A 54,457-nucleotide genomic window follows, 5' to 3' on the forward strand; every position below is an offset into this window, starting at 1 on the left:
TCTCGCCGGCGCCCGTCTCGACGACCTCAAGCTCAAGCACTACAGGCTGACGGTCGACAAGAACTCGCCCGAGATCGAACTGCTCAACCCGGCGGCGCTGCCTACGGGCTACTATGCCGAGATCGGCTTTATCGGCAGCGACAAGACCGGCACGGTGCCGGGCCCGGAAACCGTGTGGACCGTCGACGGCAATGCGACGCTGACCCCGGCGACCCCGGTCACGCTGACTTTCACCAACGACAAGGGCCTGACCTTCAAGCGCACCTTCTCCGTCGACGGCGACTACATGTTCACCGTGTCGGACACGGTGCAGAATTCGGGGTCGGCCGCCGTTACCCTGTCGAATTACGGCCGTGTCACCCGCTTCGACAAGCCTGCCGTTGCCAGCATCTATGTGCTGCATGAGGGGCTGATCGGCGTCACCGGCACGGAAGGCCTGCAGGAACACACATATTCGTCGATCGAGGAGGACAAGCAGTTCACGCCGAGCAAGTCGACCGATGGCTGGCTGGGCATAACCGACAAATACTGGGCGGTGACGCTGGTGCCGACCGAGAAGCAGCAGTTCCAGCCGCGTTACGCCTATTTCGAGGACGGCCGACCGCGCTACCAGGCCGACTTCCTGACCGACCCGATCACCGTCGATGCCGGCCAGTCGGCGACGGTCGAGAGCGAAATCTTCGCCGGCGCCAAGGAAGTGGCCAAGGTCAACGCCTATGCCGAAGACCGCAACATCAGGCTGTTCGACCGCTTGATCGACTGGGGATGGTTCATCTGGATCACCAAGCCGATGTTCTATCTGATCGACACGATGTACAAATTCTTCGGCAATTTCGGCCTGGCCATCCTGGCCACCACCGTCGTCGTCAAAGCCGCCTTCTATCCGCTCGCCAACAAGTCCTACGCGTCGATGGCGAACATGAAGAAGGTGCAGCCCAAGATGCTCGAGATCCGCGAGAAATACGCGGACGACAAGATGAAGCAGCAACAGGCGATGATGGAGCTTTACAAGACCGAGAAGATCAATCCGCTCGCCGGCTGCTGGCCGGTGGCGCTGCAGATCCCGGTCTTCTTTGCGCTCTACAAGGTGCTCTACATCACCATCGAGATGCGGCACGCACCGTTCTTCGGCTGGATTCAGGATCTGGCGGCGCCCGATCCGACCTCGATCTTCAACCTGTTCGGCCTCATCCCGATCGCGCTGCCGGATATGTTGATGATCGGCGTCTGGCCACTGATCATGGGCCTGACCATGTTCCTGCAGATGCGCATGAACCCGACGCCGCCGGACCCGACGCAGGCCATGATCTTCACCTGGATGCCGGTGGTCTTCACGTTCATGATGGCGGGTTTTCCGGCCGGCCTCGTCATCTACTGGGCCTGGAACAATCTGCTTTCGATCATCCAGCAAGGCGTGATCATGAAGCGGCAGGGCGCCAAGATCGAATTGTGGGACAATCTGGTCGCACTGTTCCGGAAGAAACCGTCGCCGGCGGAATAGACGGCGCTGCCTGCCGAATCCAGGAAAGCCCGGCGCGGCGGTAGACGCCGCCGCGCCCTATAAGCTCCGCTGTCGTTTCAGGAGCGCGTTCCCGTCGATGAACAGGTAAGGATGATCCGCTGCGCACGCGGTCGGTGCTGCCGGGCGGATCGCGCTATTTGACCTGCTGTTTCGTCGATGGAGCCAGACCATGATCGGACCCAACCCCAACATCAAGCACCCGATCCCGATGCATAGCCGCGTCGGCTTCCTGAAGGGGCTGGTCACGGCGCCGAACATCGAGATCGGCGACTTCACCTATTATGACGATCCGGACGGGCCGGACAAATTCGCCGAGCGATGCGTGCTTCATCACTATCCATTCATCGGCGACCGGCTGATCATCGGCAAGTTCTGCGCCATCGCCGAGGGCGCGCGCTTCATCATGAACGGCGCCAATCATGCCATGTCCGGCTTTTCGACCTATCCGTTCAACATCTTCGGTCATGGCTGGGAAGAGGGTTTCGATCCGGCGACCTGGTCGAAGGAATTGCGCGGCGACACAGTGATCGGCAATGATGTATGGATCGGCATGGAAGCGGCGATCCTGCCCGGCGTGGCGATCGGCCATGGCGCCATCGTTGCGGCAAAGTCGGTGGTGACGCATGACGTGGCGCCCTATGCGATCGTCGCCGGCAATGCGGCCAAGGTGGTTAAGATGCGTTTCGACGACAGGACCATCCGGCGGCTTTTGGCGGCGGCGTGGTGGGATTGGCCGGTGGAAAAGATCAGCCGCAACCTCAATGCCATTCGTGGCGCCGATATTTCTGTTCTGGAGGCAGCGGTTTGAACGCGTTGAACAAGTCCGTGATCGGCATCGAGCTGTTCACGCGGCCGTGGATATTCATCCGCGGCGTGCCGGCGATGAAGTTCCTGCCGCCGGAAGGACCGCCGGAGATCGCCTTTGCCGGCCGCTCGAATGTCGGCAAATCGTCGCTGATCAACGCGCTGGTCAATCAGAAGGGACTGGCGCGCACGTCCAATACGCCAGGGCGGACGCAGGAACTCAACTATTTCGTTCCGGGCGGGTTTTCCGGCGAAGGCGCCGACCTGCCGCCGATGGCGCTGGTCGACATGCCGGGCTACGGCTACGCCACTGCGCCCAAGGAAAAGGTCGACGACTGGACGAAACTCGTCTTCGACTATCTCAAGGGCCGCGTCACCCTGAAGCGCGTCTACGTGCTGATCGACGCCCGCCACGGCATCAAGGCCAAGGACGACGAAGTGCTGTCGCTGCTCGACAAGGCGGCGGTGTCCTATCAGATCGTGCTGACCAAGACCGACAAGATCAAGGCGGCCGGCGTGCCGCGATTGATCGAAGAGACACTGCAGAAGGTCAAGAAGCGGCCGGCGGCGTTTCCGTTCGTCCTCGCCACGTCGTCGGAAAAAAACGAGGGCCTCGAGGAATTGCGCGCGGCGATCGTGCTGGCGGCCAATGGCGGCTAGAGCGGGATGCGTTCAAATTGAACTGGCATCCCGCTCTATCTATTTGTTTTTAGCCGCATTTCTGCGACGCCAGGTGATTCCACTTGGCTGCAAAATGCTCTAGGACTTTGCCTCCAGGGCGATCGTCTGGGTGCTTTCTTCCGTGGCAAGCCTTTCGGTGCCGTAAGCCTTCAGGAACATGCCGACGCCCGACCTGACGATGTGGTCGATTTCATCCTGGCTCGGGGCTTTGGTGCGGTAGGCGAATATGCACTGACGGAAAAGACCCGCCAGGCACAGTTCGGTGAACTGATAGGCGGCAAGATCGACATCGTCGATCTCGAGCAGGCCGCGCTCGATGGCGGCATTGAGAAAAGCAACGACCTTGTCGTGGCCGCGTTTCGGGCCGCGTTCGTAAAAACGCGCACCAAGTTCGGGCATCCTGTCGGACGCGCCGATCACGGTGCGCTGCGCCTGGACGACCTTGGCCGAGGTGATCTTAAGGGACAGCACCTTGCCGAACTTCACCAGCGTCTCGCGAAGGTCGTCGGCGCGGTCGAGCAGATCGTACATGTTCTTGAAGATCGTGCCGCGCTCTTCCTCGATCAGCGCCTCGAACAGCTCTTCCTTGTTGGCGAAGTAGACATAGATCGTGCCCTTGGAAACGCCGGCCTCGCGGGTGATGTCGTTCATCGACGCCGCTTCGAAGCCCTTGTCGATGAAGACACGACGCGCGCCCTCGATGATCTGGCTGCGCTTGACCGGGTCCTGTCCCGCCGCCGGGCGGCCGCGACGCAGGCCATCCAGCAGATCGCACTGGTCCTTGTCGGGCTCGGTCATAACGTCACACCTCGAAAAAATTCGAACCGATCGGTTCGATCATCCTTGATATGGGCCTCTCACCGCGCTAAGTCAACGTCAACATCGAACCGAACGGTTCAGTCTGATGCCCGGTTTCTAGCGATGCCAAGAGAGATGCCATGTCCTCGAACGCGACCCCAACCGCCGAAGTCCGTCCCTTCCCCAACGCCAAGGTTGCGCCGGCAATCGAAGCGCCGAACCCACCGACTGAACCCGCAACAAGCCCTCCGGCCGAGGCGCCGGCCAAAAAGAAACGCTCGGCACGCTCCTTTCTGTTGCCGATCCTTGCGCTTGGCTTGCTGGGCGCAGGCGCCTGGTATGGCTATGATTACTGGACCGACGGGCGTTTCATGATCTCCACCGACGACGCCTATGTCCAGGCCGACATGGCGTTCATTTCGCCGAAAATTTCCGGCTATGTCGATCAGGTCAAGGTGACCGAGAACCAGCAGGTCAAGGCCGGCGACCCGCTGCTGGTCGTCGACAATGGCGACTACAAAATAGCGGTCGCCCAGGCCGAGGCGCAGATCGCCACCTTGAGCAAGACGCTCGATCGTATCGACGCCCAGACCGAGGCGGCGCGCGCCTCGCTCGAGCAGGCGCAGGCGCAGAAGACCGCCGACCAGGCCGCCGCCGCCAATGCGGCGCGTGTCCAAGCGCGCGCCGCCCAATTGCTCAAGACACATGTCGGCACCCAGGCCCAACTGGACGATGCCCAGACCGCGGTCGAGCAGGCCAATGCCGCCCTTGTCGGTGCCGACGCCCAGATCGCGGCGGCTGAGGCCAATATCGGTGTGCTCCAAGCGCAGCGCGCGGAGACGGCAAGCACGCTGGCGTCGCTGCAGCTTGCCAGGGACAAGGCCGCACGCGACCTGTCCTTCACCGTGCTGCGCGCGCCCTATGACGGTGTCGTCGGCAACCGCTCGGTCGAGCAGGGCGACCTGATCAGCCCCGGACAGAAGCTCGCCGTTATCGTGCCGATGGACAAGCTCTATATCGTCGCCAATTTCAAGGAGACCCAGCTTGCCCGGCTGGTGCCTGGTGAAAAGGTCAGGATTTCGGTCGACGCGATCGACGGCCAGGATTTCGAAGGCACCGTCTCGTCGCTGGCGCCGGCATCCGGCGCGGTGTTCTCGCTGCTGCCGCCGGAAAACGCCACCGGCAACTTCACCAAGGTCGTGCAGCGCGTCCCGGTTCGCATCGACGTGCCGGCGGATGTGCTGAAGACAGGCAAGCTGCGCGCCGGCCTCAGCGTCGTCGTCGCCGTCGACAGCCGCACCGCACCTTCGGCGTCGAACTGAGCGGCCGCTTGGGAGCAATGCCGTGGCAACCGCAACCTCGACAGCAGGACCGCCGCCGGCGAGGCCGGCTGCGCCTGATACCATTCCCACACGCCGCATCATCGCCTTCCTGGCGATGGTGTTCGGCATGTTCATGGCGATCCTCGACATCCAGATCGTTTCGGCCTCGCTGGCCGAGATTCAGGCCGGCTTGAGCGCCAGCTCCGACGAAATTCCGTGGGTGCAGACCGCCTATCTCATCGCCGAAGTCATCATGATCCCGCTGTCCGGTTTTCTCAGCCGGATGCTGTCGACGCGTGTGCTGTTCACCGTCTCCGCGGCCGGCTTCACCGCCGCGAGCGCGCTGGCGGCGACCGCCACCAACATCGACCAGATGATCGTCTACCGCGCCGTCCAGGGTTTTATCGGCGGCGGCATGATCCCAAGCGTGTTCGCTGCCGCCTTCACCATCTTCCCGCCGTCGCGCCGTGCCATGGTGTCGCCGATGATCGGCCTGGTGGCGACGCTGGCGCCGACCATCGGCCCGACTGTCGGCGGCTATATCAGCCATGCCATGTCCTGGCACTGGCTGTTCCTGATCAATGTGGTGCCCGGCATCATAGTGACCGCAGCCGCATGGTCGCTGATCGACTTCGACAAGCCCAATCTCAGCCTGTTCCGCAAGTTCGACTGGTGGGGCCTCGCCGGCATGGCGGCTTTCCTCGGCTCGCTGGAATTTGTGCTCGAGGAAGGTCCCAACAACGACTGGCTTCAGGACCAAGCCGTGTTCATCTGCGCCATCCTGATGACGGCCGGCGCGGTGCTGTTCTTCTGGCGCGCCTTCACTGCCGAGGAGCCGATCGTCGACCTGAAGGCCTTCGCCAACGTCAACTTCGCTTTCGGCTCGCTGTTCTCCTTCGTCATCGGCATCGGCCTCTACGGCCTGACCTATCTCTATCCGGTGTATCTGGGGCGCATCCGCGGCTACGACTCCCTGATGATCGGCGAGGCGCTGTTCGTCAGCGGCCTGGCGATGTTCGTCACCGCGCCGATTTCCGGCATCCTGTCGCGCAAGATGGATCCGCGGCTGATGATGATGATCGGCTTCTTCGGCTTCGCTGCCGGCACTTGGCGGATGACCTATCTGACCGCAGACTGGGATTTCTGGGAGCTTTTGCTGCCGCAGATCCTGCGCGGCGCCTCGATGATGCTGTGTATGGTGCCGATCAACAACATCGCGCTTGGAACGCTGCCGCCTGACCGGCTTAAGAATGCATCCGGTCTGTTCAACCTCACCCGCAATCTCGGTGGTGCCGTAGGCCTTGCCGTCATCAACACCGTGCTGATCGATCGCAGCGCCTTCCACTACGCAAGGCTGGCCGAGCATGTGCAATGGGGCAGCGCCGAGGCGCAGACCAGGCTGCAGAACATGACGCTCGACTTCCAGCAGAATGCCGGCCTCGACGCCTCCAAGGCGGCGATCTCCAAACTGTCCGGCATGGTCCAGCAGCAGGCTTCGCTGCTGTCCTTCATGGACGTGTTCTATTTGTTGACGGCGCTATTCGCGACGCTGGCGATCTTCACTATGGTCATCCGCAAGCCGGCCGAGCCGGCGGGCGGAGGCAGCGGACACTGACCGCGCAACTTTGCGCGCCCAAAGGACGCGGCGCTGTGGGTCAGGCCGTGGCCGGCTTGAAGGTCAAGGCGACACCGTTGATGCAATGACGCAGGCCGGTCGGCGGCGGGCCGTCGTCGAAGACATGGCCGAGATGACCGCCGCAACGGCGGCAGTGGACCTCGGTCCGGGTCATGCCCAGCGACCTGTCCACGGTCATGCCGACGGCGTTGGGAATCTCCTGCCAGAAGCTCGGCCAGCCGGTGCCGGAATCGAACTTGGTTTCGGAGGAATAGAGCGGCAGGTCGCAGCCGGCGCAGGCGAAGATGCCCTTGCGATGTTCGTTGAGCAGCGGGCTGGTGCCGGGATATTCGGTGCCTTCCTTGCGCAGCACATTGAAAGCCGCATCGGACAGGATGGCGCGCCACTCGGCCTCGGTCTTGGTGACCTCGAAGGTTTCGACCGCGTGTGCATCCTGCGGCCGGCCGATGCGCAGCGCTGCCGCCGTGCCTGCCAGCAATGCCACAGCGGCACCGCTCCAAAGAAAGTCGCGCCGGATCATCACCATTCCTCCTTCTGTCCGTTTGCCAAATTCGACCGTCACATGGAAATCAAAAGCCGGTGACGGCCAGCTCTCGACAACGGGCACTCCGCACCTGCCCCACGCTTACAGCGGACGGTGCGGAGTGTACGCTTGTCGATTGCGCGGGTCACGCAAGCGGAAACCCGCGCACTCGGCATGGAGCCTCAGCCATATGTTCGCTGGCGACGCCCGCTTCGTTACATCTTCGGCAGGAGAACCTTGTCGATGACGTGGATGACGCCGTTCGACTGCTCGACATCGGCGACGGTCACATTGGCGACATTGCCGTTCTCGTCGGTCGCGGTGACCTTGCCGTTTTCGGCCTTGAGCGTCACCTCGCAGCCGCCAACCGTCTTGACCTTGTGCGCGCCACCATCGTCCATGGCCATCTTGGCAACGTCGGCGGCCATCGCCTTGGCACCGATGACGTGGCAGGTCAGGATCTTGACCAGCTTGTCCTTGTTTTCGGGCTTGAGCAATGTATCGACGGTGCCGGCCGGAAGGGCGGCAAAGGCCTCGTTGGTCGGCGCGAACACGGTGAAGGGACCGGCACTCTGCAGCGTGTCGACGAGACCGCCGGCCTTGACGGCCGCGACCAGCGTCGTGTGATCCTTCGAATTGACGGCGTTCTCGACGATGTTCCGGGTGGCATACATGGCGGCGCCGCCGACCATCGGATTTTCGGCATAGGCGGCGGTGGCGAGCGCGGAGACGGCGACCGTTCCGGCAAGCAAAAGGGTGGCGAACTTACGCATTATTTCTATCTCCTCAGTTTATTTCTTCCCCTCTTTGGGGCGCAAGGAGATACGGGGGATAAATGCCCGAGTTTCGCCCGCTCAGGAGAAAATTTTATTTTTTATAACGGCGAGCATGATTTTCAGGGCAGGACTCTTACAGCCTGCATGCTTTCCCGCTAAAGTCACCACAGGCGATAGATTTAAAATCTTCTCGAAAAATCGACAGATAGGGGATTAGCAGACAGGGGCGATCAGATGCTCTTCAGTTCGCCCGCAGCGACCACAGGGCCGGTCGGCTGGCCGGTCGGCGAACCGCCGGTCGGTTCAAGGCTGACCGCAAGCACGGCGCCTTGCGCAAGTTTTTCCTGCACGGCCGGGGAGATGGTCATACGCGCGGTCTGGCCGGCCGGGATGACGCCCATAGAGACCGGCGCATTCTTGCCCTCGATCATCCAAAGCTCGAAATCCTTGCCGGCGGCGCGCTCGCCGGAGACATGCGACAGGCCGACCTCGCGACGGGCGGCATCATAGACGGCGAGGTATCTGACGTCGCTGCCATCGGCAGCCAGCGAGGCGATGAGCCGCGGCGGCTCGGCCGGCGGGTTGAGGTAAGGCTCGGCGATATAGATCGCCAACGCGGCGACGGAAGCGGCTGCAAGACCGCGCCAGAAGACAAGGCTTGACCAGAGGCCGGCGCGAGGCTCTGCGACGAACAGCCGGCGATCCAATGCCTCCTTGACCCTGATCGGCGGCTCTGTCTCCGGATAGGCGTCGGCCATCGGCGAAAGACGCGCCTCCCAGGCATCGACAAGGTGCGCGAAAGCGGCGTCCGCGTCGATGCGGCGTGACGCAATCTCGCGTTCGTCCGCGGCCAGGACGCCAAGAACGTATTCGGCGGCAAACAGGTCGTCGCCCCCAGATTCCGGTCCGTCATCCTCTGCCAGCGTCATCTTTCAAGACACTCTCTGAGCTTCAACAGGCTGCGCCGCAGCCAGGTTCGCATCGTGTTCAGCGGCACGTCATGGCGCGCCGCCAGTTCGGCATAGCTTTCGCCGTCCAGATAAGCGCCCCGGACGGCCGCCGCCCGGTCCTTTTCCAATTCGTCGAGACAGCGATAGATGCGCCCGGATTCACCGCCCGCAACAGCCGCAGCTTCCGGTCCCGGCGCCGGATCGGCAACGTCGAGCGCAGCGTCGATATAGGCAGCAGGCTCTCGCCGCGCCCTTATCCGATCGATCGCGTGATTGCGCGCAATGGCCACCAGCCAGGAAATCGGGCTTAGCTCCGAGACGGCGAAACGGTCGGCCTTCGTCCATATCTTGACGAAGACCTCCTGCAGCGCCTCTTCTGCCTCTCCCCGGTCCTTCAATACACGAAGGCAGACGCCGAAAAGTTTCGCGCTGGTCTGCCGGTAGAGCAGATCGAACGCAGCCCGGTCCTTCATCGAAGTCCGGACGATCAGGTCGCTGATGTCCTGCGGCGTCATCGGCTGCCAAATTAAGCAATTGCCCAAATTAGGCAATTGCCCCAGATCATTCCACTGCAATGTATTGCAACGGCGGAAGCGTTCCTGTGCACCGGGAGCGCCGTCGGCTTCCATTGACGAGAAAGAGCCGACCTTTTTGAGCATCGGATTTTCCCAAAACCGGGTTTCCACTTTTGCATCCGATGCTCTAGCTTGCCGATAGTTGGGGGAGCAAGAATGTCGGTCGAACGGGCCCTGTGGGAACATGACGCTACCGGCCTGGCCGGCTTGGTGCGCAAAGGAGAAATCTCGCCGCAGGAGCTCGTCGACGCGGCGATTGCGCGGGCCGAGGCCACTCGCCCGGATATCAATGCCATCGCCGAGCCGCTTTACGAGGCGGCGCGGACGCGCGCGAAAACCATCGACCGCAAGCTGCCGCTGGCCGGTGTGCCCTTCGCGCTGAAGGATCTCGGCATCGCCATGAAAGGCGTGCCGACGCACGGCGGCAGCCGCATTCCGGCTTTCGTTGCCGATTTCGACTCGGTGATGACCGAACGCCATCTGGCCGCCGGCCTCGTCCCGATCGCCACCAGCACCTCGCCCGAACATGGGTTGAGGCTGATGACCGAATCCGCCGCTTTCGGCATCACCCGCAATCCGTGGAATACAGCCCATACCAGCGGCGGTTCGTCTGGAGGTGCGGCGGCGCTGGTCGCGGCCGGCGTCGTGCCGGTGGCACATGCTTCGGACGGCGGCGGCTCGATTCGCGTTCCCGCCGCCTGCACCGGGCTGGTCGGGCTGAAAACCTCGCGCGGCCGTGTGCCGCTGACGCCGCTGGTCAGCGAAAGCTGGTACGGCCTGGTCATCGACCACGCCGTTTCCCGCTCGGTCCGTGATTCGGCCCTGCTGCTCGACCTGACGCATGGGCCCGATCCGCTGTCGCCGTATGCGGCGCCGACGCCGAAAGGAACTTTCGCCGCCGCAGCAGTGCGTGACCCCGGCAAGCTGAAACTGGCGGTCTACCGAAAATCGCCGCTCGGCCTGCCGATATCGACCGAGACGCTGGCGGCGCTGGACACTGCGATAGCTTTGGCGCGCGAAGGCGGCCATACGATAGAGGAGATCGACCTGCCCTATATCGATCGCGATTTCATCGCTGATTTCGCCAGAACCGTCGCCGCGGCGGTGGCCGGCACGATGCGCGGCGAGGTCTTGCGCGTCGGCCGCTCCATTTCGGGTGATATCGAACGCACCACGCGGGTGATGAGCGCCTTCGGCGAAGTTCTTTCGGCCGGCGAGATCTATGCCTGCCTGCAGCGGCTGCATGCCACGTCGCGCCGGCTGATCATCGAGACCGCGCGGTACGATGCCGTGCTGATGCCTGTCATCGCGCATCCGCCGCTCGCCTGCGGCGCGATGGATCCAAAAGGCGCAGATGCGTTCCTGGAAGAAATGCTCGACAGGCTGCGGCTTGCCCGCCTGCTGAAATTCAAGCCGCTGTTCGGCCAGTTGATGGACAAGAGCCTGTGGTTCACCCACTGGCCGGCAATCCAGAACGTCAGCGGCCAGCCGTCGATCGCGCTGCCTGTTCATGTCACCGATGCCGGCCTGCCGCTCGGCATCCAGGCCGCCGGCCGCCCCGGCGACGAGGAGACCTTGTTGTCCCTCGCCGCGCAAATGGAAAAGATTTCGGGATGGCTGACGCGGCGGGCGCCACTGCAGGTGCCCGGTATGAAAGCAGGCCGATTTCACCTGACGTGACAGCAAAGCCGTTTGCCCCCTGCTCCAATTCCCGCTAAGACGCCGCCGTTCATGCCAAGCTGGGAACCAAGCCGAATGACGGACCTCGCCGCCACCGCCGAAATGCAGGCCGCGCTGCTTTCGAGGGCGCTGCCCTATATGCAGCGCTACGAGAACAAGACGGTCGTGGTGAAGTATGGCGGCCACGCCATGGGCGACATCGCGCTCGGCAAGGCCTTTGCCCGCGACATCGCGCTGCTCAAACAATCCGGCGTCAACCCGATCGTCGTGCATGGCGGCGGGCCGCAGATCGGCGCCATGCTGAGCAAGATGGGCATCGAATCGAAGTTCGAGGGCGGATTGCGCGTCACCGACCAGAAGACGGTCGAGATCGTCGAGATGGTGCTGGCCGGCTCGATCAACAAGGAGATCGTCGCGCTGATCAATGCCGAGGGCGAATGGGCCATCGGCCTGTGCGGCAAGGACGGCAACATGGTTTTCGCCGAAAAGGCGCGCAAGACCATGATCGACCCGGACTCCAACATCGAGCGTGTGCTCGATCTCGGCTTCGTCGGTGAGCCGGTCGAGGTCGACCGCACCCTGCTCGACCTTCTGGCGCGGTCCGAAATGATCCCGGTGCTGGCGCCGGTGGCGCCGGGCCGTGACGGCCACACCTACAACATCAATGCCGACACCTTCGCCGGCGCCATCGCCGGCGCCTGCCAGGCGACACGCCTTCTGTTCCTCACCGACGTGCCCGGCGTGCTCGACAGGAACAAGAAGCTCATCGACGAACTGACCGTCGCCGAGGCCAAGGCCTTGATCAAGGACGGCACGGTGTCGGGCGGCATGATCCCCAAGGTCGAGACCTGCATCGAGGCGATCGAGCGCGGCGTCGAAGGCGTCGTCATCCTCAATGGCAAGACGCCGCATTCGGTGCTGCTCGAACTGTTTACCGAACACGGCGCCGGCACACTGATCGTGCGGTAAGCGCAGGCTGCAACTTTTTGGAGCATCAACCTAAGGTTGAGCAACAGGCGCCAGGGCGAACTTATCGCCTGAGGTGCCCAAGCGGCACGTGGCCCGGCCCCTTGATGTTCTGCAGCACGAGCTGCGTGTGGACGTCGCGCACGCCGTCGAGCCGCATCAGCCGGTGCATGACAAAGGCGTTGAGCTCGTCGACCGACGGCACCATCACATGCAGCAGGAAATCGTAGTCGCCGGTCATCGTCCAGCACGACGACACCTCGTCCATGCGCTGCACGGCGGCGATGAAGGTTTCGGGCGACCCGTCGCTGTGGGTCACCAGGCGCACCTGAATGAACACTTCGACCATCAGGCCGATGGCGCGGCGGCTGAGCACAGCGGCAAAGCGCTTGATGATGCCGGCGCTCTGAAGAGCCTCGAAGCGGCGCGCGCATGGCGTCGTCGAAAGCCCGATCTCCTGGGCCAGTTCGGACACAGGCTTGCGCCCATCGCGCTGCAAGATATCGAGCATCTTGATCTCAAAATCGTCAAACTGAGGCACTTTCACTCTCCTGCAGCTCTGCTGTGGTGGCTTTTACCTCAAATCGCCTGTTCGAGCCATCATCAAAGCGGATTTGCCTCACCGGATCCGGCTAAACTTTCAAGATGTTAGTCGTGATTCCTAGGGAGAACAGCCATGACTATGAACGTTGCCGATTACGCCCGCGAATGCGCGGCGCAAGGCCTTCGCGGCGACTATTCGGTCTGCCGTGCCGATTTCACCGTTGAGCAGAGCTACAACTACACAGCTGATGAGCAGGCAGTGTGGCGTACTTTGTGCGACCGCCAGACGAAGCTGACCAAAAAGCTGGCACACCGGTCCTATCTCGACGGCGTCGCCACGCTGGGCCTGCTCGACAGGATTCCGGATTTCGGTGTGGTCAGCGAGAAGCTGCGCAAGCTTACCGGTTGGGAAATCGTCGCCGTGCCGGGCCTCATTCCCGCACCGGCCTTCTTCGTCCACCTGGCTGCCCGGCGCTTCCCGGTGACCAACTGGCTGCGGACGAAACAAGAGCTCGACTACATCGTCGAGCCGGATATGTTCCACGACTTCTTCGGCCATGTGCCGGTGCTGACCCAGCCGGTCTTTGCCGATTTCATGCAGATGTATGGCGAGAAGGCCGAGCATCTGATCGCGCTCGGCGGCGACGAGATGATCAGCCGCCTCTACTGGTACACCGTCGAGTACGGGCTGATCCAGGAGGCCGGCCAACCGTTGAAGGCTTTCGGCGCCGGGCTGATGTCGTCCTTTGCCGAACTTCAATTCGCGGTTGAAAGCAAGGACGCGCATCATGTTCCCTTCGATCTGGAAACGGTAATGCGCACCAGCTATGAGATCGACAAGTTCCAGCGCGCCTATTTCGTGCTGCCGTCCTTCGACGTTTTGCGCGATGCCTTCCACAACGTCGCCGACATGGCAGCGATCATCGGACGCCACAAGGGCAAGCCGGCGCTCGACCCGGCTAAACTTTAGACGCTGGCCCGGCTCGGACGCTCGCAGCCGATCGGCGCGGGCGTTATTGGTGGCGCGCTGTGATGGCAATCCATCGGCAGGCCGGGTGAGCCGGGCTTCTAGACGCCTGATGGCGTGCTCAGGCCGCTTCGGAAACGTCCCTGTCCAGGATGGTCAGGTTGCGGCCGCGATCCTTGGCCTGGTAAAGGCGGCGGTCGGCGACACGCATCAGATCCGATACGCCGGCATCCTCGCCGCAGGTGACACCGCCGATGCTGACGGTGAGGGGTATGACCCGCTCATCGACGGGACGGAAGCGGATCAGCTCGACTTCACGGCGAATGCGTTCAGCGACGCGTTTGGCTTCCTGTTCGGTGGCGCCGACCAGAAACGCACCGAATTCCTCGCCGCCGATGCGGCCGATCACGTCGCCGCTGCGCACGCCGCGCTCGATCGCGCTTGCAATCAGGAGCAGCGCATCGTCGCCGGTCAGATGGCCGTAGCTGTCGTTGATGAGCTTGAAGTGATCGGCGTCGATGATCAGCAACGCACCGCGATCGGATTTACGCCGGGTGGCCTCGAGGGCGGCGAAGAAGCTCTCGCGGTTGAGCATGCCGGTCATGTCGTCGCGGCTTGCCTTCTCCGACAGGCGCCGATGCGCAGCGGCGAGCTGGGCATGAGCGCGGGCGAGGTCGCGATGAGCGCCTTTCAACCTCTCGCCCTGCCAGAACGTGTAGGCGCTGGCGATCCAGGCGAGCACCAGCGGGCAGACCGTGGACGTCAGCCAGATCGTGCGGTTGATCGGAAAGCCCATTGCCGGAACGACGATCAGCGTCAACAACAGCGAGACTGCGAGGGAGGCGAAAGCGACGGCGGCAGACTTCAGAAATATGCGGCTCATCGCTGGTTCCCCCTGGACCGTCTGTGTGCCAGCAAGCCCTGAATGGCACCTTTCGGCGATGCCTAAAATTTGAACCATCGCGCGATTTTCGCCACCCGTGACGCGCATAAGTTGTGGATAAAGCCTCTGCCAAAGGCATTGTTTCGTGCCATAAGGGGTTGCATGACCACGCTCCCGGATCCCGCCCGCTTTGCCCACGTCACCGACTGGGTGTTCGACCTCGACAACACCCTCTATCCGCACCATTCGAACCTGTTCTCGCAGATCGACGTAAAGATGACCGCCTATGTCGGAGAACTGCTGACGCTGCCACGCGACGATGCCCGCAAGCTGCAGAAGGAACTCTACCGGGAATATGGCACGACGCTGAACGGTCTGATGGCGCGCCACGGCATCGATCCCGACGACTTTCTCGAGAAGGTCCATGACATCGACTATTCCTGGCTGGTTCCCGATCCCGTTCTCGGCACCGCCATCCGCCAGCTTCCCGGCCGCAAGTTCATCTTCACCAATGGCGACCGCAGGCATGCCGAACGCACCGCGCGCCAACTCGGCATCCTCGATCATTTCGACGACATCTTCGATATCGTCGCTGCCGGGCTGAACCCCAAGCCGGCCCGCCAGACCTACGAGAAGTTCGCGGAACTCCACGCGGTCACCGGCCACAATGCGGTGATGTTCGAGGATCTGGCCCGCAACCTGTCCGTGCCGAAATCGCTGGGCATGACCACGGTGCTGGTTGTGCCGCGCAACTTCGAGCCGACCTTCTCGGAAATCTGGGAACGTGACCCGGGCCACGAGGACGATGTGGATTTCGTCACCGACGATCTTGCCGAATTCCTCACCGCGATCGTCGACATCACCGCTTGAGCCATTGCTTCGTAAAGCCGGATCGAGCCCGCGGCCTAAAGCTGATAGAAGCGGCTGATGATCTCCCAGGCTTCGTCGGCGGTGTCGACGAAATCGATGATGTCCTGGTCGCCAGGGGTGATCGTGCCTTGCTCGGCGAGGAAATCGAGATCGATCGCCCGTTTCCAGAAAGCCTTGCCGAACAGGATCACCGGCACGCGCTCCATGCGGCCGGTCTGGATCAGGGTCAGCGTTTCGAAGAATTCGTCCATCGTGCCGAAGCCGCCGGGAAACACCGCGACAGCCTTGGCGCGCATGACGAAATGCATCTTGCGGACCGCGAAATAGTGGAAGTTGAAACAGAGCTCCGGCGTCACATAGGCATTCGGCGCCTGCTCGTGCGGCAACACGATGTTGAGGCCGATCGACGGGGCGCCGACATCGTCGGCGCCGCGGTTGCCGGCTTCCATCACGCCGGGTCCGCCGCCTGTCACCACGACGAATTCGCGATAATAGGAGGTGGCCGACTGCTGCGAGCAGAGCCGGGCGAATTTTCGCGCTTCCTCGTAATATTTGCTGTTTTTCTCGAGGTTTTCCTTCTGCGTCTCGTTCTTGGCCGCCCAGGCTTCACCGCCCGGCTCGGGTATGCGCGCCCCGCCGAACAGGATGACGGTCGAGCCGATGCCGCGCTCGGCCAGGATCATCTCCGGCTTCAACAGTTCGAGCTGCAGCCTGACCGCGCGCAATTCGCGCCGTGTCATGAAGTCGGGATCGTTCCATGCCAACCGGTAGGTCTCGGCACGCGTCTGCGGCGTGTCCGGCACGCTTTTCGACCGCTCCAGATCCTCGTCCGAATGCGGCAGCGGCGTCCACCCCGCCTTTTCCATAGGAGTCATATTACCTACCCGTCCAATTATTCAGTTGCGCCGTCCCGCGACGCAGCCGCGATTGACCCTCACCAAGCCTTCACATAGGGTCCGGCGACTTTCAAAACAGGTTAAGGTGCGGCCCCTTAACAGCTTGGTAATGGAGCGAATTCATGTCAAAGCCCGATCTGGCGAGCCTCGAAAAGACCATCGAAACCGCCTTCGAGGAACGCGAGACGATTTCGACGGCAACCCGCGGCGCAGCGCGCGACGCCATCCAGGCGGCGCTCGACCTGCTCGACCGGGGTGTTGTCCGCGTTGCCGAGCGCCAGGCCGACGGCACATGGCATGTCAACCAGTGGCTGAAGAAAGCGGTGCTGCTGTCGTTCCGGCTCAACCCGATGGAGATCATCAAGGGTGGTCCGGGCCAGGCCGTGTGGTGGGACAAGGTGCCATCGAAATTCGACGGCTGGAGCGCCATCGATTTCGAGAAGGCAGGTTTCCGCGCCGTGCCGTCGTCGATCGTGCGGCGCTCCGCCTACGTCGCGCCAGGTGCCGTGCTGATGCCGTCCTTCGTCAATGTCGGCGCCTATGTCGACAGCGGCACCATGGTCGACACATGGGCCTCGGTCGGCTCCTGTGCCCAGATCGGCAAGAATGTGCATCTGTCGGGCGGCGTCGGCATCGGCGGCGTGCTGGAGCCGATGCAGGCCGGCCCGACCATCATCGAGGACAATTGCTTCATCGGCGCACGCTCCGAAGTGGTCGAAGGCTGCATCGTGCGCGAGGGCTCGGTGCTCGGCATGGGCGTCTTCATCGGCCAGTCGACCAAGATCGTCGACCGTGCCACCGGCGAGGTTTTCTACGGCGAAGTGCCGGCCAATTCCGTCGTCGTCGCCGGCTCGATGCCCGGCAAGCCTTTGCCCAATGGCGAGGCCGGTCCCAGCCTCTACTGCGCCGTCATCGTCAAGCGGGTCGATGCCAGAACCCGTTCCAAAACTTCGATCAATGAACTGCTTCGCGATTGATCTTTTCAAAAAAACGGACCTACCCGCTTGCTCGACAGACCTCGATTTCTATGGCTTTTCTTCAGCCTTTCCGGGCGAGTGAACCCCAGCGCCTATGTTTTGGCGGGTCTTTTGCCGCTCCTCACTCAGCTTTTCCTGCTCTACCAGTTCTCGCGAACGCCGTTGGGCACTGCTGCAAGTCAGTATTGGGCGCTCGCCTGGTGGATCGCTGTGGTCGTCTCGACATGGTCAACGTTTGCGCTAACGGCGAAGCGGTTCCATGATTTCGGCAAGCCTACCTACTACGCATTGATCTCTCTCATCGTCGGCGCCATTCTCCTTGTCATTCTGGCCTTTTTCAAAAGTGATCCCGGACCCAACCGCTACGGCAAACGCACCAATGCGCCGGCCGAATCCTGAGCGCCGGGCGGGTCTCTAGCCATGCGCTACCGCACGCTTGATGCGAAACTGATCATCGAAACTGCCGAGCGACTGGAAAAACGCGTCGCCGAGCGGTTTCCCGATACCGGCTTGCGTGGCGTCGCCATCGAACTTGTGTCGCTGTCGCGTGATCTGGCCAAGGCGGCGAAGGCGCTGGAAGCGCCGATCTGGTGGCTGCGCGGCGTCGTCATCGTCACCATTGCCGCCGGCGCGGTGATGTTCCTGTTCGTCGGCACCATCCTGCCGCTCGGCCGCATCTCGGGAACCCACGACGCCATCCAGTCGGTGCAAGGCATCGAATCTTTGATCAACATGATCATCCTCGCGATGCTCGGCTTCCTGGCCTTGATCCGGACCGAGGAGCGCATCAAGCGCAAGCAGGTGTTTCGCAAGCTTCATGGCTTGCGATCGCTGATCCATGTCATCGACATGCATCAGCTGACCAAGGATCCGGCAGCGCTTTCAACCGATTTCAAGCCGACATCGCATTCACCGGCACGCATAACCGACCGTGCCGATCTCGCGCGCTACCTCGACTATTGCTCCGAAATGCTGTCGATCACCGGCAAGATCGCCGCGCTGTTCGCGCAATCGGTCAACGACGATGTGGTCGTCGATGGCGTCAACGACATCGAGTCCCTGGGCTCCAATCTGTCGCGAAAGATCTGGCAAAAGATCACGCTGATCGACGGTCCATTGCGGTCGGCTCGTCCAATTACCTAAGCTAATCTTAATCACCTTGGTCCAGCATGCCCTGTGAAGACTGTGTCGACCGGCACGGAGCACTCGACTGGCACACGACGAACCCCTGGCCAACCCGAAAACGCGCGGAAAGCGAAGCGCCGGCGCGCGGCTGTTCGCCTGGTTTTCTTCACCGATCAGAGCGGAACCGGAAGCTGTCCGCGCGCGGCTTCTCGACACCACTTTCGAGCGCAAATTCGCTGTCCTGTTCGGCACCATCAGTGTCCTGGTGCTGGCAGTCGGCGCCGCGGTCGTCACCGGCGACCGGTGGCCCTACGCCTGGATGGCGGCCGACCTCATTCTGTTTGCCGTCCGCTTCCTGCTGATGCGGGAATGTGAGCGGACCCGCAAGCGCGGGGGAACGGGGCCGCTGGCGGGCCTCATGGCCGCCGGTGGGTCATGGTCGTTGATTTTCGGCCTCGGCTGCTATGGCTGCGTCGTCAGCGGGGATATGGCGCTTGCCGTGCTGGCTGCCCTGAACGTCGCAGGCGTCGTCGGCGTGGTGTCATCGCGCAACGCAGCGACCCCGCGCTACGCCATATTCGTCATGCTGGCCGTAAGCCTGCCTTTCCTGGTTGGCGCGCTGTTATCTCCGGCGCCCGGAATGTCGATCGTCGGATTTCAAGTGCCTTTCTATGTGGCCGGCGTCATCATCGTGCTGCTTCAAAATCATGCGATCAACGCCCGCATGATCCGCGCCGAACTGGACAATCGCGATCTGGCGATCAAGGACGCGCTGACCGGCCTGCCAAACCGCATCTTCCTTCAGGAGAAACTGCGCGGCATGTGCAGCGAGCTTGCGACGCCGGCAGCAAACGGCGGCAGGCCGTTTGCCGTTCTCAGCATGGACCTCGACGGCTTCAAACACGTCAATGACCGCTTCGGCCACGCGGTCGGCGACATGCTGCTGCGCAAGGTAGCCGAACGATTGAAGCGCGCTTTCCGACCGGGGGATGTGGTCTTTCGCATCGGCGGTGACGAATTCGTGATCCTGCTGCCCGACACATCCGAGATCGAAGCCACCATGCTGGCAAAGCGGGCCATTGAGAAGATTTCGGTACCTTTCGACCTTGGCGTGGGCACCGCAATACGCATCGGGTTGAGCATTGGAAGTGCCTTCTCGCCTGCCGACGGCGGCGAGCCGGAACTTCTTCTCACCTGCTCCGATCACGCGCTATATGAAGCCAAACGCACCGGAAAGGGCCGTTACCGGGCGCACGTGCGGGCCGCGAACTGACCACAGCGATTATTGGGCCTTTGTCGCTCAGTCCATGCAATATCCCGTATCCCGCCTAAGTGCGTCGCGTCTGAAGCGACTCCTGCGACGCACTTTTAAGCCTTTGTTTGTTTTATGCGCATTTGCCCAAAACCGCTGCGCCCGCACGGGTCAAGCCCGAGGCCATGCCTTTTGGGCGACATGCATCAGGCCTGCGACAATACGCCATGAAAACCATAGTGTCGGCGGGATGGCTGGCCCTTATGTCTGGCCGTGACAGGCCTTGCGCTTTCGACTAACGCTTTTGCCCATGACGTTGCCGACCGATCCCGCTGGAAATCTCGCCGCCCTCATCTGCTGCCCCTCCGTGACACCCATCGAGGGCGGGGCACTGAGCACGCTGGAAACAATGCTGAAACCACTCGGCTTTTCCGTCGAGCGCCCGTTGTTCTCGGAGGACGGCACGCCCGATATCGAAAATCTCTATGCGCGGCGCTCCGGCAACGGTCCGCACCTGATGTTCGCCGGGCATACCGACGTGGTGCCGGTCGGCGACGAGACCTCATGGACGCATCCGCCTTTCGCTGCCGAGATCGCCAAGGGCGAGATGTTCGGTCGCGGTGCCGTCGACATGAAGGGGGGCATCGCCTGTTTCATCGCCGCCGTGGCGCGCCATCTCGAGTCGAAAGGCGGCCTGAAAGGCTCGGTCTCGCTGCTGATCACCGGCGACGAAGAAGGGCCGGCCATCAACGGCACGACAAAGCTGCTCGAATGGGCGGTCGCCAAGGGCGAAAAATGGGATGCGTCGATCGTCGGCGAGCCGACCAATCCCGATGCGCTGGGCGACATGATCAAGATCGGCCGGCGCGGCTCTTTGTCCGGCAGCATCATCGTCAACGGCCGCCAAGGCCACGCCGCCTACCCGCAGCTTGCCGACAATCCGGTGCGCGGCCTGATGACGCTGGTCGACGCCTTGCTGCAGCCAGTCTTCGACAAGGGCACCAAGGACTTCCAGCCGACCAATCTGGAGGTGACCTCGATCGACGTCGGCAATCCGGCCACCAATGTTATTCCGGCAAAGGCGACCGCCACCTTCAACATCCGCTTCAACGACACATGGACCGCCGAGACCATCCAGGCGGAAATCCACAACCGTCTCGACAAGGCGGCGAAGCGAAAGAAATACCGGGCCGGCAAGACGACGCCGGTCGATTACGAACTCGCCTGGCGCGACCGGCCGAGCCACGTCTTCCTCACCCGCGACGAGCGGCTGATCGAAGCACTGAGCGGTTCGGTCAAGGCGGTGATCGGCAGGAAGCCGGCGCTTTCCACCTCCGGCGGCACCTCCGACGCACGCTTCATCAAGGATTATTGTCCGGTGGTCGAGTTCGGGCTGGTCGGCAAGACCATGCACATGGTCGATGAACGCGTCGCACTTGCCGACCTCGAGACGCTGACGCAGATCTATCAGCGCTTCATCGAAGACTGGTTCGAGCAAGGCGCATCGTAATCATGCTTTCGTCGGATGAAACCTATGCTTCGCTCAACGGCGCCTGGCGACTGATGCTCGGCAAGGCCGATGGGCTGCGCCAGTTCGACCTTTCGGCCGACGGTTTCTGGAATTCCTTCTTCGCCATCGTCGTCGCGGCACCGGCGCTGATCGTCGGTTGGGTCGGCCTCGCCAACGAGATCGGCGATCCGAATGCATTCGCCGGACGCTTCAGCATGCTGATCCGTCTGGCGACAGTCGACATCGGCGTCTGGGTGTTGCCGCTTGTCGGCCTTGCCCTCGTCGCGCCGCGCGCCGGCATCGGCGGGCGCTTCGTCCACTATGTCGTCGCCAGCAACTGGGCGTCGGCGATCATCGCCTGGATGATGCTGCCAGCGGCGTTGATCAGGCTTTTCCTGCCGTCCACCAACGAGTTCGCCGTACTGGCGTCGCTGCTTTTGTTCGCGCTGTCGATGATCCTGACCTGGCGGATGACAAACGTCGCCATCGGCAGGGGCGCGGCTGTCGGCAGCGCTGTCTTCGCCGGAATGTTCGTGGCGTCGCTGGTCGTTCTGTTCGTGCTGCAGGCGCTGCTCGGCATCGTCGCGCCGAGCGGAACCGGCACTTGAAGCATCCAATTGAATTTGTCCGAATTCCCGGTGTGGTTTCGCTTGCTGACGTTGGCGCCGCCCCTCACCTGCCTGCCGGCTGCCCTCTCCCCGTATAGTGACGGGGAGAGGGCAGCTCTCATCAACGATTTTGCCAACCACAGACGTTGCAAGAAGGATGCTGCGGCTGCGGCAGCCTCTTCTCTCCGCACTATACGGGGAGAAGTGCCCAGCAGGGCGATGAGGGGCAGCGCCAACTCCCACAATTGGTTGAAGACGACGAGGACTGATTTTTACTCAGTCGTGAGCCGCCTGCGGGTAGTCCACACCGATAAGAAAAAGTCCGTCGGGCGGCGCCACCTGGCCACAGGCTGCACGGTCGCGCGCGTCGAGCGCCGCTTTCAGGTCGGCAATTGTCCAGCCGCCTTCGCCGACGCGCTTCAGCGAGCCGACCATCGAGCGCACCTGATTGTGCAGGAACGAGCGCGCCGAGGCTCGCACTTCGATCATGTCACCCAGCCGACTGACATCCAGCCGGTCGAGCGTCCGGACCGGGTTGTCGGCCTGGCACTGGGTCGATCGGAACGTGGTGAAATCATGCCGCCCCAGCAGCACCTTTGCCGCTTCGTGCATGGCCTCGGCGTCGAGCCGCTTCGGCACCCACCAGATCTTGCCCTTGTCGAGCGCCGCCGGCGCGCGCCGGTTGACGATGCGGTAGAGATAGTGGCGGCCGATCGCCGAGAAACGCGCATCGAAGCTAACCGGCACCACAGCCGCCTTGAGGATGGCGATGCGCGCCTTGGCCGTTTGCAGGTGGGCGTTGACGGCATCGCGCACCTTGTCATCAGGCCACGCCCTGACGAGATCGACATGCGCCACCTGACCGGTCGCATGGACGCCGGCATCGGTGCGGCCGGCGCCGCGCAGCGAGACCTGTTCGCCGCAGAATTTCTCGATCGCCTGTTCGATCGCCTGCTGCACCGAAGGCTGGTCTGCCTGGCGCTGCCAGCCGGCATAGAGGCTGCCGTCATATTCGATGTCGAGGCGAAAACGCGGCATTCCTAAGAAGGATGAGGTTAGGCGGCGAGCGCGGTGCCGAAAGCCGAAGCGTAGACCAGCTTGCCGGTCTCAGGCGCTTCGCCCCAGACCAGCGCCTGCAGCGCTTCGCCCTGGAACTCGCTTTCGAATTTTTCGGCGCGCGCGTGACTGTAGCCGAAGCGGCCATAATATGCGGGATCGCCAAGCACGACCGCCAGCACCTCGCCGGCATCCTTCAGGCGGATATGCGCCTCGCGGACCAGCGCACCGCCGATGCCGGTGCCATGGAATGACGGCTCGACCGCCAGAGGCGCCAGCGCCACCGCCGGAAAGCTCTTGCCGCCGTTCTGCACGTAAAGCCGCGAAAACAGAATATGGCCGACCACCTGTCCATCATCTTCCGCCACCAGTTCGACGACGGCATCGCCGCCGCTGACCAGCGCGTCGACCAGGCCGGCCTCCGCCTGCTGGCCGAATGCGTGTTCCTCGACCAGGCGGATCGCCTCGCGGTCCCGCGGCGTTGCCGCGCGTATCGACATCATGCTCATGAGAATTTCGTTCCTTTTTCGAGCTTGGCCCCGCGCAGAAACTCCTGCGCGGCAATGGGCCTTCCGCCCGCACGTTGAACTTCGACCAACCTGATCGCGCCTGACCCGCAGGCGACCGTCAGCCGGTCGTCGAGAATTCCTCCCGGCTCGCCGGCGCCTTGCGAAAGCGTCGAGCGAAGCAGTTTCAGCCGCTCCAGGCGGCCGGCAATTTCGATCTCGCACCATGCGCCGGGAAAGGGCGACAGGCCGCGAATATGATCGTGGACCTCGCCAGCAGGCCGCGTCCAGTCCACGCGCGTCTCCGCTTTATCGATCTTTTTGGCATAGGTCACCCCCTCCGTCGCTTGTGCGGTAAAAGTCAGGGCATCCCGTTCCAGACGAGCCAGCGCTTCCGCCATCAGCGCGGCGCCAATGTGCATCAGCCGATCATGCAGTTCGCCGGCCGTCATATTGGGGCCGATGGCGCATTTTTCGGCCATCGCCACCGGGCCGGTGTCCAGGCCCTCTTCCATCATCATCACCATCATGCCTGTCTCGGTATCGCCGGCCATGATGGCGCGCTGGATAGGGGCGGCGCCGCGCCAGCGTGGCAACAGCGACGCGTGACCATTGAGGCAGCCGAGCCGCGGCGCCTCGAGAATGGGTTTGGGCAACAGCAATCCATAGGCGACGACGACGGCGACATCGGCCCGCAAGGCGCGGAACGCCTGCTGCTCGGTCTCGTTCTTCAGCGACACCGGCGTCCGCACCTCGAGGCCCAGCCGCTCGGCCTCTCGCTGCACCGGCGACGGCGTCAGTTCCAGCCCGCGGCGACCGGCGGCGCGCGGCGGCTGAGTGTAGACGGCTCCAATCTCATGTCCGGCATCCGCGACCGCCCGCAGCGTCGGCACCGAGAATTCGGGCGTACCCATGAAGATGACGCGCAAGGGCATTTTGTTCCGGGTCCGGTCTTCGTCTGGCCGTTAAGTCGGCTCAGTCGAAGTCGCGAACTTTGCGGGTCGGCGACCGAAGTCGCGTTTCCTTTCTGCTTCGATTTCGTTCATGATCTTGGCGAATTCATCGCCAATTGCGTTTTCAGCAGCGAAAGTCGCGCGAATAGCGTCCCATGCCGAAAGACCCGGCTCCAGCCTGGCTTGCCTTTCGGCGACCATGCCTTCGCGCAGAAGAGCTATCGCCTTGCCCGACAGGCTCTGGCCGCTCTTACGCGCTGCCTGCTCGATTTCCCGCTTCAAGGGTTCGGGAATATTTCTGATCAGCATGTCGCTCATCGGCGTCTCCATTTCCTGATCTGGAACAGGGTAGAGGGGCGCTGTCCCGCCAACATCTTCGAAAGGTTCAGCATCAAACTGCGCGAGTATCGCCCTATCCCACTAACTTGCCCGGCGCCTTGCTGCCTGATGGTTTGTCCCTGGCGAGCTTCTTGAACTTCTTCACCACCATGTCGCGCTTCAGCTTCGAGATGTGGTCGATGAACAGAACGCCGTTGAGATGGTCGATTTCGTGCTGCAGGCAAGTCGCCATCAGCCCTTCGGCCTCGATCTCCTGCAGTTTGCCGTCGCGATCGAGATATTTCACCCGCACGGCGGCAGGGCGCTCGACCTCGGCATAGTAATCCGGGATCGACAGGCACCCCTCCTCGTAGACCGAGCGCTGATCGGCGCTCTCAAGAATCTCGGGATTGATGAAGACATGCGGCGCCGGCGGCTCGTCTTCCTTGGCGAGGTCGATCACCAGCATGCGCAGCGGTTCGCCGATCTGGATCGCCGCCAGACCAATGCCCGGCGCATCATACATCGTGTCCAGCATGTCATCGGCCAGTTTGCGCAAAGCGCCGTCGACGCGCTCGACCGGTTTCGAAACCTGGCGCAGGACGGGATCGGGAAGGATGATGAGCGGCTTGATCGACATGGCGTCTCACCTAAGACCTCGCACGAAAAGCGTCAACCGGGGCATTTGCAGCGGCGTTCACGTTTTGATCTGTGTCGTCAGGCCGAATCATCTATGCTGTCCGATATGAACGACCTGACCACCATCCTGTCCGAACCGATCGCCCGGCTCGGCGCCACCACGATCACGCTCGGCCACGCGCTGGCATTCGGCGCGGTCCTGTTCCTGGGCCTGTTCGTGGCGCTCGTCGTCGCGCTCTGGCGCTCGGCCAAGGCGCGTGCGGTGGCTGCCGCGGAAGCCGCCGACCACGCCCGCGACGCCGAGGCGCGGATGGCCGGCATCCTGGCAAGCCAGGCCGAGATGCAGGGCCGCATGGGCGCCATCGCCGAAGTGTTCGGGGCGCGGCAGGCCGAACTCACGCAGTCGATCGGCCAGCGTCTCGACGCGATGACCGGCCGTCTCGGCCAGACCATGACCGAGCAGACGAAATCGACGCATGAAAGCCTCGCCAAACTGCAGGAGCGGCTGGCGGTCATCGATACAGCGCAAGGCAACATCCAGTCGCTCGCTAGCCAGGTCGTGCAACTTCAGGCAATCCTCTCCAACAAACAGACGCGCGGCGCCTTCGGCCAGTCGCGCATGGAGGCGATTGTCGCCGACGGCCTGCCGCACGGCGCCTATGAATTCCAGGCGACCCTGTCGAACGGCAGCCGGCCCGACTGCCTGGTGAAGATGCCGAACGGCGCGCCCGCACTCGCCATCGACGCCAAGTTTCCGCTGGAAGCCTGGAATGCCATCCGTGCCGCCGAAGGCGTCGATTTGCAGAAGGTCGCCGCACAAGCGTTTCGGCGTGATATCGAGGTGCATGTCCGCGATATTTCCGACAAATACCTGATCCAAGGCGAGACGCAGGACACCGCCTTCATGTTCGTGCCGTCGGAATCGGTATTCGCCGAGATCCACGAGAATTTCGAGGGGATTGTCCACAAGGCGCACCGCGCCCGCATCGTCATCGTCTCGCCGTCGCTGCTGATGCTGTCGATTCAGGTCATCCAGGCGATTCTCAAGGACGCCCGCATGCGCGAGCAGGCGCATCTGATCCAGGGCGAAGTCATCCGGCTGATGGAGGATGTCTCGCGCCTCGACGAGCGGGTGCGCAAGCTGCAGAGCCATTTCGGCCAGTCGGCCAAGGATATCGACGATATTCTCGTCTCGACCTCGAAGGTGACCAAGCGCGGCCAGAAGATCGAGGCGCTGGAGTTCGGCGCGCAACCGGCGGAAGGCGACGTCGGATCGGCGGCCAACGCGAAGACCGAAGCGGGTGCGCGCGTCGCCGACTCCAAGACCGGCCAATTGAGGCTAAGGGTGGTCGAAGGAGACGACTGAGAGGCTACTGCTCCTCGACGATCATCGTGCCTTCGAACTCCGGCAGCCAAGGCAGCGCCGAGCGGTGCCAGATCTGTTTTCTCGGGATCAGTTGTTCGCGCTGCCGCGCCGTGCCGACCCTGATGCCATAGACTTTCGGCCCGTCGCCAACCGACGTGGCATAGAGGTGCGTACCGCACTCGCCGCAAAAGGCCTGGGCGCGCCTGGCGCCGCTCGCTGCGGTCTTGATGTAGATCTTCGGCGTGCCCTTGGTGATCCGGTAGCGCTCCTCCGGCGCCGGCACGGTCACCCGAAACGCTGTTCCGGTCAGCTGCTGGCAATCGATGCAGTGACAAATACTGGTCTTGTCCGGATCGACCTCCGCCTCGTAAGTGATGGCGCCGCAATGGCACCCGCCGTCGATTTTCATCTTCGCTCCTCCCTTCAGCGCGCCTCGACGCGTTGGAGCTTAACGGCGCACCGCGAAGCTCCACACAGGCATTCACAACGCGGCAAACCATCCGCTGGTTCAAGGCTGCTGCGCCGACGCCTCTTCGATGACTTCTTCCGTCCAGACCTTGAAACCGGCCAGCATACCCGGCCCGAAGATATGGGTCAGCGGCACATCGGCCGCGTCGCGGCCGGAGGCGATCAGGATGCGGCCGATGCGCGGCGCATTGTTGCGCGGATCGAAGGCATGCCAGCGACCGCCGAGGTAGACCTCCATCCAGGCGGCGAAGTCCATGTCCGACCAAGGTTTCGGCAGGCCGATGTCGCTGATGTAGCCGGTGCAATAGCGCGTCGGGATGTTCAAGGCGCGGCAGAAGGCGACGGCGAGATGGGCAAAGTCGCGGCAAACGCCGCTTTGCTCTCGATAGGCCTCTGCTGCCGTGCGCGTCGGCCGCGCGTTGCCGTAGTTGAAGATGATGTGGTTGTGGACGAAATCGCAGACCGCCTGCACGCGTGGAATACCGAGCGGTGAGTGGCCGAACAGCCGCCACGCCTCGTTCGCCAGCACGTCGCTCTCGCAGTAGCGGCTCGGCAGCAGGAACAGCAGCGTCTCCGACGGCAGGTCGCGCACCTCGTGCTGCCACGCCACCAGATCGCTCATCTCAAAACTTCCGGGATCGCGGATCACCGCGTCCGTGCCGAAGGTGAAGCGACCAGGCGGGGCGACAAGGCGGTTGCACCAATTGCCGAAACTGTCGCGGTAGCTCTCGATCGGCACCGGTGGGTTGGAAGTCAGGAAATCCGGCCGCTCGAGATCGGACGCGCGGGAATAGTGAACGTTGAGCATCGCGATCAGCGGCGTTTCCTGCGGAAAGTCGAAGCTCATCTCGCAGCCGATATGGATTCGCATTGTCGTCCTGACCGTCCTGCCGGATTACCACCCGGCGAAGGCACGGGCCGTTGCTGCAGTGCAAAAAAGATCATCGCACGGACCAGCGCGGTTTACGAGCGAATTAGAAACGGTTGACAGCCGACGGCTGGCGCCGGCGCCAGATTATGCCTCTTGCGGTCGGGCGTTTCTCTTGGGTCATTTCGCTTGCCACAATTGGAGGAAACGAATCATGGCTAAAGGTGCGATGAAGGCGGGCAAGGAAGCCCGCAAGCCGAAGAAGGACGCGAAGAAACCTGCCGCTGCCCCGACCCTGAAAGCGCCGCCCGTCAAGGCGACCAAACTCAAGGACAAGTAGGCCTCGGCGTTTCGGCGCAGTCATGACCGACGGCATTCCAGGACCATCGACATTCAGCGACTGGTCCTGAAATGCTGTCGGCGCTGCTGTTGATTGGGCATTTCTAAATCAATGCCGCGAAGACGACTTCGCGCTTTCCGAAAAGACCGGGACGACCCGCAGTCCAATGGAGCGTTCCGATGTCGTGGATTCTTCTCTTCTTCGCTGGCCTGTTCGAGATCGGCTGGGCGATCGGCCTCAAATACACTGACGGTTTTTCGAAGCCGCTTCCGACCGTCCTGACGGTTGCCTCGATGGTCGTCAGTCTCGCCTTGCTCGGACTGGCGCTGAAGACGCTGCCGGTCGGCACGGCTTACGCGGTGTGGACCGGCATCGGCACCGTCGGCACGGCGCTGCTTGGCATCTGGCTGCTCGGTGAGCCTGCGACCGCGATCAGGCTGGCCTGCATCGCACTCATCGTCTGCGGCATCATGGGATTGAAACTCGCGGCGTAAAGCGCGTGCGTCTGAAGGGACTCATGCGACGCGCTTTACGCTCTTTTTTTATGCATGTCGTCGTCCCAAAACCGCTGCGCACTTTTGGGCGACATGCATTAGTTCTTGCTGCAAGGCAGCAGCACAAACGCCTTCAGGGCCGCTGCAAGGCGGCCCTGAATTTGATTGGTGAATCGCGCTTGGAGCGCTAGCGAGCGGAAAAGCCCGGAGGCGTCCGGCCGGTGCGCTGCTTGCGCGCCGCATAGCGCGCGTCGCGCTTGGCTTTGCGCTCGGCCTCGTCGGCAAGCAAACGAGCGATGCGCTCGTTCTCTTCGGCTTCCCGGATCTTCGCTTCCGCCTGCGCCGCTTCTTCCGCAGCAATCCGCGCGGCTTCTGCAGCAGCTTCGCGCTCGGCCTTTTCGGCCGCTTCGCGCGCCAGCTTCTCCTGCTTCAGCCTGGCCTTTTCGGCCTCGCGTATCGCACGGGCTTCGAGGATCGCCTTGCGTTCGGCCTGTCGTGCCAGCACCGCTGGATCGTCCGCTGCCGGCTTTGCCTTGAAGCGCTCGAGAAGCGCCTTCTTTGCCTCGTTTGCGGCATTGCGCCGCTCGAAAACGTCTTTTTCCCTATAGATAGCCAAGTCCACTTCCCTGGAGTCAATTTGCGACGCTTACATACGCGTGAAAACCCAGAGTTCAAGCGCCAAAACGGTATGCCAGCCATGAAATTCTGAGCTGTTGCAGTCGGGAGACGCCTTTTCGGCTGAAACGGACATGCACTGTTCACCATCCGACCCTCTGGCGACGCGGCGGGCTGGTCGCTACCTGTAGCGCGAAAAACAAAACACCAGAACAAAACACCAGGATGACAGATGATGGAACTCGGTCTCTACACCTTCGCCGACGTCAGCCCAGAATCAGGCCCAGGCGCCATCGGTGCGCATGAGCGGCTGCGCAACCTGATCGAGGAGATCGAGCTGGCCGACCAGGTCGGCCTCGACGTGTTTGGGTTGGGCGAGCATCACCGTCCCGATTATGCGGCTTCAGCGCCGATCGTAGCCCTGGCCGCAGCCGCCGAACGCACCCGGCGCATAAAGCTGACCAGCGCGGTCACTGTGCTATCCTCCGACGACCCGGTCCGTGTCTTCCAGCAGTTTGCAACGCTCGACCTTCTATCCAGCGGCCGGGCCGAGATCATGGCTGGGCGCGGCTCGTTCATCGAATCCTTTCCGCTGTTCGGCTACAATCTTGAGGACTATGACGAGCTCTTTGCCGAAAAGCTCGATCTGCTGCTTGCCGTCCGCGATCATGTCAAGGTGAGCTGGTCGGGCAGGCTGCGCGCTCCGATCAACGATCGCGGCGTCTACCCCCGCCCGTTCCAGGACAGATTGCCGATCTGGATCGCGATCGGCGGCACGCCGCAATCCGCCGCGCGGGCCGGTGCGCTCGGCCTGCCGCTGGCGCTGGCCATCATCGGCGGCGAGCCGGCGCGGTTCGCGCCGCTGTTCGATATTTACAGGGAAGCGGCCAAACGGGCTGGCAACGATCCGGCTGGTCTGGCCACCAGCCTCAACGTGCCGCCAAGATCATGAAGGCGATCGAACTCTACGGCACCAAGGTGGCACCGATCGTGCGCAAGGAAACGGCGAAGGCGATCCCCGCCGTTGCCGCGCCGGCCGCCTGACTCGCCGGCCAGGTAGGGCCTAAGGTCATCGTCAGCACCGGCTAACGCATCGGCCGAAAATCGGAATCGATTTTCGGGCCGATGGTAAATTCAAAGCGTTAGAGCGTACTTTGAGCGTCCGAGTGGACGCACGTCGCTCCAACGGAACCTTGAAGCCGCAAAGGCGTTTCCGCCAACAGCGTACACCAATCGCAGTGTGCCGCCGAGGGCCAGAATGAAAGCCGAACCCGCCGCTTCGGGCGCTGCCGAGAGCCCCGATCCGCGCGTCGAGGCGCGTGCGGACATGCACCTGATACGTTCGCTGCTAGTCGGCATCTTCATCCTTATGGCGATCTACGCGCTCTCCTTCGCCCGTGCCTTCTTCATGCCGGTCATCCTGGCTTTCCTGCTGGCGCTGACGCTGACGCCGATCGTCCGCTTCCTGCGCAAACACGGCATGCCCGATGTGATAGCGGCGACACTGCTGGTGGTGCTGTCGGTCAGCATCCTTGCCGTGGCCGGCTATCTGCTCAGCGGCCCGGTCATCGACCTCATCAACAACACCTCGGTGATTGGCCAGCAGCTGACCGAACGTCTCGCGCAACTGCGGCGTCCTTTCGAAAGGATCATGGAGATTTCGCGGCAGATAGAGGGACTGACGCAGACCTCCCAAGGGCCGGGCGTCCAGAGGGTAGCCATGGCGCAATCGGGCATCCTCTCGCAAGCCGCCGGCAATTTGCTGTCGGCGGGCACCAGCCTCATCATCGTCTTCGTCCTGTCGCTGTTCCTGCTCGCCTCCGGCACGATGTTTTATGAGAAGATCGTCGAATCCTTCCCCAGTCTCAGCGAAAAGAAGCGGGCACTGCGCGTCGTCTATGACGTCGAGCGTGAAATCTCGCACTATCTGCTTACCGTCGCCGTCATCAATACATGCCTGGGCGTGATCATCGGACTCGGCCTCTGGGCACTCGGCATGCCCAACCCGCAAGTCTGGGGCGCAGCAGCGGCTCTGCTCAATTTCCTGCCCTATATCGGGGCGCTGATTACCATCACGCTGGTCACGATCATCGCGCTGATCAGCTTCGACAGCATCTCCTACGCGCTGCTGGCGCCTGCCTTCGTGCTGTTGTGCGATACCGTCGAAGGCCAATTCGTGACGCCGACGGTGGTCGGCCGCCGCCTAGAGATCAATGCCGTGGCGATCCTCATCGCCATTGCTTTCTGGTCCTGGCTGTGGGGTCTCGTCGGCGCGCTGATGGCGGTGCCGCTGCTGGTCGTCATCAAGGTGTTCTGCGACCATTTCGACGGCCTCAGCCATGTCGGCAATTTCCTGGCGGCGCAACATACGGCGGTTGAGGACGAAGAGATTTCAGAAACCGACACGGCTGCGGGCGTATGATCCGAGAAGCGGGATAAGCTGCGGCAGGGAACCGTGGATTGTAAAATCCAGAGCGCCCCTTTTTGCTTGGGTGGACTCATGGGCGTCAGTTCAATTTTTTGAATTTGCGGCCATCGCGGTCGGTTCCTACATCCCTCCCGTCCACAGGATCCTCGCCGCCCATGACCGCTCTTTCCGTTCTCGACCTGTCGCCGATCGTCGAAGGCAGCAACGCTTCGCAATCGCTCGCCAATTCGCTCGATCTCGCCCGCCATGCCGAGCGGCTGGGATACAGGCGCTATTGGCTGGCCGAGCATCACAATATGCCGGGCATCGCCAGCGCCGCCACCTCCGTCGTCATTGCCCATGTCGCCGGCGGCACCACAACGATACGCGTCGGCGCCGGCGGCATCATGCTGCCGAACCATTCGCCGCTGGTCATCGCCGAGCAGTTCGGCACGCTTAACGCGTTGCACCCGGGCCGCATCGATCTCGGCCTCGGCCGAGCGCCGGGCACCGACATGGGCACGGCGCGTGCGCTGCGCCGCAACCTCGAGGCCGGCGCCGACAGTTTTCCGCAGGATGTCGTCGAACTGATGGGCTATTTCCAGCCGGTCGAAGACGGTCAGCGTATCCGCGCCGTGCCCGGCGAGGGCGAGCAGGTGCCGATCTGGATTTTGGGCTCGAGCCTCTATGGCGCGCAGCTCGCAGCCATGCTCGGCCTGCCCTACGCCTTCGCCTCGCATTTCGCGCCGGCCGAACTCGACCACGCGCTGGAGATCTATCGCTCGCGCTTCCAGCCGTCGAAACAGCTCGACAAGCCCTATGTCATGCTCGGCCTCAACGTGTTCGCTGCACCCTCCGACGCCCAGGCGCGGCTGTTGTTCACCTCGCTGCAGCAGGCCTTCGTCAATCTGCGCACAGGCCGGCCCGGCCGCTTGCCGCCGCCGGTCGACGGATATGAGCGCGACCTCGACCCGATGGCCAAAACCATGCTCGACCAGGCGCTGTCCTGCGCCGTCGTCGGCGCCCCGGAAACGGTCAGGCAAGGCATCGAAGCGTTCGTGCAGCGCACCGGCGCCGACGAGCTGATGGTTACCGCGCAGATTTTCGACCACGCAGCGCGGGTGCGATCCTTCGAGATCCTGGCCAACGTCCACAAATCGCTGTCGGAAGCGGCCTGACTTTTTTGCGACGCTGCGAAGGCGCGTTAGGCGCTGACGCTTTGTGCGATCGCCCCCAGCGGCGCGCCAAGGGGCCGGCATGAATTGCGGATCATCAGGCGTCCCTTGAGCGTCAGCTTGCGCGGCGGCGCGTCCCTGTTTCCGGCTAGGCGGTCGAGCAACAGATTGGCCGCCTGCTCGCCGATCGCCTTGACCGGTTGTGCGACCGTGGTCAGTTGCGGCTGGAACACGTCCGACCACGGAAAATCGTCGAAGCAGGCAACCGAAATGTCCTCGGGGCAAGACAGCCCGATATCGCGGATCGCTTTCATGGTGCCGATCACCATCGGGTTGTTGGCCGAGAAGATCGCGCTCGGGCGGTCGTGCAGCGAAAGCAGCTGCATCGTCGCGTTGTAGCCGTCGACTTCATGGAAATTGCCGAAGCGGACAAGCTCGCTCTCGACCGGCAGGCCGGCAGCCTGGAGCGCCTCGCGATATCCCGTCATGCGGTCATGCATGGGCGAGATGTCGAACGATCCGGAGATGTAGCCGATCCGCCGGTGGCCGAGATCGATCAGATGAGTGATGGCGTCGAACACCGCGCGCTGGTTGTCGAGAACGACGGTGTCGGTATCGACGCCTTCGCAAACGCGGTCGAGCAGCACCACCGGCACGTTGGCGTCGTCGACAATTCTCTTCAGGATCGCGCCGTCGCCGACGCGCGCAACGATCAGTCCGTCGACCATTCGGTCGAGCAGCAGCCTGATCTGGTCGTCCTGCGTGTTCAGGTCCTCGTCCGTGCAGCACAGCATGACCGCATAGCCGGCGCGGTCGAATGCCTGCTGGATGACCGAAACGACATCGGTGAAGAACGGATTGGTGATGTGGGGAACGGTAAGCCCGATGGTGCGGGTCGTGCCCATCTTCAGGCTGCGGGCGATCGCGTTGCGCTTGTAGCCGATGTCGCGGATCGCCTGTTCGATGCGCTGGCTGAGCTCGGGACTGACGGTCGCGGTACCGTTGATCAGCGCCGAGACGGTGGCAACCGAAACACGCGCCGCTTCAGCCACGTGCAGCATGGTCGGGGCCGTGGACTTTCGCTGCTTTTTTCGCCCTGACGCCATCATTTTCGAAACGTTTCATCGCCCTCTGGCTGCAATACCTACGGAATCCTGCGGATTTGTGCAAGAATTGAAATGGATCAATCCCGCCTCATCAGATAGCGACTTGACATGTTCGAAACGTTTAGATTAGCGTTTGAGATGTTCGACGACGACGGAAGGGAGGCCGTTCTTGTCATGGAGCATGGCAATTCCATCACGTCCGGAGATGATGCGGCCGCCGCCGGCGGCTCGGCGGTCGTTCTGAGCGCCGAGCACATCTCCAAGACCTTCGGTGGCATCGCCGCACTTGTCGATGTCGGCTTCGAGCTGCGGCGCGGCGAGATCCATGCGCTGATGGGGGAAAACGGCGCCGGCAAGTCGACGCTGATGAAAATCCTCTCCGGCATCTATACGGATTACGACGGAACGGTGAACGTCGATGCCCATCCGGTGCGTTTCGCCGGGGTCCGCGACGCCGAGCATGCCGGCATCGCCATCATCCACCAGGAGCTCAATCTCGTCCCCGAGCTCTGCGTTGCCGATAATATCTTCCTGGGGCGCGAGAAGCTGATCGCCGGACTTATCGTCGACCGCAAGGCAAGCAGCCATGCCGCCGGCGGCCTGCTGCAGAGGCTCGGCATCGAGCTCAACCCGGAAGCGCGGGTCGGCAGCCTGCGCGTCGGCGAGCAGCAGCTGGTCGAGATCGCCAAGGCACTGTCGATGTCGGCGCGCATCCTGATCATGGACGAGCCGACCTCCGCGCTTTCGCCGGCAGAATGCCAGAGGCTGTTCCGGATCATCCGCCAGCTCGCCGACAACGGCGTGGCGATCGTCTACATCTCGCACCGCATCGACGAGGTCATGCATCTGGCCAGCCGGGTCACCGTGTTTCGCGATGGACGCCGCGTGCTGACCGAGGCGATGGCAAAGCTCGACGAAGATACCATCATATCGGCGATGGTCGGGCGCAACCTGCTTGCCTCTTCCCAGGAAGAGCGTGGTCCCAGCGGCAAGGTCGTTCTCTCCGTAGGCGGCCTATCGCTGTCGAAACCAGACCGCCACGGCTGGCGCACCGCGCTCGACGGCGTCGCCTTCGATCTTGCCGAAGGCGAAATTCTGGGGATAGGCGGACTGCTCGGCTCGGGACGCACCGAAATCCTGGAGACCATCTTCGGCTCCAGCGGCGGCCGCGCCGGCGGCGAAATCCGGCTCGACGGCGAGCCGGTGGAAATCCGTTCGCCGCGCGACGCCCGCCGGCTCGGCATCGCCCTGGTGACGGAGGACCGCAAGACGCAGGGCCTGCATCTTCAGGCGTCGATCACCGACAATGTCGCGCTGCCGCTGGTCGGCACGCTGGCGCGGTTCGGGCTTCGCTCGCGGGCCGCCGAGCAAGGCCTGGCGCGGCAGGCGGTCAAGGCGCTCGGCATTCGCTGCGGGACCATCGAGCAGCCGGCCGGCACCCTGTCCGGCGGCAACCAGCAGAAGGTCGTCATCGGCAAGTGGCTGGCGACGCAGCCGCGGGTGCTGCTGCTGGACGAGCCGACACGCGGCATCGATGTCGGTGCCAAGCGGGAGATCTACGACCTCATCTTCAAGCTGGCGCGAGACGGGCTCGCCATCGCCGTCATCAGCTCGGAATTGCCGGAGCTGCTGCTTCTTTCCGATCGCATCCTGGTCATGGCCGATGGTCGCCAGACGGGGATCCTGTCGCGCGCGCAAGCCAGCGAGGAGGCCATCATGCGGCTCGCGGCGCCACGCCGGACCATGACGAGACCCGCAGCATGAGCATCTTGAACATCCTGTCGCGGACGAAGCTCTATTGGGGCCTGATCGCCATCTTCCTGATCGGCGTGCTGGGCTCGCCGATCAGCTCCAAGGGCAACAACATCTTCCTGTCCTACGGCAATCTGCTCGATGTGCTGCGCCAGGTGTCGACCACCGGCCTGATCGCCACCGGCATGACGGCGGTGATCATCACCGGCGGCATCGATCTTTCCGTCGGCTCGCTGATGGCGATCTGCACCGTGGTCTGCGCCATGCTGCTGACGGTTCCGGGCGTCACGCCGGCGGTGGTGCTGGGGGTGCCGACAGTTGCCGTAGTCGCCCTTTGCCTCGGCATCCTGGTCACCCGCTTCATCTTCCTGAACATCGAAAAATCGCGCGCCGGCCCGCAGGCCACCCACGCCATCAGGCTGGACAGCGTTCGTGGGCTGGTCACGCCCGGCATTGTCGGGGTGATCCTCTGCAGTCTCGTGCTGTGGTACCTGCTGCCGCAGGTCGGCTCGAAATTCGGCGTGCTCGGCGTGCTACTGGTGGCGCCTTGCGTCGGCCTGCTGTTTGGCGCGCTCAACGGCGTCATCATCGTTGCCGGGCGGCTGCAGCCTTTCATCGTCACGCTGGCGATGATGGTGACGGCGCTCGGCATCGCCCGGCTGACCGCCGGCCAGAACAATGCGGTGCTGCCGGTCTACACCGGGTCGAACGCCACCGCCGATTTCGAAATCCTGCGCTCGCTGGTGTTCGGCGTGATCCCGATGCCGGGCCTGTTCTTCCTCGGAGCGATCCTGATCTACGGCGCGGTGCTGCGCTTCACCCCGTTCGGCCGCTATGTCTACGCCATCGGCGGCAATGAAGAGGCGGCGCGGCTGTCCGGCATCGCCGCCGGCCGCGTCAAGATCGCCACCTACGCCGTGTCCGGGCTGCTGGCCGGCGTGGCGGCGGTGCTCTATGTCGCGCAATACAGGCAAGGCAAGCCGGATGCCGGCGCCGGGCTGGAGCTCGATGCCATCGCCGCCGTGGTCATCGGCGGCACCAGCCTGATGGGCGGTCGCGGCAGCCTTATCGGCACATTCTGCGGCGTGCTGATCTTCGGACTGCTCTCGAACATCCTGCAATTGCACAACATCAATTCGAACCTTCAGCTCGTGCTGAAGGGGATGATCATCATCGGCACCGTGCTCGTCCAGGAGCGCAATGCCGTTGATCTTCTCTTCTATCTGCGCCTGCCTGGTGGACGAACGGCGCACAAGGAAACGACCGCAGCAAAGCGGCCGTCAAAAGAGACCCCGTCTCTAAATCTTGGAGGAAACAAGAAATGAAACGACGTGAATTGCTGAAGCTTGCCGCTGTCACCGCGGCACTGCTGACCACGACCGCGCTTTTGGCCAGCGGCAACGCCTACGCGCAGGACAAGAAGTGGAAGATCGGCTTCTCGCAGGTGACGACCATCGAGCCCTGGCGCGCCCAGTTCAACAAGGACATCCTGGCTGAGGCCGCCAAGCATCCGGAAGTCGAGCTGATCGTCACCGACGGCGAGGACAAGACGGAAAAGCAGGTCGCCGATGTCGAAAACCTGATCCGCCAGGAAGTCGATGCGCTGCTGGTGTCGCCGAAGGAATCGGCGGGGTTGACCGGTGTCGTGCAGCAGGCGATCGACGCCAAGATCCCGGTCTTCGTGCTCGACCGCAACGTCGAGACCAAGGACTACACGCAGTTCGTCGGCGGCGACAACAAGCTGATCGGCCGGGCTGCCGGTGAATACGCCGTCGAATTGCTCGGCGGCAAGGGCAAGGCATCAGGCAATGTCGTCGAGATCTGGGGCGGCATGGGCACCCAGCCGGCACATGACCGCCATGACGGCTTCCATGAATTCACCGACAAGGAGCCGGGCATAAAATATTTGCTCGACCAACAGTCGGGCGACTGGAAGCAGGACCAGGCCTACAACATCATGGCCACGGCACTGCGCAACAACGAGAAGATCGACCTCGTCTATGGTCACAACGATCCGATGGCCTACGGCGCCTATCTTGCCGCCAAGGATGTCGGCCGCGAGAAGGACATCAAGTTCATCGGCATCGACGGCCTGCCTAATGAAGGCGTGCAGCTTGTTGCCAATGGCGAGCTGACGGCAACGTTCACCTATGTGACGCCGGGCGCCGAAGGGCTGCGGCAGGCGATCAAGTTCCTGAACGGCGAGAAGGTCGAAAAGACCATCACGCTGCCGACGCAGAAGATCACCAAGGAAAATGCCGCGGAGATTCTGAAGGAGCACGGGCTCTGAGGCGTGTCGCCGGTGAGGGCGCTTGAGGGACGCGGCATGGCGCTGCCCCTCATCCGCCTGCAGTCCCCTTCTCCCCGTATAGTGACGGGGAGAAGGGGACTGCCGCAGGGCCGGCACCCTTTTTGATCAAGGCCGCGCTCACGCCAGCTTGGCCAAAAGCCTCATGAAAATGGCGGCCTCCTTGGCCGAAAGCGGCGCCAGCGTTTCCTCGGTGATCTCGCGGGCGATCGGGATCAGCCGCTCGACGGCATTTCGGCCTTCAGCGGTCAGATTGACCAGCAGGCGCCTTTTGTCGACCTCATGCTTGGAAAGCTCGACCAGGCCGCGCGCCTTGAGCCGGTCGATGACACCTTTCACCGTCGCCGCGTCCATGGCGATCAGGCTGCCAAGCTGGTTCTGCGAGGTCTCGCCGACATCGTGCAACTTGGCCAGGGCGGCGAATTGCGGCGGCGTCAGGTCGGCGATGTGCGCGGCGAAGATCGAGACATGGCGCTGGTGCGCCTTCCGCAGGATGAAGCCGACCTGCTCCTGCAGGCGGTAATCGTTCTCGTCGGGCTCCTCGGCCCCGACCAGCTTGAGCTTGATGTCTTCGGCGCTCACCGCAGTCCGTCCCATGCCTTGATGTCCTTTGCCGCGAGACCGCCCATGCGGTCGTGCACGCGCGGGCCGCAGGTCATGGCGAGGCAGAACAGGATCTCGTCGGGACGAGGCCCGTCGCTGATGCCGACCTCCATGGCATCGAAATGACTGCGCACATAGGCGGCGTTGATATGGCCGAGCGGCACGTCGAGCCGCGCGCCGAAGGCGCCGACCTTCTTTGCCGACGGCACGATCGCCTTGGCGTCGCCGAGCCGCTCGCGCATGGCATAGCCGCCAGGCACATGCCACAGCGCGCCATGCTCCAGTTCGCCGGCGATACCGACGATGGCGCCCTTGCCGTAGCCGTCGATCTGTTTCACGTCGCCGCCCAATGCGGCGATCAGTTTGTCCGAGAGCAGCAGCCCGAGCGGCTTCAGATCGTCCATGGCGCTCTGCAGGTCTTCCACGTAGCGGCCGGCGAATGGGTTGTTCACCACCGCCATGGCGGCGGCGCGGCGGCGCGGCACCTTCGCCACCGGCCCGCCCTCATGAAATATCTCCTCGGTCAGCACCGCAATCTTGCGGATCGCAAACTCAGGCATGGGCAATTTCCTTCCTCGATTTCTCGTTGGGCGCAACGAGCGCCATGGGACCGGCGATCCGTGCCTGACCGGCAAGGAACAGCGCTGAAGCGGCAATCAGGCCATGTCGCCGAATATCTTCGGCGATAGCGAGCCCGCTATCCAGCGCCTTACCGATTTCGCTGGAGGAAAGCGCGCCGACGGCCTGGGTGACCAGGCGATCGCCAAGGTCGCTGTCGGGCGCCAGATCGCGCGCCGGCATGCGCTCGATGGCGCCATGACCGGGCAGGTCGACGGCGTTGGCGATCAGGGTCGCGGCGGCATCGGCTTCAGCACCGGTCCGCGCCAGTACGGTAACAGCGTCGGCGATGCCGAGCGAAAAGGAACGGCCGCGCCAGCCGCTGGTCGCGATGCCGCGGATCCCGTCTTCGGCAGGGATCGTGATACGGCCTGCCAGTTCATGACCTGTCCCGGCAATGGCAAGCGTCATGGACCGGCCATTGCCGAGATGGATCGCGCTGTCGCCGCCATTGTTGACATAGGCGCGATCGAGCCGGCGACCGGCCAGCAGCGCGCCAAGCATTTCGTCGGCTACCGAACCGGCGACCGCAGCCATCGGCGTGATGAATTGTTTCGCCAGCGGAACAACCGCCGCTTCCATGCGTCGCGCCGTCGGGCCAGCGAAAGCACGTGGTCGCGACGAGGCCGGGCGGCGCAGTTCCGGCAGTTCGTCGACGAGCTCCTGCAGGATTGTTTGAAACCGCGCCACCGCCTGGCCATAGGCGGCGCGGCGTTCGTCCGCATCGCCAAATGCCTCGACGATCAGGTCGATCGGGCCATGATTGAGATGCAGCCGCCTGCCGTCCTCAAGCCAATGCGCCTGCGGGCCGTTCATCACTACTTTGCCCCGTCTGCCGCTGCGCGCCGCAACTGCGCCAGCGGCGGCCATGGATTGCTGGCCGGCGCAGACGTGCCGCGGCGCGGGTTGAGATACTCGCCGCCTTTGGCGAGAATGTCGTCAACGCTGCGGATCTCGGCTTCGTAGCCGCCGAGCCTGATATAATCGTCGCGGCGCAGGGTGAACTCGATCGGCGCCACCAGCGCCGGCGTCGGCACATAGCCGAAGGCGCCTTCCGGCACGCGGGTGACGTCGACCATCAGCGTGATGCCGCCGCCCGGCCAGACATAGACCGGCGCGCCGCCGACCGTCACATACGTCGTCAGGCCCTGCACCGAGCGGGTCAGATTGACCGGGTTCTCGGTGACGCCGGCACGCAGCGAGCCGCCGGCGCCGCCGACGAACAGCACGGTGCACAGCGCCGGCTCGCAATTGTCCTCGATCAGGCCGACGGATTTCTGCAGCCGCTCGGGGAACGGTTTCTGCACCGGCTTCAAGGCGTCGTCGAGCTCGTAATAGGCGAACTGCTCGCCGGTGGTCGAGACCATCAGCAGCGACAGGCCGGGATGTGCGCCCTTCTTCGCGTTCCACTCACCAAGGATCGACAGCGGGTCGGAAATGCTGGTGCCGCCCCAGCCGAGGCCGGGCTCCGACACCTTGAAATAGCGGCCCGGCGTCGAACGGCGGCCGATGATTTTTATGCCGGTATCCTGCCAGCCGAGCACCTTGCCTGCCTGATGCTCGGAAACGACGCCGGTGATGTGGTCGTCGACCACCACCACCTCGTCGACCAGGCCGCGCCACTGGGTGGCGAACATGCCGATGGTGGCAGAGCCGCAGCCGACGCGCATCCGCTGCTCGAGCTTGCCGTCGATGACCGGCGGCTTGCCGGCTTCGACGATGACCACAGCGCCGCCGTCGATGGTGAGCTCGACCGGCTTGCGGTTGCATAGATGGAGCAGCGCATCGCAGGTGGCGCGACCTTCGGCCTTGGATCCGCCGGTCAGATGATGCACGCCGCCCAGCGACAGCATCTGCGAGCCATATTCGCCTGTCGTGACATGGCCGATCGCCTCGCCCGCCGCGCGGACCGTCGCCGTTTCGGGGCCGATATGCCGGTCGGTGTCGATCTTCACCTTGACGCCGCAGTAGGAGAAGATGCCCTCGGTGACGACGGTGACGAGATCGACGCCTTCGACCTCCTGGCTGACGATGAAAGGCGCCGGCTTGTAGTCGGGATAGGTGGTGCCGGCGCCGATCGCGGTGACGAAGCGGCGGCCGGTGTTGACCAGTTCGCCGTCCCATTCTTCGCCCTCGGCGACAAACGGCACGACAGCGCCGCCGGTCTCGGTCGCGTGGTCGAGGATGGTCAGCGGATCCATCCGCACGATCCTGCCGCCGACATTGCCGTAACGATCACAGGCGCCGGTGCGGCCATCTGCTATGTAGCACATGACCGGGCAGGCATCGCAGCGGATCTTTTCCGCCACCTGCTTCTCGCCGGGATCATGCGTCTCGAAGCGTTCGGCAAGCTCGCTCATCGGCGTGCCTCCTTGTCGCGTATCGCGGCGCGGATTCGGGTCGGCGTCGCCGGAATTTTGCTGACCAGGACACCGGTGGCATGACGGATGGCATTGAGGATCGCCGGAGCCGTCGGGATCAGCACATGCTCGCCCAGCCCCTTGGCGCCAAAGGGTCCTTCCGGATCCGGAACTTCGATCAGGATGGTCTCGATCGGCGGCACGTCGCCGATCGTCGGGATCAGGTAGTCGTGCAGATTCTCGGTGCGGCCGGGGATGTATTCCTCCATCAGCGCCATGCCGATGCCTTGCGCGATGCCGCCCTCGATCTGGCCTTCGGCGAGCAGCGGATTGATCGCCTTGCCGACATCATGCGCGGCGGTGATCTTGATCAGCTTGACCGTGCCGAGCTTGAGGTCGACCTCCAGTTCGGCGATCTGCGCGCCGTAGCCATAGACGGCGTAAGGCTTGCCCTGGCCCCTGGCGTCGAGCGGCAGGGTCGGCGGGTCATAGCTTTCCTCAGCGCGAAAGACCAAGCCGTCGGCATCGGCCTTCAGCGTGGACAAATCGATATGCCGTGTCGCTTCGCCCTCGCGGATGACCAGGCTTGCGCCATCGAGAGCGATCGCCGCTTTTTCCGACACATTGGCGAAGCGCAGCATCGTCTCGCGCAAGGCGCGACCGGCTTTTTCGGCGGCCTTGCCGGTCACGAAGGTCTGGCGCGAGGCCGACGTCTTGCCGGCGTCCGGCGTGATCGCCGTGTCGGCGCTTTTCAAGCGGAATTTTTCGAGCGGCAGGCCGACCGCGTCGGCGCAGATCTGGGCAATGACCGTGTTCGAACCTTGCCCGATATCGACCGCGCCCTGATGCAGGACGACATCGCCTTCAGCCGAGATGCCGACCCTGATGGTCGACGGATTGGGCAGGGAGGTGTTGCCGCAGCCGTACCAGCAGGAGGCGACACCGACGCCGCGTTTCCTGCTGTCATTGGCACTGTTGAACCCATCGGCATCGACAAGCGCACGCATCCAATGCGGGCGCAGCGCTTCGAGGCAGTCGGCGATGCCGACGCCCGATTCCAGCCTCTGGCCGGTGACCGTTTCGGATCCGTTACGAAGGCAGTTTTTCACACGAAAATCGAGCCGATCCAGCCCAAGCTTTGCGGCAAGTTCGTCATAGAGCGTCTCCTGCATGATCGTCGCCTGCGGCACGCCGAAACCGCGGAAGGCACCGGAGATCGGGCCATTCGTGTGGATGGCGCGGCCTTCGGCCCGATAATTCGGGGTCGCATAGGGACCGGAGGCATGCACCGGCACGCGGTTGGCGACGGTCGGTCCCCAACTCGCATAGGCGCCGGTGTTGAAATCGCCTGCGAAGACCATGCCGGTGACGCGACCATCGGCATCGGCGCCGATCATCGCCGTCATCTCGGCGGGATGACGCTTGGTGGTCGAGATCATCGAATCATGACGGGTATAGGCGAGCGCTGCCGGCCGCCCGGTCTTCATCGCGACCAGACCGATCAGCGGCTGCAACGAAACGTCAAGTTTGGAGCCGAAGCCGCCGCCGGTGGCGGTCGGTACGATCCGCACCTTGTCGACGGCAAGGCCAAGCACTTTTGCCACGTCGTCGCGGTCCATATAGGGCGCCTGCGTGCAGGCGACGACGACCAGCGTGTCCCCGTCCATATAGGCATAGCCGGCCTCGGGCTCGATATAGGCATGTTCGACATAGGACGTGTCGATGGCGCCGGAAACAGTGAAGGCGGCGCCGGCAAGGGCGGCGTCGGGGTCACCACGCTCGACAAAGCCCGATGTGAGCAGGTTTGCCGGCCGGTTGTCGTGGATCAGCCGCACGCCGCCGGCTTGCGCCTCGCAAGGCTGCAGGACATGCGGCAACTCGGTCCATCGAACAGGAAAATCCGCAAGATCGAGATCGAGGATGGCCTCGCGCTCGCCGGCAACCAGCGCCACCGCCTCGCCACGAAAGCGCGAAAAATTTTCGGCCAGCGCTGGCTGGTCGGCAAAAGGTGCAATGACGCCGAAGCAGTTCCTTCCCGGAATATCGGCAGCGGTGAAGACGCCGACGATGCCGGGATGGACTTTCACCCAGGCGTCGAGATCGCCGAAGGCGAAGCGGGCGTGATAATGCGGCGAGCGGACCACCAGCACCGCCAGCGCTTCGGCCGGGAAAGAATCGCCGCCGAATCTTTCGCCGCCGGTGACTTTCGGCAGGCCGTCGAGGCGAATTGGAGAGGAGCCGACGGCGTGGCCTGAGATTGGCATTCTGCGGTCAAGATCGAGAGAACGGGTCGCCAGCGCAGAAACTTGTCCTTTCTCCCCGTCACTATACGGGGAGAAGGTGCCGGCAGGCGGATGAGGGGCAGCGCCGTCGGTCGAAAATTCGCTCGCGAACCGTCCAGCATCCATCACCGCAGCTATGATCTTGCGATAGCCGGTGCAGCGGCAGAGGACGCCGCCCAAGGCATCCTGGGTTTCGGCCTCGGTTGGATTGGGGTTGCTGTCCAGAAGCGCTGTCGCCGCGATGAGCAGGCCGGGTGTGCAGATGCCGCATTGCGCCGCGCCATGGTCGAGGAACGAGGCCTGCAGCGCCGACAATCTGCCGTTGGCGAGACCCTCGACCGTGGTCACCACGGTGCCAGCGGCAGAAGCCGCAGACATCAGGCAGGCGCAGACAGGTTCGCCGTCGACAAGCACCGTGCAGGCGCCGCAGTCGCCGGCGTCGCAGCCGACCTTGGTGCCGGTCAGCCGCAATTCGTCACGCAGCACCGAAGAGAGACGGCGAACCGGCGGCACGCAGACAGAGACGGCGGCGCCGTTGACCTCGAAGGCGATGTCGGCGCGCTCCATGCCCATGCCAGGCTGAGCTCCGCTCATGCCAGGCTGAGCTCCGCTCATGCCAGGCTGAGTTTTGGTCATGCCAGGTTGAGCTTGGCTCATGCCGCCGCTACCTTCTCGACCGACGCGTGACCCGCGGCACCGAGAACGGCGCGGGCGACAATCTCGCGCGCGGCGTCCAGCCGGTATTCGGCGCTGCCGCGCACGTCGTCGATCGGCGAAAGCTCGTCCATCGGTGCGGACTGGATCGCAGCGACGAGAGCGTCGTTGACCGGGAGGCCGCGCAAGGCTGCTTCGACACTTGCAAGACGCCTGGCGACCGCCGAACAGGAGCCGACGGCGAGGGCGGCGTTGGCGACGATGCCATCCTCAATGGTCAAGCGAGCCGCCGCCATGGCTATCGAAATGACGAGATAGCGGCGCGCGCCGAGTTTTTCGAAAACCGACGTGCCGGTGGCCGCTTCTTTCGGCACGCGGATGGCGGTGACCATTTCGCCCGGCTGCAGTTCCGTGCGGCGGTTCCCCAGGATGAATTTTTCCAGCGGCAGATGGCGGACCATCGCCACCGCGCGCAGTTCGACCTCGGCGTCGAGGACGAGCAGCGCCGGCACGCCGTCGGCCGCCGGGGAGGCGTTGCAGAGATTGCCGGCGATGGAGGCGACGTTCTGGATCTGGACGGAGCCGACTTCCCGCGCCGCCTGCTTCAGCGCGTCGAAGGCCGCCGGCAGCGGATGACGGACAAGATCGGTCCAGGTCGTGCGCGCGCCGATGCGCCAATGGCTGTCGGTCTCAGCAATACCGCGCAGCGTCGCCAGGCCGTTGATATCGAGGACATTGTCGCGGAAAGGCTTGGCTCCTTGTGCCGGATAGAAATCGGTGCCGCCGGCAAGGATGCGCCACGGAGCCTCGCCAAGCAAAGCGAGCGCCTCGTCGATCGTGGTGGGTTTCGCGTAACGGATCACGCTTGCCTTCCCAAAATGGGCCTTCCCAAAAATAAGGGTCGCCGACGGACCTGCCGGCCTCCGAGCCGGTCAAATTCATTCGTATGCAAATGATATCAAGCCGGCAGGAATTGTCAAAGCCAGAGTTTTGCGCCGGCGCCCGCATCGGCGCGACGGCACGCATTTGTTATACCGTTGGAGTTGACGCAGCCGGCCATCTGGTCAAGTTTCTGCATCCGTTGCGTCAGCGGCATTTTCGGCGGGTTCGAACACCGGATTCCACGTTTCGGCAGACTTCATGCCTCCGGGACAAACAAGAGGGAGGCTCCATGGCCGACGAAGCGCTTGTCATCATCGACCTGCAGAACGATTTCTGTCCGGGCGGCGCGCTGGCGGTGGCCGGCGGCGACGAGATCGTGCCGCTGGTCAACGACCTGATCCGGCGGACCGAACATGTCGTGCTGACGCAGGACTGGCATCCCGCCGGCCATTCGAGTTTTGCCTCCAATCATCCCGGCAAGCAGCCGTTCGAAACGATCGAGATGCCCTATGGCCCGCAGACGCTGTGGCCCGACCACTGCATCCAGGGCAGCCTGGGTTCGGATTTCCATTCGGGCCTTGCCTGGACCAGGGCCGAACTGGTGATCCGCAAGGGTTTCCGCCCGGAGATCGACAGCTATTCGGCTTTCTTCGAGAACGACCATGCGACGCCGACCGGCCTTGCCGGCTATCTCAAGGAGCGCGGCATCGACACGCTGACCCTGGTCGGCCTGGCGACCGATTATTGCGTCGCCTTCTCGGCGCTCGACGCGGTCAAGCGCGGCTTTCACACGACAGTGCGGCTCGACGCCTGCCGCGGCATCGATCTCAATGGCTCACTCGAGACGATGCTGAACCGAATGCGCGATGCCGGCGTGACGCTGGCTTGAACATCACCAATCGCATTCGACACAATTCCAGAGGGGGTATCATGCGGTTTGCGGCGGCTTTGACGGCGGGCGCTGTGGTGGCAGTCGCAACCCTGTTTCCGGGAACAGTGCTTGCAGCCGAGGCCCACGAATTGCCCGGCGAAGCAATGTCGCTGTGGTGGGCGCTGCCCTTTGCCGGCCTGCTTCTGTCGATCGCCACCGGGCCATTGCTCTTCCACCATGTCTGGGAGCATCACTACGGCAAGATCACCTTGTTCTGGGCGGCGCTTGCGGTCGTGCCGCTGGCGCTGGCGTTCGGCATGGCTTCGGCTGCAGAGGCGGTGCTGCATGCGCTGCTCACCGAATACATGTCGTTCATCATTCTTCTGTTTGCGCTGTTCACCATTTCGGGCGGCATCCTCGTCGCCGGCAACATCCACGGCACGCCGCTGGTGAATGCCGGACTGCTGCTGATCGGGGCGATGCTCGCCTCGGTCATCGGCACGACCGGCGCCTCGATGATCCTGATCAGGCCGATCCTGCGCGCCAACGACAACCGGCCGTTCAACGCCCATGTCGTCATCTTCTTCATTTTCCTGGTGTCCAACATCGGTGGCTCGCTGACGCCGCTCGGCGATCCGCCGCTGTTCGTCGGCTTCCTGCGCGGCATCGATTTCTTCTGGACCGCTGCCAATCTTTATCAGGAGACATTGTTCGTCGGCGGCCTGGTGCTGGCCGTCTTCCTGGCCATGGACATCATCCTGCATCACCGCGAGGCCGGCGCACCGAAAATCAAGGATCCGACACCGGACACCAAGGTGCGCATCCGAGGCCTGGCCAACCTCCCGCTGCTGGCCGGGGTGATCGGCGCGATCCTGCTTTCCGCGACCTGGAACCCGGGCGTGGCGTTCTCCGTCCAGGGCGTGAGCCTTGAATTGCAGAACCTTGTGCGCGACGCCATCATCCTGGCCCTCGCCTTGCTTTCGCTCGCTGTCTCAAGCAAGAGCCACAGGCGGGCGAACAACTTCCACTGGGAGCCGATATCAGAAGTGGCAAAACTGTTCGCCGGCATCTTCATCTGCATCGTTCCGGTCATCGCCATTCTCAGGGCCGGTGCCGGCGGCGCGCTGGCGCCGCTGGTCTCGCTGGTCAGCTCGCCCACCGGCAAGCCCAACGACCTTGCGTATTTCTGGATGACCGGGGTGCTGTCGTCCTTCCTCGACAATGCGCCGACCTATCTGGTGTTCTTCGAGCTCGCCGGCGGCGATCCGCAGCATCTGATGACCACCTTCGCCTCGACGCTGGCGGCGATCTCGGCCGGCGCGGTGTTCATGGGCGCCAACACCTATATCGGCAATGCGCCGAATTTCATGGTTTACGCCATTGCCAGGCATCGCGGCGTAAAAATGCCGGGCTTCTTCGGCTACATGGCATGGTCGGGCGCGGTGCTGATCCCGATTTTTTTGATCGCGGGTTTCCTGTTCTTTCGCTGATCAGCCGACGCCGACATAGCGGCGGACCGCCGACGGATCGGCGCGGAGCTCCTCGACATCGACGGTCTCGCGGTTGCGGCCGTTTTCGATGAACGAGACCCGGTCGGCGACGGACAGCACAGCATCGACGCGCTGCTCGACCAGGATCGTCGAGACGCCTGATACACGCAGCTTCGCTACCGTCTCGCGGATTTTTGCGATCATCGACGGCATCAGCCCTTCGGTCGGCTCGTCGAGCAGAAGCACCTGCGGATCGAGGCACAGGGCCCGCGCCATGGCCAGCATCTGCTGCTCGCCGCCCGACAGCGTGCCGGAGCGTTGTCTCAGCCGCTGGCGCAGCAGCGGGAAGAGGTCGAGCACGTTTTCGCGCGTCACCTTGCCCATGCCGCGGGCCATCAGGCCGATCTCGATGTTTTCGGCCACCGTCATCTCGGCAAACAGCCGCCGGCCCTGCGGCACATAGGCGACGCCGGCCTTCGGCACGTCGTGCGCCGGCAGGCCGGTCAATTCCCTGCCGTCGAGCCTGATCGAGCCGGCGCGTGTGGGAACGAGTCCCATGATCGCCTTCAGCGTCGTCGTCTTGCCGGCGCCGTTGCGGCCGAACAGGCAAAGCACCTCGCCCTTGTTCAACACGAGGTCGAGGCCGTAGAGCACCTGGACCTCGCCGTAGAAGCAGTCGAGCCCGGAGATGGTCAGTGCTTCAGCCCGTGGTTGCGTCATGGGGTCGTCCCCAAATAGGCGTCCTGCACTTGCGTATTGGCGCGGACCTGCTCGGGCGTGCCTTCGGCCAGGATCTTGCCGGCGTTGAAGACGGTGATGCGGTCGGCAAGCTGCATGACCACCGGCATGTTGTGCTCGATCAGCAGCACGGTCGCGCTTTTGGCGATCTCGCGCACCAGCCCGATGAAATTGTCGATCTCGCTGTCGGCCAGCCCCTGCGTCGGCTCGTCGAGGATCAGCAGGCGCGGTTTCAGCGCCAGCCCCATCGCCACTTCGAGCAGGCGCTGATGGCCATAGGACAATTGCCCGGCCGGCATATGGGCGCGGTCGGCAAGGCCGGTGCGCTCCAGCGCCGCCATGACGCCGGCATGCACAGCACCTTTCGAGCGGCCGTCGGTCAGCGTGCGCTGCACCGGCAGCGCGACATTGTCGTAGGCGGTGAGGTTGGCGAAGACGCTGGTGATCTGGAAGGTGTAGGCGATGCCAAGGCGGACCCTGGCGTAGGCCGGCAGGTTGGTAATGTCTGCGCCGTCGAAGACGATCATGCCCGATGACGGCTGGATGCGGCCGCTGATCAGGCTGACGAAGGTGGTCTTGCCGGCGCCATTGGGGCCGATGACGGCGCGGATCTCGCCCGGCATGAGGGCGAAATCGACACCATCGACAGCGCGCAGGCCGCCGAAATTGCGGGACAGGCCTTTGGTCGTCAGCAGCGGCATCATGGCAGCCATCCGAGCCAGCGCTGACGGATGGTGCCGAGAATGCCCCTGGGAAAGAACAGCACCAGCGCGATGAGGGCGATGCCGACGATCAGCAGATAGGCCGAGGTGTAGCCGCTGGTGACGTCGACGACATAGTACATGAACAGAGTGCCGATCAGCGGACCGAGCGTGGTGGCAGCACCGCCGAGCAGCACCCAGAGCAGCGGCAGGATGGAATATTGCACCGAGGCGAAGGTCGAGCCGACATAACCGAACAGCAGCGCGTAGGCGGCGCCCGAAGCCGCGCAGATGGTGCCGGAGACGACGACCGCGGCAAGCTTGTTGGAAAAAATGTCGTAGCCGAGCATTTTGGTCCGCTCCTCGTTTTCGCGGATGGCGACCAGCACACGGCCATACCTGGAGCGGACTATGCCGAGCGTCACCAGCAGCACGATCGAGAACAGGACCAGCGCGCTCATGTAGCGCACGGTCGGATTGGTGAGGCCGAGCGAGGTGTCGCCCAAAACAAGCACACGCGCCGACTGCGGCACCACCAGGCCCTGATCGCCGCCGGTCCAGGCCGCGAGATAGAGGATTATCAGATAGAACACCTGCGCGAACATCATGGTGACGATCATGAAGGCGACACCGGAAGTGCGCAGCGCCAGCAGCCCGATCACCAGCGCGAGAAGCGCGCCGCAGGCAAGGCCGGCGGCGAAGGCGGCCGGCACGCTCCAGCCGAGGTGGATGACGGCAAGGCCTGCGCCATAGAGCCCAGCCGAAAAGAACATGGCGTGGCCGAGGCTGAGCAACCCGACATAGCCGAACAGCAGGTTGTAGCCCATGGCGAAAACCGCCAGCACCATGATGCGGGCGAGCAGCCCGTGGTGATATTCCGGCAGGACGAAGCTTAGGGCGAACAGCAGGACGATGACGCCCAGATGCAACGCATAGGCCTTTGACGGTGAAGCCTCCTTCATCGCGATGCCGTCCCGAACAGGCCTTGCGGCCGGAACACCAGCACCATGGCCACCAGCAGCGTGGCGATGATCTTGGCCAGCGTCGGCGAGAAGAACACCGAGATGATGCCGTCCGACAGGCCGATGAGCACGGCGGCGACCACGGTTCCGCGCAGCGAGCCGAGGCCGCCGATGATGACGACGATGAAGGACAGCACCAACGGGTCTTGTCCCATCAGATAATGCGCCTGGCTGATCGGCACGATCAGCACCGCGGCCACTGCCGCCAGCATGGCGCCGAGCGCGAAGACGCCGGCATAGACGCGGTCGACCGGAATGCCAAAGGCCTGCGCCGTTTCGCTGTCATATTGCGTGGCGCGCATGACAAGGCCGATTTTCGTACGCGTCATCACGAACCAGGTCGCCACCAGCAGAAGCGCGGATGCGGCGATGATCGACAGCTTGTAGCCGGAGTAGCCGAACCACGGCAAAAGGATGCGGTAGCTGAAGGGCGGCTCCACTGGCCGTGCCTCCGGGCCATAAAAGGTCAGCGCCAGTTGCTGGATGATGTAGAGCATGCCGATGGTGGCGACGATGGTGGCTTCCGGATTGTAATTCAGCCGGCGCAGCACCAGCCGTTCGGAGACCAGCGCGATCAGGCCGACGATCAGCGGCGCCAGCACCAGGGCTGCGAGGAAGCCGAGCGCCGGATGGCCTGATATCGCCGTGGAGATCGCCCAGGCAAGCACCGCGCCGAGCATGAAGAACTCGCCATGGGCGACATTGACGACGCGCATGACGCCGAACACCAGCGACAGGCCAAGCGCCGTCAGCGCCAGCACGGCCGAGGTGACGAGGCCTTCGAGGGCGGCGAGAAGAAGATGAGGTCCGAAGTGCATTGGCTATACGCTGGCGGGGTGCAAGCTCACAGCGCCTGGGTCGTGTAATCCCCTTCCGGCTCGTAGAGGCCGTCCTCGATCTTGGTCTTGTGGACGACGTTCAGCCGGCCGCCTTCGACCTTGGAGATGTTCTGGATGCCAAAACACTGGTGGATCTTGCCGTTGAAGGTCTTCGGCCCTTGCGGATGCTCGGGGCCCTCGGCGAACTCGGTCAAGGCCTCGGTCGCCTCGACCAGCTTGGCACGGTCTTCCGGGCCCTTGTAGCCGGCATCCTCCATCGCCTTCTTGACGACATAGAGCGTTTCCCAGCAGCCGAACATGTGCGCGGCGGTGGAGACGTCCTTGGGATCGCCGACGGCAGCGCCATTGTCGTCGATGCCGACGGCGGCGCGATAGGCCTTCTGCGCGGCGGAATCATCTGGCTGTGCGTAGCGCGGCGAGCCTTCCCAGAAATGGCTGCCGTCGAGGAATTCGAGGCCGGGGCTGTTGATGTCGGTGGCTTCGAGCGAATCGATGAAGCCGAACAGCTGCGGCCGGCTGGAGCCGTAGAACTCGCCGAGTTCCTTGACGAAGGTAAGCACCGCAGGGCCGACCATGACGTGGTAGATCACCTCGGTCTCGGCCGGGATCTGCGGAAAATATTTGGTGAAGGACGATTCCGTCGGCGGGATGGCGATCTGGGCGATGACCTCGGCGCCCTGCGCCTTCAGCGCCGGCGGCAGGTAGTCGCGATGGTCGTAGCCGAAGGCGAAATCGGGGAAAATCTGCGTCACCTTCTTGCCGGCATTCGCCGCGATCCACGGCGCCATCGCCTGGATCTGGCTCTTCACGTCGGTGATGCCGGGCTGGAAGACGTAGCGGTTGAGTTTGGTCGAGGCGACGTGGTGGCCTTCGCTGACGACAAAATAGGGCATCTTGGCCTCGCCGGCGGCCGGCGCCGAGCCGATGACGACATGCGAAAACAGCGTGCCGTAGACGATGTCGGTCTTGTGCTGGGTGGCGAACTTACCGACCACTTCGGCGCCGCGGCCGGGATCGGTGCCGTCATCCTCGATGATCACCTCGACCGGCCGGCCGTTGATGCCGCCGGCTTCGTTGATCGCCTTGACCGCGGCTGCGGTGGTCCGCTCGTACCAGCGGCCATAGGCGGCGCCGATGCCGGTGCGGTGGCACTGGAAGCCGATCTTTATCGGCGCCGAGCTTTGCGCCTGGCTGTAGCGCACGAACCCAGGCGCGACGGCAAGGCCGGCGCCCGCGGCCAACCCCTTGAGCGCGGTGCGGCGGGTGAGAACGGTTTTGGAGAGATCGAAAAACCCATTCTTGTCAGTCACGGCAGTTCCCCTTGTTTTTGAGTTTGACCAATGGCTGTAGCGAGACGGGCCCCTCTTGGTGAGAGCGCCGAAATTGCATGTGTACAAACTAAATCATCAAAGCCCTGACGTGGCAAGCGAGCTTTCCCCCGGGGACTGATCGACGTCATCGAAGCCGGGTTTTGTCTCACCCGACCGAAGGCGTGGCAAGCAACCACAGGCCGAAGACCGTATAGGCGATCATCAGCACGGTGAGCGGAAACTGGCTGAGCGCGGCGCCCGCGGGACGCGGATGCAATCGCCAGGCGAGGCCATGCGCGACGAGCACGGCGAGCATGTGGCCAATGATGATGACGCCGGCCTGGAAATTCCACAGCCACCATGCCGAGCCGGCGCCGGCAGCGACGCCGGCTTCGATCGGCATGCCGGCGGTGCCGAACAGGTTCCAGCCCAGCGTGAACGGGTCGGAAAGCGCAGCCAGCGCATATTGGCCATCGACAAGCAGCGCCGTCAGATAGTGCGCAACATGATAGGCGAGCGCGATCGGCACGATCGACCAGACCAGCAGCCCTGCGGCCTGACTGAGGGAATGCGGGCTGCTGGCAAGATGCTGGCCAAGGACAATGGCAATGATGAACGCGGCTGCAAGCAAGACGAACGTCAAAACGAGCCCGAAGCTGCCGATGCCGATCAGCGCCGTGCGGCCCGGGACTTCCAGCGGATTGATGCCGAACAGGCCGAGCCAGAAGAAGGTTTTGGACAGGCCGTCGAACGACACCGACGACAGCGCCAGCAGCAGGAAAGCAATGCCGCTGAGCGACAGCGGCGCGGCATTGCCGAGCTTGGCGCCCGGCCAGCACAGACTGAGCCGACCGCCTTCCTTGCGCTCGACTTCATTGCGCCCGCCTTCATTGCGCCCGCCTTCATTGCGCTTGCCTTCGTCGCGCTCAAGCAGGGCGAAGCGCGCAACCATGGCGAGGAAGACGGTCAGGAACTCACCGCGCCGGGTCCAGTCGCGGTAGCCGAACACCAGCATGGCGGCAAAACTCAGCAGCCAATAAAGGCCGGCGGCCCAGGCGAGCCGCGCCGGGTCGTCGGGCGCCGGGTCGATCAACTCGAACCAGGCGAAGGCGAAGAACAACGCGAAAGCCGGCCAGCAGCCGAGCCACGCAGGCGGTCGCCATGTCTTGCGCTTGACGACCTTGCGATTGCCGAACAGGCGCGAAATGACTCGCCAGGGCCCGTACCACGGGTTGAGCCATGACCAGAGATTGCCGAACAGTCCCTGCAGTAAAACCAGGCCAACCCAGAGCAGCGTCCAGATCGCCAGCGGCAGCGGGTTGGAGAGCGGATCACGGCTGCCGAACAGGCCGGCCGCAATCAGAATTACAAAGCCGGCAAAGGATATCAAGCTGACGACCGCCCGCGCGCCGTCGCCAAATGCGAAAAGCGGCAGGCGCCGCCGCCAGAAGCGGTCGGGAAAGTCTGGCGGCAGCAGCGCCAGGACAAGGAAGCTGGCGGCAACGGCAAGCGCGCCGCCGGCGACGTAGTAACCGGTGGGCAGAAGCAGGACGTGGCCGCGATCGGAGGCATGGGCGAAGGCTGGCGTGGGTGATGCGATGAAAGCCGAACAGATGAAAGCTCCCGTCCAGAAAGAATATGCTCGCCCGCAGTGATCCTTCGCACCCCCCTCTGTCCTGCCGGACATCTCCCCCGCAAGGGGGGAGATTGGTTGGGATGCCGGCTTTCGCCAATCTTCAACGTTGCAGGAAGGGCGCCGTTCGAACGAACTGCCGATCTCCCCCCTTGCGGGGGAGATGTCCGGCAGGACAGAGGGGGGTGGGCGGGAACGCCATCGTGTGAAAAAAGGCGG

The 54,457-nt window shown here is 63.4% G+C and carries 54 protein-coding genes and 1 pseudogene (1 of these 55 running past the window's edge); 26 read left to right on the forward strand and 29 right to left on the reverse strand.

The genetic code is table 11. The features are described from left to right. The 3 genes from yidC to yihA form a co-directional block, all read left to right on the forward strand. Nucleotides 1-1,501, forward strand: the 3' portion of a protein-coding gene (gene yidC / locus AC0L2V_RS19960; RefSeq protein WP_473507912.1) for a membrane protein insertase YidC. Its footprint begins 323 nt before the window's first position; 1,501 of the gene's 1,824 nt are visible here — the last part of the coding sequence; the start codon falls outside the window, past its left edge; it ends in the stop codon at nucleotides 1,499-1,501. A 190-nt stretch (nucleotides 1,502-1,691) separates the two neighbouring features. Then, nucleotides 1,692-2,330: a CatB-related O-acetyltransferase gene (locus AC0L2V_RS19965; protein WP_091596428.1), complete on the forward strand. Its 639-nt coding sequence runs from the start codon at nucleotides 1,692-1,694 to the stop codon at nucleotides 2,328-2,330. Then, the gene (gene yihA / locus AC0L2V_RS19970) at nucleotides 2,327-2,986 is read left to right on the forward strand and encodes a ribosome biogenesis GTP-binding protein YihA/YsxC (RefSeq protein ID WP_473507913.1); all 660 of its coding nucleotides are present in this window, start codon (nucleotides 2,327-2,329) and stop codon (nucleotides 2,984-2,986) included. Before AC0L2V_RS19965 ends, yihA begins: the two co-directional genes overlap by 4 nt. Nucleotides 2,987-3,085: 99 nt before the next feature. Here the strand turns inward: yihA and AC0L2V_RS19975 are convergent, their stop codons facing one another. Next, entirely contained in the window at nucleotides 3,086-3,805 is a 720-nt protein-coding gene (locus tag AC0L2V_RS19975; protein ID WP_473507914.1) for a TetR/AcrR family transcriptional regulator, read from the reverse strand. A 140-nt stretch (nucleotides 3,806-3,945) separates the two neighbouring features. Between AC0L2V_RS19975 and AC0L2V_RS19980 the strand changes: the two genes are divergently transcribed. Both AC0L2V_RS19980 and AC0L2V_RS19985 read left to right on the forward strand, forming a co-directional pair. Beyond that, nucleotides 3,946-5,127: an HlyD family secretion protein gene (locus tag AC0L2V_RS19980; protein WP_473507915.1), complete on the forward strand. Its 1,182-nt coding sequence runs from the start codon at nucleotides 3,946-3,948 to the stop codon at nucleotides 5,125-5,127. Nucleotides 5,128-5,209: 82 nt separating this feature from the next. Beyond that, nucleotides 5,210-6,742 carry a DHA2 family efflux MFS transporter permease subunit gene (locus AC0L2V_RS19985; protein ID WP_473508072.1) on the forward strand — a complete coding sequence of 511 codons (1,533 nt, stop codon included), beginning with the start codon at nucleotides 5,210-5,212 and terminating at the stop codon, nucleotides 6,740-6,742. A 40-nt stretch (nucleotides 6,743-6,782) separates the two neighbouring features. Here the strand turns inward: AC0L2V_RS19985 and msrB are convergent, their stop codons facing one another. The 4 genes from msrB to AC0L2V_RS20005 form a co-directional block, all read right to left on the reverse strand. Continuing rightward, on the reverse strand, nucleotides 6,783-7,283 hold the full coding sequence (msrB, locus tag AC0L2V_RS19990; RefSeq protein ID WP_473507916.1) for a peptide-methionine (R)-S-oxide reductase MsrB: 501 nt from the start codon (nucleotides 7,281-7,283) through the stop codon (nucleotides 6,783-6,785). Nucleotides 7,284-7,501: 218 nt separating this feature from the next. Next, on the reverse strand, nucleotides 7,502-8,059 hold the full coding sequence (locus AC0L2V_RS19995; protein WP_091596413.1) for a fasciclin domain-containing protein: 558 nt from the start codon (nucleotides 8,057-8,059) through the stop codon (nucleotides 7,502-7,504). A 233-nt stretch (nucleotides 8,060-8,292) separates the two neighbouring features. Then, entirely contained in the window at nucleotides 8,293-8,991 is a 699-nt protein-coding gene (locus tag AC0L2V_RS20000; RefSeq protein ID WP_473507917.1) for an anti-sigma factor, read from the reverse strand. Continuing rightward, nucleotides 8,988-9,527 carry a sigma-70 family RNA polymerase sigma factor gene (locus AC0L2V_RS20005; RefSeq protein ID WP_473508073.1) on the reverse strand — a complete coding sequence of 180 codons (540 nt, stop codon included), beginning with the start codon at nucleotides 9,525-9,527 and terminating at the stop codon, nucleotides 8,988-8,990. Before AC0L2V_RS20005 ends, AC0L2V_RS20000 begins: the two co-directional genes overlap by 4 nt. Nucleotides 9,528-9,743: 216 nt before the next feature. Between AC0L2V_RS20005 and AC0L2V_RS20010 the strand changes: the two genes are divergently transcribed. Together AC0L2V_RS20010 and argB are read left to right on the forward strand one after the other, a co-directional pair. Then, entirely contained in the window at nucleotides 9,744-11,267 is a 1,524-nt protein-coding gene (locus AC0L2V_RS20010; protein ID WP_473507918.1) for an amidase, read from the forward strand. A 75-nt stretch (nucleotides 11,268-11,342) separates the two neighbouring features. Continuing rightward, complete coding sequence (argB, locus tag AC0L2V_RS20015) at nucleotides 11,343-12,236, forward strand: acetylglutamate kinase (protein ID WP_077374521.1); 894 nt, start codon at nucleotides 11,343-11,345, stop codon at nucleotides 12,234-12,236. A gap of 61 nt (nucleotides 12,237-12,297) precedes the next feature. Here argB and AC0L2V_RS20020 read toward each other — a convergent pair whose 3' ends face one another. Next, nucleotides 12,298-12,774, reverse strand: coding sequence for an Lrp/AsnC family transcriptional regulator (locus tag AC0L2V_RS20020; protein ID WP_023801577.1), 477 nt, complete (start codon nucleotides 12,772-12,774; stop codon nucleotides 12,298-12,300). 135 nt (nucleotides 12,775-12,909) lie between these two features. On the opposite strand from AC0L2V_RS20020, the gene phhA reads away from it, so the two are divergent. Further along, the gene (gene phhA / locus AC0L2V_RS20025) at nucleotides 12,910-13,746 is read left to right on the forward strand and encodes a phenylalanine 4-monooxygenase (protein ID WP_128175770.1); all 837 of its coding nucleotides are present in this window, start codon (nucleotides 12,910-12,912) and stop codon (nucleotides 13,744-13,746) included. A gap of 118 nt (nucleotides 13,747-13,864) precedes the next feature. On the opposite strand, the gene AC0L2V_RS20030 is transcribed toward phhA, so the two are convergent. Then, nucleotides 13,865-14,626, reverse strand: coding sequence for a GGDEF domain-containing protein (locus AC0L2V_RS20030; protein WP_023801575.1), 762 nt, complete (start codon nucleotides 14,624-14,626; stop codon nucleotides 13,865-13,867). 162 nt (nucleotides 14,627-14,788) lie between these two features. Here AC0L2V_RS20030 and AC0L2V_RS20035 point away from each other — a divergent pair, with 162 nt between their 5' ends. Further along, nucleotides 14,789-15,496: a pyrimidine 5'-nucleotidase gene (locus AC0L2V_RS20035; RefSeq protein ID WP_023801574.1), complete on the forward strand. Its 708-nt coding sequence runs from the start codon at nucleotides 14,789-14,791 to the stop codon at nucleotides 15,494-15,496. Nucleotides 15,497-15,531: 35 nt separating this feature from the next. On the opposite strand, the gene AC0L2V_RS20040 is transcribed toward AC0L2V_RS20035, so the two are convergent. Then, nucleotides 15,532-16,371: an LOG family protein gene (locus AC0L2V_RS20040; RefSeq protein WP_473507919.1), complete on the reverse strand. Its 840-nt coding sequence runs from the start codon at nucleotides 16,369-16,371 to the stop codon at nucleotides 15,532-15,534. Between the two features lie 143 nt (nucleotides 16,372-16,514). On the opposite strand from AC0L2V_RS20040, the gene dapD reads away from it, so the two are divergent. The 6 genes from dapD to AC0L2V_RS20070 all read left to right on the forward strand — a co-directional run bounded on the left by dapD (nucleotide 16,515) and on the right by AC0L2V_RS20070 (nucleotide 21,864). Then, entirely contained in the window at nucleotides 16,515-17,369 is an 855-nt protein-coding gene (dapD, locus tag AC0L2V_RS20045; protein ID WP_473507920.1) for a 2,3,4,5-tetrahydropyridine-2,6-dicarboxylate N-succinyltransferase, read from the forward strand. A gap of 27 nt (nucleotides 17,370-17,396) precedes the next feature. After that, nucleotides 17,397-17,768: a DUF805 domain-containing protein gene (locus tag AC0L2V_RS20050; RefSeq protein WP_027152133.1), complete on the forward strand. Its 372-nt coding sequence runs from the start codon at nucleotides 17,397-17,399 to the stop codon at nucleotides 17,766-17,768. 21 nt (nucleotides 17,769-17,789) lie between these two features. Further along, nucleotides 17,790-18,512, forward strand: coding sequence for a hypothetical protein (locus AC0L2V_RS20055; RefSeq protein WP_473507921.1), 723 nt, complete (start codon nucleotides 17,790-17,792; stop codon nucleotides 18,510-18,512). Nucleotides 18,513-18,759: 247 nt separating this feature from the next. Next, complete coding sequence (locus tag AC0L2V_RS20060; protein WP_473495110.1) at nucleotides 18,760-19,767, forward strand: diguanylate cyclase domain-containing protein; 1,008 nt, start codon at nucleotides 18,760-18,762, stop codon at nucleotides 19,765-19,767. Nucleotides 19,768-20,056: 289 nt separating this feature from the next. Continuing rightward, nucleotides 20,057-21,256, forward strand: a complete 1,200-nt coding sequence (gene dapE, locus AC0L2V_RS20065) for a succinyl-diaminopimelate desuccinylase (protein WP_473495111.1) — start codon at nucleotides 20,057-20,059, stop codon at nucleotides 21,254-21,256. Between the two features lie 2 nt (nucleotides 21,257-21,258). Further along, entirely contained in the window at nucleotides 21,259-21,864 is a 606-nt protein-coding gene (locus AC0L2V_RS20070) for a hypothetical protein (RefSeq protein ID WP_023801567.1), read from the forward strand. A 276-nt stretch (nucleotides 21,865-22,140) separates the two neighbouring features. Here the strand turns inward: AC0L2V_RS20070 and truA are convergent, their stop codons facing one another. The 5 genes from truA to def all read right to left on the reverse strand — a co-directional run bounded on the left by truA (nucleotide 22,141) and on the right by def (nucleotide 25,337). Further along, on the reverse strand, nucleotides 22,141-22,902 hold the full coding sequence (gene truA, locus AC0L2V_RS20075) for a tRNA pseudouridine(38-40) synthase TruA (protein WP_473507922.1): 762 nt from the start codon (nucleotides 22,900-22,902) through the stop codon (nucleotides 22,141-22,143). Between the two features lie 17 nt (nucleotides 22,903-22,919). Further along, nucleotides 22,920-23,429, reverse strand: a complete 510-nt coding sequence (locus AC0L2V_RS20080; protein WP_473495113.1) for a GNAT family N-acetyltransferase — start codon at nucleotides 23,427-23,429, stop codon at nucleotides 22,920-22,922. Continuing rightward, nucleotides 23,426-24,361 (reverse strand): methionyl-tRNA formyltransferase, encoded by a 936-nt coding sequence (gene fmt / locus AC0L2V_RS20085; protein WP_473495114.1) that lies wholly within the window; start codon nucleotides 24,359-24,361, stop codon nucleotides 23,426-23,428. Before fmt ends, AC0L2V_RS20080 begins: the two co-directional genes overlap by 4 nt. 30 nt (nucleotides 24,362-24,391) lie before the next feature. Next, a complete protein-coding gene (locus AC0L2V_RS20090) occupies nucleotides 24,392-24,697 on the reverse strand; it encodes a hypothetical protein (RefSeq protein ID WP_023801563.1) in 306 nt (101 codons plus the stop codon). Nucleotides 24,698-24,791: 94 nt separating this feature from the next. Next, nucleotides 24,792-25,337 carry a peptide deformylase gene (gene def / locus AC0L2V_RS20095; protein ID WP_128170220.1) on the reverse strand — a complete coding sequence of 182 codons (546 nt, stop codon included), beginning with the start codon at nucleotides 25,335-25,337 and terminating at the stop codon, nucleotides 24,792-24,794. Nucleotides 25,338-25,442: 105 nt separating this feature from the next. Here def and AC0L2V_RS20100 point away from each other — a divergent pair, with 105 nt between their 5' ends. Continuing rightward, complete coding sequence (locus tag AC0L2V_RS20100) at nucleotides 25,443-26,702, forward strand: DNA recombination protein RmuC (RefSeq protein ID WP_473507924.1); 1,260 nt, start codon at nucleotides 25,443-25,445, stop codon at nucleotides 26,700-26,702. A gap of 4 nt (nucleotides 26,703-26,706) precedes the next feature. On the opposite strand, the gene AC0L2V_RS20105 is transcribed toward AC0L2V_RS20100, so the two are convergent. Next, on the reverse strand, nucleotides 26,707-27,111 hold the full coding sequence (locus AC0L2V_RS20105; RefSeq protein WP_091596532.1) for a GFA family protein: 405 nt from the start codon (nucleotides 27,109-27,111) through the stop codon (nucleotides 26,707-26,709). 99 nt (nucleotides 27,112-27,210) lie between these two features. Then, the gene (locus AC0L2V_RS20110; RefSeq protein ID WP_473507925.1) at nucleotides 27,211-28,041 is read right to left on the reverse strand and encodes a transglutaminase-like domain-containing protein; all 831 of its coding nucleotides are present in this window, start codon (nucleotides 28,039-28,041) and stop codon (nucleotides 27,211-27,213) included. 211 nt (nucleotides 28,042-28,252) lie between these two features. On the opposite strand from AC0L2V_RS20110, the gene AC0L2V_RS20115 reads away from it, so the two are divergent. Together AC0L2V_RS20115 and sugE are read left to right on the forward strand one after the other, a co-directional pair. Continuing rightward, a complete protein-coding gene (locus AC0L2V_RS20115; protein ID WP_023801558.1) occupies nucleotides 28,253-28,378 on the forward strand; it encodes a hypothetical protein in 126 nt (41 codons plus the stop codon). Nucleotides 28,379-28,557: 179 nt separating this feature from the next. After that, nucleotides 28,558-28,872 (forward strand): quaternary ammonium compound efflux SMR transporter SugE, encoded by a 315-nt coding sequence (gene sugE, locus AC0L2V_RS20120; RefSeq protein WP_091596354.1) that lies wholly within the window; start codon nucleotides 28,558-28,560, stop codon nucleotides 28,870-28,872. Between the two features lie 187 nt (nucleotides 28,873-29,059). Here sugE and AC0L2V_RS20125 read toward each other — a convergent pair whose 3' ends face one another. Beyond that, nucleotides 29,060-29,488, reverse strand: a complete 429-nt coding sequence (locus AC0L2V_RS20125) for a DUF6481 family protein (RefSeq protein ID WP_023801556.1) — start codon at nucleotides 29,486-29,488, stop codon at nucleotides 29,060-29,062. A gap of 234 nt (nucleotides 29,489-29,722) precedes the next feature. Here AC0L2V_RS20125 and AC0L2V_RS20130 point away from each other — a divergent pair. The 3 genes and pseudogenes from AC0L2V_RS20130 to AC0L2V_RS20140 all read left to right on the forward strand — a co-directional run. Beyond that, nucleotides 29,723-30,424 (forward strand): annotated as a pseudogene (locus AC0L2V_RS20130) (LLM class flavin-dependent oxidoreductase); the annotation flags it as partial. A gap of 321 nt (nucleotides 30,425-30,745) precedes the next feature. Continuing rightward, nucleotides 30,746-31,909: an AI-2E family transporter gene (locus tag AC0L2V_RS20135; protein ID WP_473507926.1), complete on the forward strand. Its 1,164-nt coding sequence runs from the start codon at nucleotides 30,746-30,748 to the stop codon at nucleotides 31,907-31,909. A 161-nt stretch (nucleotides 31,910-32,070) separates the two neighbouring features. Continuing rightward, nucleotides 32,071-33,072 carry an LLM class flavin-dependent oxidoreductase gene (locus tag AC0L2V_RS20140; RefSeq protein WP_473520972.1) on the forward strand — a complete coding sequence of 334 codons (1,002 nt, stop codon included), beginning with the start codon at nucleotides 32,071-32,073 and terminating at the stop codon, nucleotides 33,070-33,072. A gap of 26 nt (nucleotides 33,073-33,098) precedes the next feature. On the opposite strand, the gene AC0L2V_RS20145 is transcribed toward AC0L2V_RS20140, so the two are convergent. Continuing rightward, nucleotides 33,099-34,130: a LacI family DNA-binding transcriptional regulator gene (locus AC0L2V_RS20145; protein WP_287246847.1), complete on the reverse strand. Its 1,032-nt coding sequence runs from the start codon at nucleotides 34,128-34,130 to the stop codon at nucleotides 33,099-33,101. 219 nt (nucleotides 34,131-34,349) lie between these two features. On the opposite strand from AC0L2V_RS20145, the gene AC0L2V_RS20150 reads away from it, so the two are divergent. The 3 genes from AC0L2V_RS20150 to AC0L2V_RS20160 are packed head-to-tail and all read left to right on the forward strand — an operon-like array spanning nucleotide 34,350 to nucleotide 38,217. Next, nucleotides 34,350-35,939 (forward strand): sugar ABC transporter ATP-binding protein, encoded by a 1,590-nt coding sequence (locus tag AC0L2V_RS20150; RefSeq protein ID WP_473508075.1) that lies wholly within the window; start codon nucleotides 34,350-34,352, stop codon nucleotides 35,937-35,939. Further along, on the forward strand, nucleotides 35,936-37,252 hold the full coding sequence (locus AC0L2V_RS20155) for an ABC transporter permease (RefSeq protein ID WP_473507928.1): 1,317 nt from the start codon (nucleotides 35,936-35,938) through the stop codon (nucleotides 37,250-37,252). The genes AC0L2V_RS20150 and AC0L2V_RS20155 overlap by 4 nt, the downstream gene beginning before the upstream one ends. Next, on the forward strand, nucleotides 37,249-38,217 hold the full coding sequence (locus AC0L2V_RS20160) for a substrate-binding domain-containing protein (RefSeq protein WP_473507929.1): 969 nt from the start codon (nucleotides 37,249-37,251) through the stop codon (nucleotides 38,215-38,217). The genes AC0L2V_RS20155 and AC0L2V_RS20160 overlap by 4 nt, the downstream gene beginning before the upstream one ends. Before the next feature lie 138 nt (nucleotides 38,218-38,355). Here the strand turns inward: AC0L2V_RS20160 and AC0L2V_RS20165 are convergent, their stop codons facing one another. From AC0L2V_RS20165 to AC0L2V_RS20190, 6 genes are read right to left on the reverse strand one after another with little or no spacing between them, the layout of a single operon-like run. Further along, complete coding sequence (locus tag AC0L2V_RS20165) at nucleotides 38,356-38,817, reverse strand: MarR family winged helix-turn-helix transcriptional regulator (RefSeq protein ID WP_473508076.1); 462 nt, start codon at nucleotides 38,815-38,817, stop codon at nucleotides 38,356-38,358. Then, complete coding sequence (locus AC0L2V_RS20170; RefSeq protein ID WP_023801548.1) at nucleotides 38,814-39,398, reverse strand: amino acid synthesis family protein; 585 nt, start codon at nucleotides 39,396-39,398, stop codon at nucleotides 38,814-38,816. Before AC0L2V_RS20170 ends, AC0L2V_RS20165 begins: the two co-directional genes overlap by 4 nt. Next, a complete protein-coding gene (locus AC0L2V_RS20175; RefSeq protein ID WP_473520973.1) occupies nucleotides 39,391-40,272 on the reverse strand; it encodes a UPF0280 family protein in 882 nt (293 codons plus the stop codon). The genes AC0L2V_RS20170 and AC0L2V_RS20175 overlap by 8 nt, the downstream gene beginning before the upstream one ends. A gap of 2 nt (nucleotides 40,273-40,274) precedes the next feature. Continuing rightward, nucleotides 40,275-41,816, reverse strand: a complete 1,542-nt coding sequence (locus tag AC0L2V_RS20180) for a 6-hydroxynicotinate reductase (protein WP_473507931.1) — start codon at nucleotides 41,814-41,816, stop codon at nucleotides 40,275-40,277. Further along, nucleotides 41,813-44,692, reverse strand: a complete 2,880-nt coding sequence (locus tag AC0L2V_RS20185) for a molybdopterin-dependent oxidoreductase (protein WP_473507932.1) — start codon at nucleotides 44,690-44,692, stop codon at nucleotides 41,813-41,815. Before AC0L2V_RS20185 ends, AC0L2V_RS20180 begins: the two co-directional genes overlap by 4 nt. Nucleotides 44,693-44,751: 59 nt before the next feature. Beyond that, nucleotides 44,752-45,615, reverse strand: a complete 864-nt coding sequence (locus AC0L2V_RS20190) for an FAD binding domain-containing protein (protein ID WP_473507933.1) — start codon at nucleotides 45,613-45,615, stop codon at nucleotides 44,752-44,754. Between the two features lie 308 nt (nucleotides 45,616-45,923). Between AC0L2V_RS20190 and pncA the strand changes: the two genes are divergently transcribed. Next, nucleotides 45,924-46,523: a bifunctional nicotinamidase/pyrazinamidase gene (pncA, locus tag AC0L2V_RS20195; protein ID WP_473507934.1), complete on the forward strand. Its 600-nt coding sequence runs from the start codon at nucleotides 45,924-45,926 to the stop codon at nucleotides 46,521-46,523. Nucleotides 46,524-46,564: 41 nt separating this feature from the next. Continuing rightward, nucleotides 46,565-47,995: a sodium:proton antiporter gene (locus tag AC0L2V_RS20200; protein WP_473520974.1), complete on the forward strand. Its 1,431-nt coding sequence runs from the start codon at nucleotides 46,565-46,567 to the stop codon at nucleotides 47,993-47,995. Here AC0L2V_RS20200 and AC0L2V_RS20205 read toward each other — a convergent pair whose 3' ends face one another. From AC0L2V_RS20205 to AC0L2V_RS20230, 6 genes are all read right to left on the reverse strand, one after another. After that, nucleotides 47,996-48,715: an ABC transporter ATP-binding protein gene (locus AC0L2V_RS20205; RefSeq protein ID WP_473520975.1), complete on the reverse strand. Its 720-nt coding sequence runs from the start codon at nucleotides 48,713-48,715 to the stop codon at nucleotides 47,996-47,998. It abuts the gene before it with no gap. Then, nucleotides 48,712-49,437 (reverse strand): ABC transporter ATP-binding protein, encoded by a 726-nt coding sequence (locus tag AC0L2V_RS20210; RefSeq protein WP_473520976.1) that lies wholly within the window; start codon nucleotides 49,435-49,437, stop codon nucleotides 48,712-48,714. Before AC0L2V_RS20210 ends, AC0L2V_RS20205 begins: the two co-directional genes overlap by 4 nt. Next, nucleotides 49,434-50,396 (reverse strand): branched-chain amino acid ABC transporter permease, encoded by a 963-nt coding sequence (locus tag AC0L2V_RS20215; protein WP_473507938.1) that lies wholly within the window; start codon nucleotides 50,394-50,396, stop codon nucleotides 49,434-49,436. The genes AC0L2V_RS20210 and AC0L2V_RS20215 overlap by 4 nt, the downstream gene beginning before the upstream one ends. After that, nucleotides 50,393-51,274 carry a branched-chain amino acid ABC transporter permease gene (locus AC0L2V_RS20220; RefSeq protein ID WP_473520977.1) on the reverse strand — a complete coding sequence of 294 codons (882 nt, stop codon included), beginning with the start codon at nucleotides 51,272-51,274 and terminating at the stop codon, nucleotides 50,393-50,395. Before AC0L2V_RS20220 ends, AC0L2V_RS20215 begins: the two co-directional genes overlap by 4 nt. Nucleotides 51,275-51,300: 26 nt before the next feature. Next, on the reverse strand, nucleotides 51,301-52,605 hold the full coding sequence (locus tag AC0L2V_RS20225) for an ABC transporter substrate-binding protein (protein ID WP_473520978.1): 1,305 nt from the start codon (nucleotides 52,603-52,605) through the stop codon (nucleotides 51,301-51,303). Between the two features lie 166 nt (nucleotides 52,606-52,771). Beyond that, on the reverse strand, nucleotides 52,772-54,292 hold the full coding sequence (locus AC0L2V_RS20230) for a hypothetical protein (protein WP_473520979.1): 1,521 nt from the start codon (nucleotides 54,290-54,292) through the stop codon (nucleotides 52,772-52,774). Nucleotides 54,293-54,457 lie beyond the last annotated feature (165 nt).

The sequence above is a fragment of the Mesorhizobium sp. WSM4814 genome, assembly GCF_055811595.1.

What these genes read in the sequence shown, in the direction of transcription:
- AC0L2V_RS19965 (WP_091596428.1), top strand. Translation starts at nt 1,692, where the DNA reads ATGATCGGACCCAACCCCAACATCAAGCACCCGATCCCGATGCATAGC.
- AC0L2V_RS19975 (WP_473507914.1), bottom strand. Translation starts at nt 3,805, where the DNA reads ATGACCGAGCCCGACAAGGACCAGTGCGATCTGCTGGATGGCCTGCGT.
- AC0L2V_RS19980 (WP_473507915.1), top strand. Translation starts at nt 3,946, where the DNA reads ATGTCCTCGAACGCGACCCCAACCGCCGAAGTCCGTCCCTTCCCCAAC.
- msrB (WP_473507916.1), bottom strand. Translation starts at nt 7,283, where the DNA reads ATGATCCGGCGCGACTTTCTTTGGAGCGGTGCCGCTGTGGCATTGCTG.
- AC0L2V_RS19995 (WP_091596413.1), bottom strand. Translation starts at nt 8,059, where the DNA reads ATGCGTAAGTTCGCCACCCTTTTGCTTGCCGGAACGGTCGCCGTCTCC.
- AC0L2V_RS20000 (WP_473507917.1), bottom strand. Translation starts at nt 8,991, where the DNA reads ATGACGCTGGCAGAGGATGACGGACCGGAATCTGGGGGCGACGACCTG.
- AC0L2V_RS20005 (WP_473508073.1), bottom strand. Translation starts at nt 9,527, where the DNA reads ATGACGCCGCAGGACATCAGCGACCTGATCGTCCGGACTTCGATGAAG.
- AC0L2V_RS20010 (WP_473507918.1), top strand. Translation starts at nt 9,744, where the DNA reads ATGTCGGTCGAACGGGCCCTGTGGGAACATGACGCTACCGGCCTGGCC.
- argB (WP_077374521.1), top strand. Translation starts at nt 11,343, where the DNA reads ATGACGGACCTCGCCGCCACCGCCGAAATGCAGGCCGCGCTGCTTTCG.
- phhA (WP_128175770.1), top strand. Translation starts at nt 12,910, where the DNA reads ATGACTATGAACGTTGCCGATTACGCCCGCGAATGCGCGGCGCAAGGC.
- AC0L2V_RS20030 (WP_023801575.1), bottom strand. Translation starts at nt 14,626, where the DNA reads ATGAGCCGCATATTTCTGAAGTCTGCCGCCGTCGCTTTCGCCTCCCTC.
- AC0L2V_RS20035 (WP_023801574.1), top strand. Translation starts at nt 14,789, where the DNA reads ATGACCACGCTCCCGGATCCCGCCCGCTTTGCCCACGTCACCGACTGG.
- AC0L2V_RS20040 (WP_473507919.1), bottom strand. Translation starts at nt 16,371, where the DNA reads ATGACTCCTATGGAAAAGGCGGGGTGGACGCCGCTGCCGCATTCGGAC.
- dapD (WP_473507920.1), top strand. Translation starts at nt 16,515, where the DNA reads ATGTCAAAGCCCGATCTGGCGAGCCTCGAAAAGACCATCGAAACCGCC.
- AC0L2V_RS20055 (WP_473507921.1), top strand. Translation starts at nt 17,790, where the DNA reads ATGCGCTACCGCACGCTTGATGCGAAACTGATCATCGAAACTGCCGAG.
- dapE (WP_473495111.1), top strand. Translation starts at nt 20,057, where the DNA reads ATGACGTTGCCGACCGATCCCGCTGGAAATCTCGCCGCCCTCATCTGC.
- AC0L2V_RS20070 (WP_023801567.1), top strand. Translation starts at nt 21,259, where the DNA reads ATGCTTTCGTCGGATGAAACCTATGCTTCGCTCAACGGCGCCTGGCGA.
- truA (WP_473507922.1), bottom strand. Translation starts at nt 22,902, where the DNA reads ATGCCGCGTTTTCGCCTCGACATCGAATATGACGGCAGCCTCTATGCC.
- AC0L2V_RS20080 (WP_473495113.1), bottom strand. Translation starts at nt 23,429, where the DNA reads ATGAGCATGATGTCGATACGCGCGGCAACGCCGCGGGACCGCGAGGCG.
- fmt (WP_473495114.1), bottom strand. Translation starts at nt 24,361, where the DNA reads ATGCCCTTGCGCGTCATCTTCATGGGTACGCCCGAATTCTCGGTGCCG.
- AC0L2V_RS20090 (WP_023801563.1), bottom strand. Translation starts at nt 24,697, where the DNA reads ATGAGCGACATGCTGATCAGAAATATTCCCGAACCCTTGAAGCGGGAA.
- def (WP_128170220.1), bottom strand. Translation starts at nt 25,337, where the DNA reads ATGTCGATCAAGCCGCTCATCATCCTTCCCGATCCCGTCCTGCGCCAG.
- AC0L2V_RS20100 (WP_473507924.1), top strand. Translation starts at nt 25,443, where the DNA reads ATGAACGACCTGACCACCATCCTGTCCGAACCGATCGCCCGGCTCGGC.
- AC0L2V_RS20105 (WP_091596532.1), bottom strand. Translation starts at nt 27,111, where the DNA reads ATGAAAATCGACGGCGGGTGCCATTGCGGCGCCATCACTTACGAGGCG.
- AC0L2V_RS20110 (WP_473507925.1), bottom strand. Translation starts at nt 28,041, where the DNA reads ATGCGAATCCATATCGGCTGCGAGATGAGCTTCGACTTTCCGCAGGAA.
- AC0L2V_RS20115 (WP_023801558.1), top strand. Translation starts at nt 28,253, where the DNA reads ATGGCTAAAGGTGCGATGAAGGCGGGCAAGGAAGCCCGCAAGCCGAAG.
- sugE (WP_091596354.1), top strand. Translation starts at nt 28,558, where the DNA reads ATGTCGTGGATTCTTCTCTTCTTCGCTGGCCTGTTCGAGATCGGCTGG.
- AC0L2V_RS20135 (WP_473507926.1), top strand. Translation starts at nt 30,746, where the DNA reads ATGAAAGCCGAACCCGCCGCTTCGGGCGCTGCCGAGAGCCCCGATCCG.
- AC0L2V_RS20140 (WP_473520972.1), top strand. Translation starts at nt 32,071, where the DNA reads ATGACCGCTCTTTCCGTTCTCGACCTGTCGCCGATCGTCGAAGGCAGC.
- AC0L2V_RS20145 (WP_287246847.1), bottom strand. Translation starts at nt 34,130, where the DNA reads ATGCTGCACGTGGCTGAAGCGGCGCGTGTTTCGGTTGCCACCGTCTCG.
- AC0L2V_RS20150 (WP_473508075.1), top strand. Translation starts at nt 34,350, where the DNA reads ATGGAGCATGGCAATTCCATCACGTCCGGAGATGATGCGGCCGCCGCC.
- AC0L2V_RS20155 (WP_473507928.1), top strand. Translation starts at nt 35,936, where the DNA reads ATGAGCATCTTGAACATCCTGTCGCGGACGAAGCTCTATTGGGGCCTG.
- AC0L2V_RS20160 (WP_473507929.1), top strand. Translation starts at nt 37,249, where the DNA reads ATGAAACGACGTGAATTGCTGAAGCTTGCCGCTGTCACCGCGGCACTG.
- AC0L2V_RS20170 (WP_023801548.1), bottom strand. Translation starts at nt 39,398, where the DNA reads ATGCCTGAGTTTGCGATCCGCAAGATTGCGGTGCTGACCGAGGAGATA.
- AC0L2V_RS20175 (WP_473520973.1), bottom strand. Translation starts at nt 40,272, where the DNA reads ATGAACGGCCCGCAGGCGCATTGGCTTGAGGACGGCAGGCGGCTGCAT.
- AC0L2V_RS20180 (WP_473507931.1), bottom strand. Translation starts at nt 41,816, where the DNA reads ATGAGCGAGCTTGCCGAACGCTTCGAGACGCATGATCCCGGCGAGAAG.
- AC0L2V_RS20185 (WP_473507932.1), bottom strand. Translation starts at nt 44,692, where the DNA reads ATGAGCGGAGCTCAGCCTGGCATGGGCATGGAGCGCGCCGACATCGCC.
- pncA (WP_473507934.1), top strand. Translation starts at nt 45,924, where the DNA reads ATGGCCGACGAAGCGCTTGTCATCATCGACCTGCAGAACGATTTCTGT.
- AC0L2V_RS20200 (WP_473520974.1), top strand. Translation starts at nt 46,565, where the DNA reads ATGCGGTTTGCGGCGGCTTTGACGGCGGGCGCTGTGGTGGCAGTCGCA.
- AC0L2V_RS20205 (WP_473520975.1), bottom strand. Translation starts at nt 48,715, where the DNA reads ATGACGCAACCACGGGCTGAAGCACTGACCATCTCCGGGCTCGACTGC.
- AC0L2V_RS20210 (WP_473520976.1), bottom strand. Translation starts at nt 49,437, where the DNA reads ATGATGCCGCTGCTGACGACCAAAGGCCTGTCCCGCAATTTCGGCGGC.
- AC0L2V_RS20215 (WP_473507938.1), bottom strand. Translation starts at nt 50,396, where the DNA reads ATGAAGGAGGCTTCACCGTCAAAGGCCTATGCGTTGCATCTGGGCGTC.
- AC0L2V_RS20220 (WP_473520977.1), bottom strand. Translation starts at nt 51,274, where the DNA reads ATGCACTTCGGACCTCATCTTCTTCTCGCCGCCCTCGAAGGCCTCGTC.
- AC0L2V_RS20230 (WP_473520979.1), bottom strand. Translation starts at nt 54,292, where the DNA reads ATGTCCGGCAGGACAGAGGGGGGTGCGAAGGATCACTGCGGGCGAGCA.